Below are 47,592 nucleotides of genomic sequence, written 5' to 3' on the forward strand. Positions count from 1 at the left end.
CCCCTCCACCGACAGCCCGCCTGGCGCGGCTACGCCCCTCCACCGACAGCCCGCCTGGCGCGGCTACGCCAGGCGGGCGTCCCGGAAGACGTCGCCACTGTAGCAGCCAGCCAACAAACAAGGGGGCAGACCGGTGTGTCAGGGTCGAAGTCGCCGCGCCAAAGACCATATAGTTCCTTATTTGTTCTTGACGGCCGCGCCATCGGCGTGCGTCTTTGAAGCGCAACCATGAGTCAGTGGTAGGGCATGGATTTGCTGGATGTCGCCCGTCAGATCGCAATCGGCCTTGGCGCAGGTATACTCTATCTGGTCGCCATCGTCGCCGTCGTCGCGTTGGTCTCCCTGGCCCAACATTGGATGTACGTCCGCAAGCGACGCAGGGCAGGACCGCGGCTTTCGTCTGACGCGCCTCGTATTAAAGGCAGGATGACGCGGCTGGCTCAGCCAACCTTGCTGTTGACGCCGGCGACGAAGCCGGGGTTTTCGAAGCTTGGCGGAGATCCGGAACTTCCGCCTGATCTGGCCTGGCCCCATGAGGACGGGCGGCCTCGAACCTTTGTCGCTCAGGTCGACCTCGCCAGCGCCCAGGATTTCGATCCGCCGAAGTGGCTCCCGGCCGCAGGACACCTGTACGCCTTTGTCGATGAGACCCGCTACGGACTTGCCGATCTGGTCCGCATCATCAGCACCGACCTGCCGGCCGGACCGCCGGTCACCCCTCCCACGGCGGTGCGCAACCGCGAAGACAGACGTTTGGCTGCGTCGTTCCCGGAGCGGCGCGTGACCTTCGAGAGTCGCACCTCCGTCCCCAGCCTGGATTGGCTGGGCATCGACCTCACAGAGGCGGATCTCTCAGAGGACGAACTCGACGAACTGGCCGACGCGCCTTTGGACGACGAGATCCAGCATCGGATCGGGGGCTATCCGTCGGAGATCCAGGACGAGCAGATGGCGATTTCCTGCGAGTTGATGCGTCGTGGCTTGCCGCCTGAATACGAGGGCACGGAAATCACCCCTGCGATCGAGCGGGCCTCGAAGCAGTGGCGGATGTTGCTGCAGATCGACTCCGATCCGGCGCTCAAGATGAACTGGGGCGACGGCGGCCGGCTCTATGTCTTCATCCGCGAGAAGGACGCCCTGAAGGGCGACTTCTCACAGACCGTGACGATCTCGCAGAGCTACTAGGCTGCCGCCGGCGCTTTCACCCCGTCCCACTCCTTCCACAGCCGCTTCGCCTCGGCCTTCGCAGGTCCGACCGACGCGTCCTTCACATGGCCGAAGCCGCGGATCTGTTGGGGGACCTGGGCAAGCTTCACCGCAATGTGGTGCCGGTCGGCGTCGAGGCCGGCGACCAGGCGGTCGAGGTCGGCTTCGAAGTCGGCGATCAGGCCGCGCTCCATCCGCCGCTCCGCCGTGCGTCCGAAGACGTCCAGCGGTCCGCCGCGCAGGCCCTTCAGCTTGGCCAGCGTCGGGAACGCCAGGTCCAGCATCCAGGGCGAGAAGGCCATCTTCTTCGGCTTGCCGTCGGGCCCTTTGCGGGCCAGCAGCGGCGGCGCCAGCCAGACCTTGGCCTTGCCGCCCTTGAACGTCTGGGCCCGGTAGTCGGCGAAGCGTCCGTCCGAGTAGAGGCGCGCGACCTCGTACTCGTCCTTGTAGGCCATCAGCTTGTAGAGGCTGACCGCGACCGCTCGCGTCAGGTCGGTCGAGCCCAGGGACGCTTCGGCGGCGCGGACGCGCTCCACCTTCGCCAGGTAGCGGTCGGCGTAGGCCTTGTTCTGATAGGCCGTGAGCTCGCGGGCGCGGTGGGCGATCAGCTCGTCGAGCGGCATGGTCTCAGGGGTCGGGACGTCGTCCTCGCGCTTGCCCCGGGCGGTGGGGTCGAAGGCGGCCTTGCGGCCCAGTTCGAAGGCCTGGAGGTTGGCCTCCGCCTCGACGCCGTTCAGCCGGATGGCGCGGTAAAGCGCGCGGCTGGAGACGGGGATCACGCCCTTCTGCCAAGCGAAGCCCAGCATGATCATGTTGGCGTAGATGGCGTCGCCCAGGCCGGTCTCGGCCAGGTGGCTGGCCGGCGCGGCGTCGTAGCTCTTGGTCGCCGCGGCGATCCGCCGGCCCTGTTCGTCGGCGTCGAAGCGGACGTCCCGGTCCGTCACGAAGTCGGCGGTGGGGGCGAAGTCGGCGTTTCCGACCGCCACCGTCCGGTCCTTGGCGTAGAGCGCCAAGGCGTCCGGGCCGGCGGCCGACAGCAGGTCGCAGGCGATGAGCACATTGGCCGACGCGGCGGGCACCCGGCCGCCGATCGTCGTGGTCTCAGTCTCGCCGATCCGGACGTGGCTGAACACCGCCCCGCCCTTTTGCGCCAGGCCTGTCATGTCCACCACCGAGGCGGCGCGGCCGTCCACGTGCGCGGCCATGGCCAGGATCGAGGCGACGGTGGTCACGCCCGTGCCGCCGACCCCCGTGAAGACGATGTTCTGGACGCCCTTCAGCTCCGGGAACGCCGGCAGCGGGGTGGAGTCCGCCGTCAGCGCCGCCATCGTCTCGCGGTGGGCGTTCTCGGCGCCCTCCAGAGTGACGAACGACGGACAGAAGCCGTCCAGGCACGAATAGTCCTGGTTGCAGGTCGACTGGTTGATCCGCCGCTTGCGGCCAAACTCGGTGTTCAGCGGCTCCACCGACACGCAGTGGGACTTCGCCGAACAGTCGCCGCAGCCTTCGCAGACCAGCGGGTTGATCATCACCCGCATCGGCGCCGCGGCCATCTTGCCGCGCTTGCGCCGCCGGCGCTTCTCTGTGGCGCAGACCTGGTCGTAGATCAGGACGCTGACGCCAGGCGTGTCGCGCAGCTCGCGCTGCACCTTCATCAGCTCGATGCGGGGCCGCACCTCGACGCCGGGCGCCAGGTCGGTGACACCCTGGTAGCGCTCGGGCTCGGCCGCCACGACCACCACCTTCTTCACGCCCTCAGAGGCGAGCTGGCGGGTGATCTGGGGAACGGTGAATCCGCTTTCCGCCGCCTGGCCGCCGGTCATGGCGACGGCGTCGTTGAACAGCAGCTTGTAGGTCATGTTCGACCCGGCCGCGACGGCGGCCCGGATCGCCAGCGAACCGGAGTGATTGTAGGTGCCATCGCCCAGGTTGACGAAGACGTGCTTCTCGTCGGTGAAGGGCGAGGCGCCGACCCAGGAAAGACCCTCGCCGCCCATATGGCTGTTCAGGTCGGTCGAGGGATCGTTGAAGCTCGCCATGTAGTGGCAGCCGATACCGGCCAGGGCGCGGCTGCCCTCCGGCAGGCGGGTCGAGGTGTTGTGGGGGCAGCCCGAGCAGAAGAAGGGCTTGCGCTGCTGGTCGCTGGAGAGCGTCACCGCGGCCATCGAGGCGGCCGAGACGCGGTTCAGATAGTCGTACACCCGGTCCATGTGCCGGCCGGCCGGCAGGCGGTCGGCGATGGCCAGGGCGATTTCGGCCACCGACAGCGAGGTCAGCTCCGACAGCAGGGGCGCGCCCTTCTCATCGGTCTTGCCGATGATCACCGGCCGCGCATGAGCCGGCAGGTCGTAGAGCGCGGCCCGGGCCTGGACCTCGATCAGCGGCCGCTTGTGCTCGATGACCATCAGGGTCTCGAGCCCGGCCGCGAAGGCGCGGATGCCGGTCGGCTCCAACGGCCAGGGCATGCCGACCTTGTAGATGGCGACGCCCAGGGCCGCGGCCTCGGCCTGGGTGATCCCCATGGCGGAGAAGGCCTCGATCACGTCCTTGTAGGCCTGCCCCTGGCAGACGATGCCCAGGCGCGGCCGGGCCGCGCCCAGCATGATCCGGTCGATCCGGTTGGCGCGCGCGAAGGCCAGCGCCGCCGGGATCTTCTGGGTGCGCAGGCGCCGCTCCTTGTCGAGCGGCTGGTCCTTGAGCCGGATTCCCAGGCCGCCGGCGGGCAGGCGGAAGTTCTCGGGCGTCGTGAACTGGTGGCGCGAGAGGGAGACGTCGATGGTCGCCCCCGAATCCATGGTGTCGGCCAGGGCGATCATCCCGACCCACAGGCCGGAGAAGCGCGACAGGGCGATGCCCATCAGGCCGTAGTCCAGCACTTCCTGCACATCGGCCGGCGACAGCACCGGCATCTCGAAGTCCTGGAAGGCGTATTCCGACTGCGACGGCAGGGTGGAGGACTTGCAGGTGTGGTCGTCGCCGGCCACCGCCAGCACGCCGCCCTTGGGGTGCACGCCGGCGAAGTTGGCGTGCTTGAAGACGTCGCCCGTACGGTCGACGCCAGGCGCCTTCCCGTACCACATGCCGAACACGCCGTCGTAGCGGGCGCCCGGGAACAGGTTGGCCTGCTGGCTGCCCCAGACGGCGGTGGCGGCGAGATCCTCGTTGAGGCCTTCCTTGAACACCACCTCGGCGGATTTCAGATACTTGGCCGCACGCGCGGCCTGCTGGTCGAGGCCGCCCAGGGGCGAGCCGCGATATCCCGAAACGAACCCTGCCGTGTTGAGACCGGCCGCGCGGTCCAGCCGGTGCTGATCCATCAGGACACGGAGCAGCGTCTGGACGCCGGTGATGAACACTCGGCCATCCGTGAGCAGAAATTTGTCGTCGAGCGTCACTTCCTGGTGGCGCATCGCAATTTTTTTCCTTTCGGGCCTCCCCTAACGGATTGCAAGATCATATAAGAGCGCCGCAATTGCTTGCCAAAAGCATGCCCCTGGACGGTGGTTCCGGGGCAAGAAGAACATGCTCTTATGTCGATTAAAGGAGGAAAAGTTGTCCGAGGCCCTCGACGCGGTCGATGCCAAGATCCTGGATCTGATCCAGCACGACGCCGGATTGTCCGTCGCCGAGATCGCGGACCGTGTCGGACTGTCGTCCAGCCCGTGCTGGCGGCGGATCAAGCGGCTCGAGGACGCGGGCGTCATCCAGCGCCGGGTAACCATCCTCGACCGCGACAAACTCGGCCTCGGCTTCGAAGTCTATTGCACCGTCAAGCTGTCGCTCCCGACCAAGGACAACCTCGACGCCTTCGAGCAGGCCATCGGCAAGCTGGCGGAGGTGGTGCAGTGCGCCACCGTCACCGGCGCCGCCGACTATGAGTTGCGCATCGTGACCCGCGACATGCACGCCTTCGACGATTTCCTGCGCGACAAGATCCTCAGCCTAGGCCTGGTGTCGAATATCGAGAGCCGCATCGTCATCCGCTCGGTCAAGAACACCACCGCCGCGCCGCTCGGGCTGGTCAGCCCCTATGTGAGTGCGCAAAGCTAGGTCTCCACCCCGGAGACCTTCCATGATCGAACTCGTCATCGACCAGCGCCGCAAGGACCTCGGCGGCTTCGAGGTCGGCCGCGTGCTGCCGTTCGCCAAGCGGCGGATGGTGGGGCCGTTCGTCTTCTTCGATCACATGGGCCCGGTGGAGTTCCAGCCCGGCTTCGGCCGCAACGTCGACGTCCGCCCCCACCCGCACATCGGCCTGTCGACCGTGACCTATCTGTTCGACGGCCATATCACCCACCGCGACAGCGTGGGCGCGATCCAGGAGATCAACCCCGGCGAGGTCAACTGGATGACCGCCGGCCGCGGGATCACCCATTCCGAACGGTTCGAGACCTTGCGCGCCAACGGCGGCAAGATGCACGGCATCCAGGCCTGGGTCGCCCTGCCCACCGAGCTGGAGGAGGCCGACCCCAGCTTCGCCAACCACGGCCCGGCAGACCTGCCCACTTACGAAGGCGGCGGGATGTGGGCGCGCCTGATTGCCGGCAAGGCCTTCGGGGCCGAGTCCAAGGTCAAGACGCTGTCGCCGATGTTCTATGTCCACTGGCGGCTGGACGCCGGCGCCAAGGCCGAACTGCCCGCGGAGTATCCCGAGCGCGCGGCCTACGTGGCCGAGGGCGTGGTCGAGGTGGATGGCCGCGCGTTCCACGCCGGTCAGATGATGGTGTTCGCGCCGGGGCAGCCCGTGCTGTTCACCGCCACCACCGACGCCATCGTGATGCTGCTGGGCGGCGAGCCCGTGGGCCCGCGCTTCATCGAGTGGAACTTCGTCTCCTCGTCGAAGGAGCGCCTCGAGCAGGCCAAGGCCGACTGGCGCGCGGGCCGCATGAAGCTGCCCGACGCCGACGACCAGGAATTCATCCCCCTGCCGGAACCGCCCCCGCCCGCGAACCCCATGAGCTGACGCGGGCGCGCCGGCGCAGCGCCGCCCCCATCACGCCGAAGCCCCCGAGCAACAGGGCCCAGGTCGAGGGTTCCGGCACGCCGGCCGCCGCGATGTCGCCGTCGTGGACCAGCCAGACGTAGGACAGCGGCTCCCGCCCCTGCTGGGCCGCGCGCGGGTTCTGGTTGCCGTCCTCGAAGGTGAAGGCCCAGAAGGCGTTGTAGTCGCCGTCCGGGTATTCAGCGCGGACGTTGGTCCAGTAGAAGGCGAGCTCCAGGTTGGCGAACGGGCCTCGATCGGGGCCCGAGCCGTAGTTGGGCAACCCGTAGTTCGGATTGTACTCGCAAGGCTCTGCGCCCACGGCCTCGCAAGCCGCACGGCCGCCGAGGTTCGCGTAGTACATCCAGCCGAGTTCGGAATAGATGCCGCTGTCGTCCGGCGTGCCCCAGCCCGTGCCGGTGGCGCCCTGGCCGTTGGGAAGCTGGCCGCCCGAGCCGGGCAGGTTGGGGTGGAAGTCGCCGACGTCGGGACCCAGGGTCGGCAGGCGCCAGTCCTGGTGCAGGATGCCGGTGGCGCTGTTGAAGTAGAGATATCCGTCCGCGAGGAACTCGGCGCCGGCCTGGGTGACGAGACCGTCGGACGCGAAGCCCGAGGTCTTCCCGTAGTTGGCGTCGGCCATCCAGGTGATGTCCAGCACGCTGTCGTAGAAGAAGCCGCCGGGGCGCGCGAACAGCGCCGCCGAGGCCTGAGACGTCAGACAGGCCGAGGCGGCGATGGCCCCGGCAACCGCAAGCGACAAACGCATGACCAAACCCCACGCCTTGAGCAGACAACCCTGCGCGGGAGGCTAGCAGCGGGCGCGCAACGGGCGGTTGTGTGGGCGCGTCAAAGAGTTGTCGGCCAGCGTCAAACCTCAGGAGAGGTTGCGGAGCGCGGTCTTGTAGACGTCGGCCAGGCTGCCGGGCTCGGCCACGTGCGGCGCGACGCCCGCCACCTGGCGGCGGACCTCGGACGGCGCGTAGCCGAAGGTGTCCCGGAACACGCGGCTGAGGTGCGCCTTGTCGGGGAAGCCATAGGCATAGCCCAGGTCGGCGATGCTTCGGGTCTCCGTGGTGTCGGAGAGGCGGCCGTGCAGAGCGACCAGACGCCGTCGGCGGTCGTAGGCCAGCACGCCGCCGTCGCCCTTGAAAGCCCGGCCCAGCGAGGCGCGACTGAGGCCCAGCGTTTGGCAGAGCCGGTCCAGGTCGAGCTGGCCCATGGGCTGCCTCTCGATGTAGCGGCACACCCTCTGGCGCACCGGTTGGCGGCCGTCGGTGGGATCGGGCCGTCGCGGCATGCCGGCCAGGGCGGCGGCCAGGAGGTCGCGGACCACCCGAGCCATGGGCAAGGCGCTGCTCGCCGGCATCTCGGGAAGCTGCTTGGCGAGGGCCGCCACGAAGTCGACCAGGACCTTGACCGCGGGCGTCTGGGGCAGAGGCCCGTGAACGTCGACGGGCGGCAGCGCTTCGTCCAGGAACCAGCGGGCGATCTGGATCTGGATCGTGTGGTTGTCCGTCGCGTGCATGGTTTCCGGCCGGGTGAGGTCGGTCAGGCTGGCGCCGCCGGCCTCCACCAGCAGGTCGCCGCCCGGCCGGGGAAACCGCATGGTCCCCTCCAGCAAGACCACCAGGGAATAGTGGTCGGCGGGGGTGGCGCGGACCATGGTCTCGTCGCGCTCGAACGAGAAGGCGCCCAGCTGGTGGTCCGAGATCAGCAGCGGGTCCATCATCCAGAACCGGACCTTGGCCAGGAACGGGCCGCTGTCGACGGGCCGGGTGCAGCGCGAGTTGGCCACGTGGGCGGCGAAGGCCGCGAACTGCTCGTCGTCCGGCAGGTCGCTGGCGTCGAAGGCGAAGGTCGGCAGGAGCACGTGGCGACGCCCATCACCAGGTTTCGGAACGCGAGGCTGCACGCCCCGCGCGCATCTCGCCCGAAACCGCGGGCGCGATCAACGGCGCAGGTTGCAGGCGCCGTGACGTCAAGGCCGGCCTTGAACCCCGCGGCGGACCCGTCCACACACGGCGGCATGAACGTCAGCGTCTTCGACCTCTTCAAGCTGGGCGTGGGGCCGTCGAGCTCGCACACCATGGGCCCGATGACGGCGGCGGGCCGGTTCCTGGAGCGGCTGGGGCCAGACCTTTCGCGCACCGCCCGGGTGCAGGCGACCCTCTACGCTTCGCTGGCGCTGACCGGCCGGGGACACGCCACCGACCGGGCCGTGATCCTGGGCCTGGCCGGATTCGAGCCGCGCACCCTGGACCCCGACGCCGCCGACGTCGTGGTCGAGACAGTGCGGGCCGCGGCGCGGATCAAGCTGGGCGGCGTCCACGAGATCGGCTTCGACGAGGCGCGGGACCTGCTCTGGGAAGGCCGCACGCGGCTGCCGCCGCATCCGAACGCCATGCGGTTCGAGGCGTTCGACGCCGCCGGCTCCTCGTTGACGGCGCGGACCTACTTCTCCATCGGCGGCGGGTTCGTGCGGGACGAGGACGAGATCGGGCAGAACACCGCGCCCGAGCGGGCCCTGCCGGCGCCGTTCCCGTTCGACTCCGGCGCCGAGCTGCTGGCGCAGGCCGAAGCGGCGGGGCTCAGCATCGCGGCCCTGATGACCGCCAACGAGCTGGTGATCCGCTCCGAGGCCGAGATCGTGGCCGGCCTCGATGAGATCACGGCGGCCATGTACGCCTGCATCGAGCGGGGGATGCGAACGGACGGGGTGCTGCCGGGGTCGTTGCAGGTGACGCGGCGGGCGCACGCCATCTGGCGCAACCTGGTCGAGAACGCCGACCGGCAGATCGCCGACCCACTGTCGGCCCTGGACTGGGTCAACCTCTGGGCCCTGGCGGTGAACGAGGAGAACGCCGCGGGCGGGCGCGTCGTGACGGCGCCGACCAACGGCGCGGCCGGACTGCTCCCGGCGGTGCTGCGCTACTACGACCGGTTCCACCAGGGAACGGCGGCAGGGCGGCACACCTTCCTGCTGACGGCCGGCGCCATCGGGGCGCTCTACAAGACCAACGCCTCGATCTCCGGCGCGGAGGTGGGATGCCAGGGCGAGGTGGGCGTGGCCTGCTCGATGGCGGCGGCGGGGCTGGCGGCGGCGCTGGGGGCGTCCAACGCCCAGATCGAGAATGCCGCCGAGATCGCCATGGAACACAATCTGGGCCTGACGTGCGACCCGATCGGCGGGCTGGTGCAGATCCCCTGCATCGAGCGGAACGCCATGGGCGCGGTGAAGGCCATCGACGCGGCGCGGCTGGCCATGCTGGGTGACGGCCAGCATTCGGTGAGCCTGGACAAGGTCATCGCCACCATGAAGCGAACCGGCGAAGACATGAGCGCCATCTACAAAGAGACCTCCCTGGGCGGCCTGGCCGTCAATCTGGCGGAGTGCTGAGCGGGATTGTCGGAAGGGCTGGGCCTCGTTCGTCCTTGTGAGAAACCAAGGGAGCCGACATGTCCGAATTCGCCTGGATCAGCCGCCGTCACGCCCTGGCGGGCGGCGGCGCCCTCGCCGGACTGGCGGCCTGTGACCGCAAGTTGCCGGAGGCGCGCAGGATGGGACTGGACGAGACGGGCATGGCCAGGCTGGAGGCCGACCTGAAGGGCCACGTGGCCAAGGGCCAGCCGCCGGGTCTGGTGGCCTACGTCGTACGCGGCGACCAGGTCCGGATCATCCCGGCCGGCGCCATGACCCTCGGCGGGACGGCGCCGGTGCGGGCCGACACGATCTTCCGCCTGGCCTCCATGACCAAGCCGATCACGGCGGTGGCGGCCATGATGCTGGTGGAGGCCGGAAAGCTCAGGCTGGACGAGCCGATCGACCGGCTGGCCCCCGAGCTCGCTAACCGCCGGGTGCTGAAGCGGCCGGACGGCCCGCTGGACGACACGGCCCCGGCGAAGCGGCCGATCACCCTGGAGGACGTGCTGTCCTTCCGGCTGGGCTGGGGCATTGACTTCAACCCCGAGGCGCCGTTCGTGAAGGCCAGCGCCGAGCTGCCCGGCTTCGGGATGCCGAATCCCGCAGCGCCCTACACCCCGGACGCCTGGATGAAGGCCATGGGGGCGCTGCCCCTGCAGGCCCAGCCGGGCGAGCGGTGGCTCTACACGGCCGGGTCCAACGTGCTGGGCGTGCTGGTGGCGCGGGCCGCCGGCCAGCCGCTGGAGACCTTCTTCCAAGAACGGATCCTAGGGCCGCTCGGCATGGTCGACACCGGCTTCCACGTGCCGGCCGACAAGATGGACCGGCTCATCACCGGCTACATGAACCAGGACGGCAAGCTGGTCCCGTTCGAGCCGTACAACGGCATGTACGCCAAGCCCCCGGCTTTCCCCGCCGGCGACAGCGGGCTGGTGGGCACGGCGGCCGACTACGGCGCCTTCGCCCGGTTCATGTTCACGGGCCTGGCCCCCGACGGGCGACGACTGCTCTCGGCCGAGTCGCTGAAAGCCATGACCACCAACCGCCTGACCCCCGCCCAGATGAAGGACGGCGAGATGATCCTGGGGCCCGGCCGCGGCTGGGGCCTGGGCCTGGGCGTGCAGGTGGCGACGAGCCCGAGCGGCGTGCAGCCCGGCGCCTATGGCTGGGACGGCGGCTTCGGCACCTCGTGGTTCAACGACCCGGGCAAGGGGCTGACCGGCATCCTCCTGACGCAGCGGGTGTTCGACAGCCCCGAGCCGCCGCCGGTCCACGGGGATTTCCAGCGGGATGCGTATGGGGCGGCGGCTTAAGCCGCCCCTTTCATCCCGCCAACGCCTTGCGGGTCTGGGTCCAGTACTGGGCGCCGGTGATGAGGGTCACGACGGTGGCGATCCAGAAGAGGCTGTGGGCGGCGACCTCGAAGCTAGGACGGAAGGCGCCCTCCTGCGGCAGGCCGAAGGCGCCCCAGGCGGCCAGGACAAGCTCCATGGCCAGGGCCGTGAGCTGGAGCGTGGTCTTCCACTTGGCGAGCAGGGTGACCGGCAGCTTCACCCCCTTGCCGGCGCCCACTTCGCGCAGGGCGCTGACGGTGAACTCGCGGAACAAGATGAGGCCGGCGGGCAGCACCACCATCGGCTGGGGGCCGAGCGACAGCAGGCCAAGGATGGCGCCGCAGACCAGCACCTTGTCGCCGATGGGATCGAGGATGGCGCCCCAGACGGTCTCGGCGTCCAGCTTGCGGGCCAGCCAGCCGTCGAAGAAGTCGGTCACCGCCGCCAGGACGAAGGCATAGACGGCCCACCGCTGCAGAGCGAACTGGGCGTCCGGCTCCAGGCGGTTGGAGAAATAGGGCACGGCGCCGGCCGCGGCCGCGAAGGCCACGAACATGAACAGCGCCATGACCAGGCGCGATCCGGTGAGGATGTTCGGCAGGGACTTCATGCGGGAACGAGCGTCCAAGGCTTAAGCTTCGTTCCAACCTTAGCTGCTTCGCGTGCGGCCGGGCATGGAGATTCGGCGCAGTTCGCCTGAGGCGCGACGAAGGCGCAGGCGGGTGTTGCGAACCGCAGAAAACGCAGAAGGGCGACCGAGGCCGAGCTGCGTCAGGCCAGGAGCGGCAGGACCACCACGGCGACCAGGGCCGCGAGGTTCCAGAACACGATCCGCACCGCCGCCCGCCGCCGGTTGGGCGAGGGTCGGGCGGCCGGCAGGTCGGTGATCGACACCACCCGATAGGCGCCTTCGATGATGTCTGGGGTCGTCGCGGTCATCGCCTGTCCTCCTGGCCGGTGTGATACGCCCCAAGGACGCGCCAGACGGTGGATATGCGACATGCCGCCCGCGCGAAATCAGCGTGTTTGCGGTGCAGGTGTGCGGATTTGCATAGCTGGCGGTGGGGAGCCTGATGAGGCCCTACGGCCGCCAAACCATGTCGACGCGGTGCGTACCCGGGCCCCAGCCGTCTTCGGTGCGGATGTGTTCTTCGGCGCCGAAGCGGGCGAAGAACGGCGCCGAGCGGTGACTTGCGGCGATCGCGACCCGGACAATGCCCCGGGCCGCCGCCTGGGCGGCCGCTTCGGTCATGATCGCACGGCCCAGGCCGGCGCCTTGGGCGCTGGGCGACAGCAGGATCCAGTTCAGGTGGGCTTCGTCGGGCGTTGAGCCGGGCATGAGGCCGAAGGCCCCGACGACCTGTCCATCGCGGCGGCACAGGCGATAGGCCGGGCCAACGGCGTCGAGGAACCGGGCGTAGTCAGCGCGCTCGTTGGGCGCGAAAAACTCCGGACAGTTCTCATCGAACACCGCGAGGCAGGCCTCGCGCTGCTCGGAAGTGTAGGGGGTGAAGTCGGCAGCCATCGGTCCCGATTAGCCTGCGCCTAGCGTGAGCGCCAGCGTCCCAGCGGGAGCCGGTGCGCTGCCCGCGGCGCATCCGCGAGGTAGGAAGCACCGAGGCAGACGCCGCCCCCTGCCTGCCGAAAACGCGCGTAGGTCTCCCGACCGACGGCTGGTCACGCCTAAGCGCCGCGAGACGCGGTCCCCAGGCGAGCCCTCAAGTCCGCCATGTCCGCCCCGTCCAGCGCTGCAACCGGGATGGCGATGGCGGCGCCGTCGGCGAGCCAGAGGAGGAGGCGGGCGCCGTCGTCGCGCCAGGCCCGGATGGCGGACCAGGGGTGCGACTGGGAGGCCTGGGAGTCGCTGAAGGTCACGACCTCGTCGGACCAGGCCACGGCGATCTCGCCGCCCGCGTTGGGCGACTGGCGGTAGAGGCGCCGGGCGTGGCGGGACCATCCCCAGCGCCGCTTATAGGCCCCCTAGAGCGCGGCGACCGCGAACATGAGGGACAGCTCGATCGTCAACTCGCCGGGCCGCTCCCCCGACGCCAGCCGGAAGCCGGCGTAGGCGAGCAGGATCGCGGCGCCGGCGAGGCCGACCTGAACCATCCGCACCGTCCAGCGCTGGGCGCGAAAGGCGAAGGTCTGGGCGGCGACGAAGTCGGCCTCCGAGGTCCGGAAGGTCGCGTGGAGCATGCTGGGGCTCGGCGGATGCTGCAACCCCGAGTTTCGACCGGGGGTGGTGAAGGGGCCGCTAAGGTTCGGGCGTCCCCTCCGACCGCGCGCAGCCCCCCGCCCTGCCCCGTCAGCCCGCGGACGCCCAGCGCCGCCGCTGGCGGAGGGCCGCGCCCGCGCCGGCCATGCCGAGGATCATCAGGGCCCAGGTGGCCGGCTCCGGCACGGCGGTGGTGGGGAGCGCCAGCTGGCCGAAGCGGACGTTGTCGAGGCCGATGTTGTCGCTGTTGTTCGCCAGGCCCGCGAGGTCGATGCGCAGGGTGAGAGCCTGGCCCGCGAGGCCCGAGCCGAAATCGAAGCTGGTGTGGCGGGGGCCGGTCGTGTCGCCCTGGACCAGGACGTTCGCCTCGGAGAACAGGCTGTCGGCGCCGCTCGTCACCCGCACGCCGCCAGGCAGGAGGTAGTCCTTCGACGGCCAGCCGGCGAGGTCGAAGCCGAACAGCACCACCTGGAACCCGGCGTCGGCCGTGAAGGTCAGGTCGATGTAGGTGGCCCCGTCGGTCTCGTTCTCCAGCACGTTGGTCAGGTCGCCGTAGGCGTTGGGCCAGCGGATCAGCGAGGTCTGGGGGCTGCCCGCGTAGTCCACCACCACGTTGCCGGTGAAACCTTCGGCGCCGACGCCATAGCTCGCGCCGCCCTGGACGGCGGCGGTGACGCGGTCGCCGTAGGCCTGGGGCATGGCGACGCTGACATTGGGCTTGCTGTTGTCGACGTCGAAGGTGAGCACCGTGGCCTGGGCGGCGCCGGCGGCCAGACCCGCGGCGAGCGCGGCGGTGGCGGCGAGGGTTCGAAGGGTTCCGGACATGGAGAAGATGCCTCTGGGTTGCGATGGAAGGCGGGCGCAGAGCCTCGCCGCGCGGGCCCGGGGGACCGGCGGGGGAGCGGGCGCGGTGAAGGATGGGTCGGCTCAGCCGGCCTCGCGGAGCTCCCGGCGGGAGGCGGCGAAGCCGTAGAAGGCGGCGTGGACCTCGTCCCAGGCGGGCCGGGCGCGCATCCGGTCCATCCACCCGGCCACCTTGGGCCAGGGCGTCAGGTCGAAGGCGACGGCCTGCGACAGGCCGACGTAGACCGCGCCCAGGTAGTCGGCGATGGAGAGCTCGGCGCCGCAGACGTACGGGCTATCGCCCAGCATGTGGCGGTCGAGGACGGAGAGCCAGTGCTGCGCCCGCTCCAGGCCGCGGCGGGAGACCTCGGCCTGCATGGCGGGCGGCAGAGCGGCCTCGGGCAGCAGGCGCGGATAGACGTAGTCGCCGTTCAGGTCCTTGGAGAGGCCGGTGTTGAACCAGTCCATGGCGGCGTTGACCCGGGCGCGGGCGCGCAACTCGGCCGGGTAGGTCTTCGAGCCGGCGAGGTCGGCCAGATACTTGAGGATGGCCGAGCCCTCGGTCAGGACGAAGCCGTCGTGGTCCAGCACCGGCACGGCGCAGTTGGGGTTGAGCGCGGCGAAGGCCTCGCTGCGGGTCTCGCCGGCCAGGATCTCCACCCGCACGAGCTCTGCCGGCAGGTCGTGTTCGGCGAGGAACAGCATGACCGGCCGCGAGGTGGTCGAGATGGGGTCGTAGTAGAGTTTCACGTCGCAAGTCCTTCGTCGCGGCGTCCAATAGTTGCGGGACCGTTAGCGCTCAATCGACAAGCTTGAGCCTAGGCTCTACAGAAATGTTGAGCATGGCCGAGTTCGACTGGAACGATGTGCGCTTCGTGCTGGCCGCGGTCCGCAGCGGCAGCGCCCTGGCGGCGGCGCGGGCGCTGAAGGTGAGCCAGCCGACCGTCGGCCGCCGCATCGCGGCGCTGGAAGAGGCGCTGGGCGCGTGCCTGTTCGAGCGCAGCGCGGCAGGCCTGCACCTCACCGACCAGGGCCGGGCGCTGATGGCGCAGTTCGAGGCGGTGGAGGCCGCCGCCCGCGACCTGCAGTCCGCGGCGCGGGCCGAGGCGCGGCGGGTCTCGGGCACGCTCAGGGTGACCACCAACGAAATCATCGCAAACTACGGTCTGGCCCCGGCCCTGCGGGAGTTTAGCGCCCAGTACCCGCACGTGCGGGTCGAAGTCATCGTGACCGACGCCATGCTGGACCTGGCGCGCGGCGAGGCGGACGTGGCCATCCGCGGCGGCGGGCGGCCGGCGGAGGCCGGCGTGGTGGCGCGGCGGTTGATGTCATCGGCCGTCGGGATATTCGGCGCGGAGGCTTATTTCGCGGCGCACGGGCGACCGCGCTGCATGGAGGACCTAAACGACCACGTCTTCGTCTGCGGCGAGGGGCCGTATGCGCTGGTCGAGCCCATCATCCGGCAGTTCGCCCCCCGGGCGCGGTTCGAATACCGGTCGTCGACAGTGTCGAACATGGTGGCGAATGCGCGCCACGGACTGGGGCTGGTGCTGCTGCCGGCGGCGTTCTTCACCCCCGACCGGGAGCGGGACCTGTCGCTGTGCCTGGAGGCGCCTGGCATGGAGGTGGAGACCTGGCTCGCCACGCACGAGCGTATCCGCCACGAGCCGCGCATCCGCGCCTTCCTGGACTTCGTGGCCGCGTTCGAGGGCGCGCGCCGCCGGGTTGGGCAGGCCTAGAGCCCCCTACTCCTTCCGAAAATACCCGTAGATCCGCTCGGCCAGCTGCTGGCTGACGCCTTCCACCTTGGCGAGGTCGTCGACGCTGGCGCGGCTGACGCCGCGGGCCGAGCCGAAGGCGTGGAGGAGGGCGCGCTTGCGGCCGGGACCGACCCCGTCGATCTCGTCGAGGGGATTGCGCTTCATGTCGATGGCCCGGCGGGTGCGGTGGCTGCCGATGGCGAAGCGGTGAGCTTCGTCGCGGAGGCGCTGGAGGTAGTAGAGTACCGGCGACTTGTGGTCGAACCGGAAGGGCTCCTTGCCGGGGACGAAGAAGCGTTCCATGCCGGCGTCGCGGTCCAGGCCCTTGGCGACGCCGACCACCGGGATGTCGTCGACGCCGAGGTCGGCCATGATCTCCAGCGCCGCGGCGAGCTGGCCGGCGCCGCCGTCGAGCAGGACGAGGTCGGGGCGGACGGCGCCCTCCCCCTCCTCCTCTTCCTTGACCAGGCGCGAGAAGCGGCGGCGCAGCACCTCCTTCATCATGCCGAAGTCGTCGCCGGGGGTGATGTCCGTGCTCTTGATGTTGAACTTGCGGTACTGGCTCTTCTGGAAGCCGTCGGGACCGGCCACGATCATGCCGCCGACGGCGTTCGTGCCCATGATGTGGCTGTTGTCGTAGACCTCGATCCGCTCGGGCATGGCCTCCAGCCCGAAGGCTTCGCAGACCCCGGCCAGCAGCTTGGACTGGGCCGAGCTCTCGGCCATCTTGCGGCCCAGGGCCTCGCGGGCGTTGGTGAAGGCGTGCTCGACGAGCTGTCTCTTCTCGCCGCGCTGGGGGCGCTGCATCTCGACCTTGCGGCCCGACTTCTGGGCGAAGGCCTCGCAGAGGAGGTCGCGCTCGGCCGGCTCGACATTGACCAGGATCGCCCTGGGGATCGGCTTGTCGTCGTAGAACTGGCCCAGGAAGGCGCCCATGATGTCGGCGTCCTCGTCGGACTTGTCGACCCGGGGGAAATAGGCGCGGTTGCCCCAGTTCTGGCCGGCGCGGAAGAAGAAGACCTGGACGCAGGCCTGGCCGCCCTCGGCGTGGAGGGCGAAGACGTCGCCCTCCTCCAGGGTCTCGGGGTTGATCTGCTGTTCCTGGGCGACGGAGGCCAGGGCGCGGATGCGGTCGCGCAGGCGGGCGGCGCGCTCGAACTCCATCTCCTCGGCGGCGGCGGTCATCTCCTGCGCCATCCGCGCCATAACCGCCCGGCTCTTGCCGCGCAGGAAGGCCTCGGCCTCGGCGACCAGGCCGGCATAGTCCTCGAGGCTGACTAGCCCCGTGCAGGGGGCGGCGCAGCGCTTGATCTGGTGCAGCATGCACGGGCGCGTGCGGGTCTCGTACACGCTGTCGGAGCAGGAGCGCAGGAGGAAGGCCTTCTGCAGGGTGTTGAGCGTCTTGTTGACCGCGTTGGCGCTGGCGAAGGGGCCGAAGTAGTCGCCCTTGATGGTGTGGGCGCCGCGGTGCTTGCGCAGCTGGGCGGCCGGGTGCTCGCGGCGGATGACGATCTCGGGGAAGGACTTGTCGTCGCGCAGCAGGACGTTGAAGCGGGGCTTGAGCTGCTTGATCAGGTTGATCTCGAGCAGCAGGGCGTCGGTCTCGGTCCGGGTGGTGACGAACTCCATCGACCGAGTGGCGTCGACCATGTGGGCGATGCGCTGGGTGTGGAAGCGGCCCTGGGCGTACTGGATCACGCGCTTCTTCAGGCTGCGCGCTTTGCCCACATAGAGAACCTCGCCGTCTTCGCCGATCATGCGATAGACGCCGGGCTTGTCGGGCAGCCGCCGGACCTCGTCCTTGATGAGGGCCGCGCCTTTCAGGGGCGGGGGCTCATTTATGAGTGACGGCGGGCCTTCGAGCATGGCGTCAATATAGGCGAGTCCGGACGGTCCGGCAGGGGCGGTGCGCGCGCGTGGAACAGGCTTGGCCTTGGCGCGTTGTGCGCCGAAGGGGGAAACGGACGGCATGGACGCCAGCATCGAGAATCTGCCGGCGCCCCGGATAGCCGAGTTACAGCCGGACTTCGCCGCGCTGTTCCGCGTGCTGCCCAGCCCCTACATGATCATTGATCGCGACTTCCGGTATGTGGAGGTCAACGCGGCCTATTGCGCGGTGCTGGAGCGCCGTCGCGAGGATCTGATCGGGCGCAACCTGTTCGAGGCGTTTCCGGACGCGGGTGAGAGCGGGCGGCGGCTGCGGGCCTCGTTCCAGCGGGTGCTGGACACCGGGCGGCCGGACTCCCTGCCCCTGATCCCCTACGCCATCGAGCGGCCCGCCAGCCGCGGCGGCGGGTTCGAGATGCGCTACTGGTCGGCGGCGCACGTGCCGCTGCCGGGGCCTGACGGCCAGGTGGCGTTCGTCGTCCAGAACACCGTGGACGTCACCGAGCTGCAGCAGCTTAAGGCCATGGCGTTCGGCCCGGGCGGGCCGCCGCCGCCCGCGCCGGGCGAGTCGGACCTGCTGCAGCGGGCGCGCGAGGTCGAGGCGGCGAACCTCAGCCTGATGCGCGAGACCCAGGACCTGCGCGACCTGTTCATGCAGGCGCCGGGGTTCATGGCGGTGCTGGCGGGGCAAGAGCTGCGCTTCGCCCTGGTGAACAACGCTTACCAGCAGCTGATCGGCCACCGGCAGGTGATCGGGCGGACCATCGATGAGGCCCTGCCGGAGGTGCGCGAGCAGGGGTTCGTGGAACTGCTGCACGGCGTGATGGACCGGCGCGAGCCCTATATAGGCAAGGCGCTGAGCGTGAAGCTGCGGCGCACGGAGGACGCACCGCTGGAGGAGCGGTTCGTCGACTTCATCTACCAGCCGCTGCTGCTGCCCGACGGGACGGTCTCGGGGGTGTTCGTCGAGGGTAGCGACGTGACCGACCGGGTGCTGGCCGAGCGGCAGCAGAAGCTGCTGGTCGACGAGCTGAACCACCGGGTGAAGAACAGCCTCGCCACCGTGCAGGCGATCGCCAGCCAGACCCTGCGCTCGACGCCGGAGCCGCGGGCGTTCCGCGATGCGTTCGAGGCGCGGCTCATCGCCCTGTCGGCCACCCACGATCTCTTGACGGCCACGAGCTGGCGAGGGGCGGAGCTGCGGGACGTGCTTTTGGTGGAACTTCGGCCCTATGCGCCGAACCGCTACGTGCTGGAGGGCGGGGACGTGGACCTGGCGCCCAGCGAGGCGCTGGCCCTGGGCCTGGTGGTGCACGAGCTGGCCACCAATGCGGCCAAGTACGGGGCGCTGTCGGAGGGCGAGGGCTGCGTCGAGGCGCGCTGGAGCGTCGAGGACGGACGGCTCAGCCTGGTCTGGCGGGAGCGCGGCGGGCCGCCCGTGGCGCCGCCCACGCGGGTCGGCTTCGGCTCGCGTCTGATCGAGCGCAGCCTGGCGGGCAACCTGGGCGGGTCGGCGCGGCTGGACTTCGCGCCCGGGGGCCTGATCTGCCACATCGAGCTGCCGCTGGCAGGGGCCGCGGCTAGATCCTGATCGCCCCGGCGGCCAACCGGTCCCAGACGGACTTGGTCAGCTTCACATAGCCCTTCTTGGGGTCGTGGAAGAACAGCGGGCCCTTGATCTTGGCCGGATCATAGCCGTCGGCGACCAGGTCGACTTTGCGGATCTTGAAGGTGCCGGTGGTGTCCAGCGCGGGCAAGATGCGGACGAACAGCGGTTGGGCGTAGATCGGCAGCTCGCGGGTCACGTGCTCCCCGAACGCCTTGGCGTCGAAGGCCCCGTCAACCACCAGGGCCGCCATCCCGGCCCGTCCGTCGGCGCCGTCCACCGCCACGCCGTAGACATTGGCCTGGGCGATGCCCGGGAACGCCTGGAGCCGCTCGGCCACCTCGTTGGTGGACACGTTCTCGCCCTTCCAGCGGAAGGTGTCGCCGATGCGGTCGACGAAGTAGAAGTAGCCGTCGGCGTCCATCTTCATCAGGTCGCCGGTGGCGAACCAGGCGTCGCCCCGGGCGAAGACGTTCTGCAGCACCTTCTTCTCGGAGGCGGCCTTGTCCAGGTAGCCGGAGAACTCGCTGCGCGCGTCGGCGCCGCCGATTAGGCCGACGCACTGGCCCACCTGGCCGGGGCCGCATTCGATGCACAGGCCGTCTGGCCCGCGGATCACCTGCTCGGCCTCCACATCGTACTGTACGAGGCGGACGTTGAAGCGCTTGCGAAGCCACTTGGGGATCCGGCCGATGGCGCCCTCGCGGCCGTCGAAGTTGAACATCGACACATTGCCCTCGGTGGAGCCGTAGAACTCCAGGATCTCGGGAATACGGAAGCGCTGCTTAAGGGTCGGCCAGACGTCCGGGCGCAGGCCGTTGCCGAACGCCATGCGGATCTTGTGCCGGGTCTCATCGTCTACCGGCTCGTGGTTGACCAGGTAGCGGCAGAGCTCGCCGATGTAGACGAACATGGTGCAGCGCTCTTCGGCGATCTCGCTCCAGAAGTGGCTGGCCGAGAACTTGCGCCGCAGGACGACCGAGCCGCCGTTGAGCAGGGCCGCGCCCAGGGCGCAGAGTCCGCCGGTGGCGTGATAGAGCGGCAGAGCGACGTAGACGCGGTCCTTGTCGGTGGCGCCCGTCGAGCCCGCGAAGCCACGCATGTAGAGCTGGGCCCGCATGTGGGTGATCCGCGCCGCCTTGGGCAGGCCCGTGGTGCCCGAGGTGTAGAGCAGGAGCGCGGTGTCGCTGGCGGTCATGCCCTCGCGCACGGCGCGGTCGGGCGCCAGCTGGCTGCAGCTCTTCAGCGCCTGGACCAGGTCGCGCTGGTCGCCGTGCGCGGGCCCCAGCACCCATTGTTGCATGGGCCGCTCGACCAGGGGCTTGGCCTGTTCGAAGACCGGCGAGGTCTCGCCGTCGACGATGATGTGGCCCGCGCCCGAGATGCTGAGGCAGTGCGCCAGCGGCAGGCCGGAGAGCTGGTTGTTGATCAGGGCGGTGACCACGCCGACCTTCGACAGGCCGTACCAGATGGCGAAGTACTCCAGCCGATTGGGCATGAAGAGGGCCACCGTCTGGCCGCGGCGCAGGTTCAGGCCCTTGGCCCAGTGCGCGTAGCGGTTGGCGATGCCGTCCAGCTCGCCGTAGGTGACCGTGCGACCCTCGAAGGTCATGGCCGGCCGATCGCGCCACTGGGCCACGGCGGACTCCAGGTCGTCGCAGATCAGGTTGTCCGAATCCCGGGCGATGGTCTTGACCCGCTTCAGGGTCCTGCTGAGTCCTTTCCAGAACCGCCAGTCGCGCTTGAGCCTGGCATTGAGCCGCATCCGCACCTCCAGTCCCCCGGACCTTGGCGAGCGCCGGTAGGACCGGTCAAGCGCCGCCGAACGCCAGGGCCCGGGTCAACGGTCGCGGCGCCGCGGGCGCGCTCTGAATGTGGCGACGGATTGGCGAGATCAGGTCGAGAATTCGTCAAGTTGTCGCATGTATAGATGGCAACCTTGAAAGCATGACTTCCCCACGGCATAGCTTTCCATGGAACCTGACCGCAATAACAGCGTTTGTTACCTCCGACACATCCTTGGAGGGACGAAATGTCGATGGACTTCAACGGACGCGAGTCCGACAAGCCGATCACCGACCAGGAAGGCGTGATGTTCGTCGCCCAGCCGGTGTGGGAACGCAGCCGCAAGCGCAAGGGTTTCGGGGCCCGCCGGGCAGCCGCTCCCGCCGCCGCCACGCCCGTGGCGCCCGAGCCGCGCAGCTTCGCCGCCGAGCGGGACGACGAGGAGCCGATGATCCTGGACTCGCCCGTGGACCGCGCCTCGATGGACCGCCCTCTGTCCGACCGGGACTACGTGCGCTCGGAATATGCGACGATGAACACCACGACGCCCTCGACTCTGGCGAGCGAGCCGATCCGCGAGCGGGAGGCTGACACGGGCCTCGTGGCGCCCATCGGCGTCGGCCGCAGCACGTCGCGGTCCACCCGTGTGGCCAAGTCCAATGGCGTCGCCCCCGCGGCGATCGCGGCCGGCGTGGTGGCGCTGGGCGCCCTGGGCGCGACCGGCTGGTACATGAGCCGCGACACCGCCGACGGCGTCCCGGAGCTGACCCCCGGCTCGACCACCAGCCAGGTCGCCGCCGCCCCGCTGACGCCGACCGATCCGCCGGCGCAGATGGCGATGAACACGGCTGTCCCGCCGCCGGTCGCGCCGCCGCCCGCGGCCGAGCCCCGCGCCGCCGAGACGCCGCGCACGTCTGCCCCGGTTCGCACCGGCCGCGCCCGCCCGGCCGCCACGGCGCCGAGCGCCGGCTCTGAAGGCGTCAACGCGAGCACCACCGCCGCCCTACCCGATGGTCCGCAGCCCTATTCGAGCGTGAGCCCGGGCGCGACGGCGCCGACGCAGGTGAATCCGCCCCTGGTGACCCTGCCGCCCGCCGGCGAGGCGCCGGCGGCCATCCCGCAGACGCCGCCCACGGCGGCGCCGGAGCCGACCACCACGCCGGAGGCCACGCCGCCGACCGAGTCCCCGCCGCAGTAAGCGGCGACCTCGACCGTTGGGGAAGGGCGCAGCTGAGAGGCTGCGCCCTTCTGCATTTCCCTCTCCCCGCGGAACTCCGGTATCCTGTCCGCAAAAGAAGACCGCGGGAGGAAGACGATGGCCGACGGCGCGCAAGGCGGCGCCTACGATGTTGCGATCGTGGGCGCAGGCTTCTCCGGGCTCTACATGCTGCACCGTTTGCGGGAGCTGGGCCTCTCGGCCCGGGTCTTCGAGGCGGGACCCAGCGTGGGCGGCACCTGGTACTGGAACCGTTATCCTGGCGCGCGGGTCGATATCGAGAGTCAGGAGTACTGCTACTCGTTCTCGCCGGAGTTGGACGCGGAATGGACGTGGAGCGAGCGCTACGCCGCACAGCCGGAGTTGCTGGCCTATCTGAACCACGTGGCCGACCGCTTTGACCTGCGTCCCGACATCCAGCTCGAGACCCGGGTCACCGCCGCCCACTACGCTGAGGCGGCCCGGCGCTGGATGGTGACCACCGACCGCGGCGAGCGGGTGACGGCCCGGCACGTGGTCATGGCCACCGGCTGCCTGTCCGTGGCCAAGGAGCCGGACATGCCGGGCGCGGACAGCTTCGCGGGCGCCAGCTACCACACCCACCGGTGGCCGGATGGCGGCGTCGACTTCACCGGGAAGCGGGTGGCGGTGATCGGAACCGGCTCATCCGCCATCCAGGCGATCCCGCAGATCGCGGCGCAGGCGGCGCACCTGACTGTCTACCAGCGGACGCCGAACTTCAGCGTCCCGGCGCACAACGGGCCGACGGACCCCGCCGTCGCCGCCGACTGGGCCGCCAACCGGGCGCAGTACCGGCAGGAGGCGCGGGACGCCGGCTTCGCCATCCGGGCGGTACGGCAAGCGGAAGAGACCGCCCTGGCGGTCTCGCCTGAGGAGCGCGCCGCCGCCTTCGAAGCCCGCTGGGCCCACGGCGGGTTCTGCCTGCTGGGCGCCTACAGCGACCTGATCTTCGACAAGGCGGCCAACGATACGGCCGTGGCGTTCGTCGCGGACAAGATCCGCAGCCTGGTCGAGGACCCGGCCACCGCCGAGAAGCTGATCCCCAAGACCTATCCCATCGGGTCGAAGCGGATCTGCGTCGACACCGGCTACTACCAGACCTTCAACCGGCCCAACGTCTCGCTGGTCGACCTGATCGAGACGCCGATCGAGGCCATCACCCCGGCCGGCGTGCGGACCACGGCGGGCGAGGAACGCTTCGACGCAATCGTCTACGCCATCGGGTTCGACGCCATGACCGGCGCGCTCTCGAAGATCGACATCCGCGGCAAGGGCGGCGCGGCGCTGAGGGACCGCTGGGCAGAGGGACCGAAGAGCTACCTGGGCCTGATGGTGGCCGGCTTCCCCAACCTGTTCATCGTGACCGGGCCGGGCAGCCCCTCGGTGCTGTCCAACATGGCGGTGTCCATCGAGCAGCACGTGGAATGGATCTCGGACTGCATCGCCTGGATGGGCGAGCGGCAGGCCGACGCCATCGAGGCCAGCGAGGCGGCGCAGGAGGCCTGGGTTGCGCACGTGAACGAGGTGGCCGACCTGACGCTCTATCCGCAGGCCAACTCCTGGTACCTGGGCGCCAACGTGCCCGGAAAGCCCCGGGTCTTCATGCCCTACATCGGCGGCTTCCCGGCCTATCGCGAGAAGTGCGCCGAGGTGGCGGCCAAGGGCTACGAGGGCTTCCTGGTGACGGCCGGCGGAGCCTGACTATTCACCCCCGATGCCGAGGAGTTCGATCTCGAACAGCAGGGTGCTGTTGGCGGGGATCGGTTCGCGGTGGCGGTCGCCGTAGGCGATGGGGCCGGGGATGACGAATTCCCAGGTTTCGCCCACGCGCATCATCGGCACGCCTTCCTGCCAGCCCTGGATCAGGCGCGGCAGCGGGAAGGTCGCCGGCTCGCCGCGGGCGCGGGAACTGTCGAACACGCGGCCGTCGATGAAGCGGCCCACGTAGTGGATCGTCACCGTGTCGGTGGGAACCGGACGGGGCGCGGACGCCTTGGCCGCCTTGACGCGATGGGCCTGCAGCCCCGAGGGCGTGACGATCCAGCCGGGACGGGCCTTGGACCAGGCCTCGTACGCCTTCTGCCCCTGCTCCCACTGTTCCTGCGGCGTGCCGGTGTAGGCGACGGGCTTCGCGGGCGGGGCGGCGGTAGCGCAGGCGGCGACGAAGAGTGCGGAGGCGGCGGCGGCGATCAGGCGCATGACAGGTCCGAGGGGTGGTGTTTGGAGCGGTTGGTACGACGTTTTCGCGGCCAGCGCCTAGACGGCCACGGCCGAGAAACGGGCGGCCAACGAAACCAAATCGCGTTCCGTGCGCTCAAGCTGTCTCGGGGTACTAACAAATGGAGACTTTCTCGATGCGCATCCTGACCGCGGCCCTCGCCGCCTGTGCCGCCGCCAGCCTCGCCGCTTGCAGCAGCCCCGCCGACAAACAAGCCGAAGCCACGGCCGACTCGCTGGAGTCGCAAGCCGCCGCGACGCCGAACGAAGCGCAGGAAAAGGCCCTCAACGCTCAGGCGGACGCCGTCGAGCAGCAGGCCGGCAACGCCGATGGCGGCGCCACCACGGCCAACACGCCGGACACCAGCCCGTCGAAGTAACGGAGCCGAGCCGCCGCGGCCGGGCCACCTGAGTGGCTGCACCGGCGCGGCCGCGAGCGACTTGAAACCCCCGGTCCAACTGGATCGGGGGTTTTTACATTTGAGGCAAATGCGGCGGTTCCGCGGCGGTTTCGCCACAGGGCCGCCGCATTTTTTTGACGCCGCCGGGAACATTGCGAGCCTTTCCCGGTTCTGGTCCCGGGCTGCATGTCGGCACTGAGAGCCGTCATGCTCTTCTGGCTGTAAAGGGGCCTTAAATGTCTGTGCGTACTAACTTTTTTGTGAGCGCTGCGGCGGCGCTGAGCCTCGCCGCGGCTGCCGGCGGCGCATCGGCCGCGACCTTCGTGGAACCCTGGACGACCACGCCGGTCGGCGGCATCTCGGTCGCCTTCGGCAACGACGGCCTGGGCATTCCAGGCGCCGAGACCATCCCGGGCGAGACCACCTCGACCCACGTCTACGACGACGCCACCGGGGCCTTCACCAACACGTTCAGCTTCGAACTTCCGGACGGCATCGTCGGCTTCACCCTGAGCTCGATCGGCTTCCTGGCGAACAGCTCGCTGACCGTCTCGTCGTTCACCTTCAACGGCGTGGACCTGGCGTTCACCAACACGCCGACGGGCGACGGCGGCAACACGGTGCTGGGTTCGGATGGTCCGCTGCCGGTCGTGGCCGGTGGGCCGCAGGTGCTGACGATCACCGGCTTCGGCGGTTCGGAAGCCGTCTATGCCGGAACGGCGACCTTCGCCGCCGGCGTGGTTCCCGAGCCGGGCGCCTGGGCGCTGATGATCATGGGCTTTGGCGGCACGGGCGCCCTGCTCCGCCGCCGCCGGAGCGCCCTCGCGCTCGCCTAGACCACGAGATCGGAGCGACACGCTGGGCCCCGGCGGCGACGCCGGGGCCTTTGCGCTTGATGACCATCAAGGCGCCGGCCGGCGATCGGCGCCAGTGTCCGACGCCGATCCGACAGCGGATCATAAGGACGCTTCCCCATGAAACTTCTGCTCACCACCCTGGCCGCCGCCGCCCTGCTGGCCGGTCCGGCGCTCGCCCAGGATCACACCGCGCACCACCACCCCGCCGGCGACAAGCCCATGGACATGGACATGGACAAGATGACGCCGGCGCAGATGCACGAGCACTGCAAGGCCATGATGGGCGGCAAGATGCAGGGCCGGCCCGCGCACGACCATTCGGCCGACAAGCTAGGTCACGCGCCGCGCGCCACGCCGCCCACCGAGGCCGAGATGAAGAAGATGCACGAAAAGTGCTCGGCCCACATGGACGCGGCCAAGCCCGAGCAGGCTGCGCCGAAGAAGTAGCTAGCGCTTCTTCCCGAGTTCGGCCGCGATGTCTTTGGTCAGGCGGCCGACCTTGCGGTGGGCGGAGACGATCTGATCCTGGGTGACGCCCCAGCGCTTCATCCAGTACTCGACGGCCTTCCGCTCCGAGAGGTCCAGGCGGTCCTTGTCGATGAAGCCGCGCTTGTCCTTGAGACCGGCCATGTGAGTCCTCCGTATCGGTGGAGGAACCTAGCGCCGCGAAGACGCGGCGTCGCGGGCAAGCTGGCCGCGGCGGCCAGGGCGGCCTAGACTGGGTCATGGCGGTCGCATTCACCCGTGAGGAAGACTACGAGGCGCAGGCGGCGGACCTGCCGGACCGGCCGATCTCGGCGCACCCGAACCTGGTCACCGCCAGCGGACTGGCCGCCATCGAGGCGGAGTTGGCGGCAGCGCGGGCGGCCTATTCCCAAGCCCAGGCCGAGGGCGGCGTGGCGGCGGACCGAACCGCCATGGCGCGGGCGACGCGCGATCTGCGCTACTGGTCGGCGCGGCGGGCGAGCGCGCAACTGACCGAACCCGAGCTCGAGGCCAACACAGTGCAGTTCGGCCGCACCGTGGAGATCGAGCGCGACGACGGCCGGCGGCAGACCTTCCGCATCGTGGGCGAGGACGAAGCCGACCCGGCGCAGGGGCGCATCAGCTATGTGGCGCCGCTGGCTCGGGCCCTGCTGGGCAAGGGCGTCGGCGATGCGGTCGCCCTGGGCGAGGCCGAGGTCGAGGTGATGGCGGTCCGCTGAAGGCCGCCCGGCCAACTGCGCGACTTTGCCTGGAATGTGGGGAGGGTCGTCGGCTGACCAAGCGCCCGATCAGGGGGGCTGGGGGGGCTGTTCAGGATCCGGACCGGAAGCGGGCCAGCCGACGTATCCAATAAACGGGCGGCCTGTGTCCGGCTCTGGTCGGGAATAAGACCATTTCGGGGCGTGTCGACGCCGCCACAGGCGGTCGGCGAAATGCGGCGGAGGCGCACGGGGGACTTGTCGCCGGGCCGTGGTTGGAGGAAGACCTTTCGCAACGGCGGCCGGTCTCTCCAGCCGCCGGGGCGTGGGGCCCCCGCAGCGCTTCCGGGATCTTCGGATCCCGTGCGGATCACAAGAAGCGGCAGAGGCGGCTCGAAAGAGCCGCCTTCTTGCTTTGTAGCCCTGGGGCGGCCCGAAAGCCCCGCCTTCTTGCTTTTCAGGCCTTGGCGAAGCGCGGCCGAGCCTCCATGTCGCTGCCCTGACAATGTAAAGCCAAAGGGAGGCGACCATGGCCGGCGTGCCGGACAAGGGGCTGCAGTTGCGGTCCATCATCAAGAGCAGCGGCGAGCTGGAACTGAGCCTGGTGGATACCCCGGTCGCACCGCCCGCCGGCGACGAGGTGCTGGTGCGGGTAGAGGCCTCGCCGCTGAACCCCTCGGACCTCGGCCTGCTGCTGGGACCGGCCGACCTGTCGACGCTGAAGAGCGCGGGCGGGGTGACGAAGGCCCAGGTGCCGGAGAAGTTCCTGAAGGCCATGGCCGCGCGGATCGACGAGTCCATGCCGGTGGGCAACGAGGGGGCGGGCGTGGTGATCGCCGCCGGGCCCGACCCGGCCGCCCAGGCCCTGATCGGCAAGACGGTCGCCCTGCTGGGCGGGGCCATGTACGCCCAGTACCGGACGGCGAAGGCCGCCGACGTGCTGGTGCTGCCCGAGGGCGCCACGGCGGCCGATGGCGCCTCCTGCTTCGTGAACCCGCTGACCGCGCTGGGCATGACCGAGACCATGCGCGCCGAGGGGCACACCGCCCTGGTCCACACCGCCGCGGCCTCGAACCTGGGGCAGATGCTGAACAAGATCTGCCTGAAGGACGGCATCGATCTGGTCAACATCGTCCGCAGCGCCGAGCAGGCGAAGATCCTGACGGACATCGGCGCGAAGTATGTCGTGGATTCGACCTCGCCCACCTTCCAGGACGACCTGACCGCGGCGCTGATCGCGACGGGGGCCACCATCGCCTTCGACGCCATCGGCGGGGGCAAGCTGGCCAGCCAGATCCTGTCGGGCATGGAGGCGGCTGCCAATTCGCGCGGCGGCGCCTACAGCCGCTACGGCTCCAGCGTGTTCAAGCAGGTCTATATCTACGGCTCGCTCGACCCGCGACCGTCGGAACTGGCGCGCAACTACGGCCTGTCGTGGGCGGTCGGCGGCTGGCTGCTGACGCCGTTCCTGGGCAAGCTGGGCGCGGAGGGCGTGGCGCGGCTGCGCAAGCGGGTCGCGGACGAGCTCAAGACCACCTTCGCCAGCCACTACACGGCCGAGATCTCGCTGGCCGAGGCGCTGCAGCCGGACGTGATCGCCGCCTACAACAAGAAGACCACCGGCGAGAAGTACCTGATCAACCCCAGCAAGGGGCTTTAGGAACGAATCTCTAGCCCTGGGACGCTTCGGCCGCGGCCTTTTCCTCGGCTCGGCGGACCAGGGTCTTGAGACCCTCCATCACCGCTTCGGCCTCCGGCGAATCCTCGGGCAGGTTGGCCATGCGCAGCACGCCCATGGTCTGGATGTGCGCGGCGATGGCGGCGGTGTTCCAGGCGCCGGCCTCGATGTAGCGGTCCGAGAGTTCGCAGAGATTGTAGGCCACCTCACCCAGGCGTTTGAGATGGCACAGGCCCGCGAAACCCACGATGGCGCTGGCGCAGGCGTAGACATCGGCGTGGGCGGCCGCGTCCTGGCGGGCGGCGGCCTGGCGCAGCCGGTCCAGGGCCCCGTCCACCTCGGCCAGCATGCCCGGGCGCATGGATTCGATATTGGCCTCGGCCTGCGCCACGGCCTCGGCCAGCTTGCGCCCGCCGGGGGTGGAGATGAGCTTGCCCAGGCGGTTCGGGCGGCGGATGTAGCTGACCGAGCTCATCGGACGACCTTCTTGGGGCTGAGCAGGCTGTCGATCTCGTCCTGGTCCATGTTGCGTTCCACCGCATCCCCGAGTTCGGCGGAGAGATCGTTGTGGCGGCGGCCCACGCCGTCGGGCGGGCCGAGATTCTGGAAGCGGCGGTCGGGGCCCTTGTACGAGGCGCACTCGACGAAGGTGCGGTTGTTCTGGGCGATCCAAAGGATGCGCTGCAGCAGCACCGTGGGGGCCAGCGGCTTGGTGATCATGAAGTGGGCGCCGCAGTCGCGGGCCCGCGAGACGTTGCGGTTGCTGGTGTGGGACGAAATCAGGATCACCGGGGCGAAGGCGTTGGGCTCGAGGTTGGAACGGCGGAGCCAGTGGACGAACTCGTAGCCGTCGGGCTGTTCGGGCTGCAGCGTGGCCTCGCAGGCGATGAGGTCGAGCGGGGCGCTGTGGGCGACTTGCTGGGCTTCTTCGAACGACGAGGCCTTCAGGCAATGGGTCGCGCCGAAGCCCAGGAAGATCGACGTCAGCACGTCCATCGCCTGGTTGTTCGGCTCGACCAGCAGGATCGACGCCTTCCTGAGGTCGATGCGCGAGCCGAGGTTCGCAAGGGACATTTCGGCCAGGCTCATCGGCGCGCGCGCTCGGGGCTCTTCCATTGCTTCCCAACTGTGGGAATCGGATGGGAATTTCCCAGCCAGATCGAAACATTCGGTAAAGTCCCCGGCGCGCCCCCCAAATTGGGTAGCTGGGCACAGCGGGCGGCCCATTCGGTCCCGGCGCAGGTACGCGCGGAACTGGCCGGGGGGGGGGCACGCGCGCGGCCGCTGCCAGACGGTTTCGTCCCCTCAGCGCCAGCACTCGTCGCGACTGGAGCCGCGTTTGCCGCAAGGCGCTGGCGCGGGAGCGGCGGATCAGCCTTCCGCACGGCCTGCAAACCTGGAGTGTGCATGTCGAAATCGATTTTTGCCGCCCTCGCCGCCGCCGGCCTGTCGCTGGCCCTGGCCGGCCCGGCCGCCGCGCAGAGCGGCTTCCTGAAGAACCTGGCCCGTCAGGCTGCGGCCGCCGCGATCCAGAACGCCGCCCAGCCGCAGCAGCCGGCGGCAAGCGCGGAGGGCGAGGCCCCAGGACAGGCCGACGCGCAGCCGGCGCAGGACGCCGAAACCGCAACGGCAGCCCAGACGTCGGGCCCGGCGCCGTGGCCGGTCAACGTCGGCGCCCGGTCTGTGAAGTACCCCTCGGACCTCGACTTCTCGGCCGAGCTGGAGGCGCAGAAGAAGGCCTTCGTCGAGTTCAGCAAGGTCTCATGCAACGACTGCGAGGGCGGCTACAGCTACGACGCCTGGGTGCGGCACTTCATCCGCCTGGATGGATCCTACGGCGCCTGGGAGAAGAAGGTCGGGGGCCTGGCGCTGGGCGAGGCCATCACCTGGAAGGGCTCGGCGTCCACCGGCTCGATCACCGTGGTGAGCGAGGAGCCGGTCAACGGCTGGCCCTGCAAACAGCTCAAGTGGGAGCTGAAGAAGGCGCAGTCCAAGGCCGAGCGCCCGGGGCTGTTCTGCAACGGCAAGGCCAGCTCGTACGCGGGCTCCGACAGCTGGGTCGAGGTCTTCTAGCCACGCTTGCCTGACCCGCGGGAAGGGGGCGTCCTCTGCGGAAAACCGTGGGAGGACGCCGGGCCATGAAGATCGACCTCCTGTCGCCGGCCAGTTTTGCCGGCGGACAGCCGCATGGGCAGTACGACTGGCTGCGCGAGAACGCGCCCGTGCGGTGGCACGAAGAGCCGGGTGGTAAGGGCTTCTGGGCGGTGACCCGGCACGCCGACGTCTGGGCGGTGGACCGCGATTTCCAGACCTATTCGTCGGAGCCGACGATCATGATCAGCGACCCCCTCGCCGAAGCTGGCGGGTTTGGGCCGTACAAGATGATGCTGATGATGGATCCGCCGGAGCACACGGCGTTCCGCAAGCTGATCCGCTCGGAGTTCACCGAGCCGTCCGCGCGGCTGCGGCAGGCGCGGATCCAGGCCTTGGCCAAGCAGATCGTCGATGCCGTGATCGACAAGGGCGAGTGCGATTTCGTGAACGACGTCGCGGGCGAGATGCCGTCGTTCGTCATCGCCGAGCTGATGGGCCTGCCGCTGGAGGACGGCCGCGAGCTCTACAAGCTGACCGAGATCATCCACACCGCCCCCGAGGCGCTGCCGCCCGGCGCCGGCGGCCAGGCGGTGATGAAGATGTTCGAGTACGGCTCGAAGGTGATGGCCGAGAAGCGGGCCCGCCCCGGCGACGACCTCGCCTCACGGCTGCTGGCCTGCGAAGTCGACGGCCGGAAGCTGGAGGACATGGAGTTCCTGCTGTTCTTCCTGCTGCTGGTGGACGCGGGCGGGGACACGACCCGCAACCTGCTGTCCGGCGGGCTGCTCGCCCTGATGGAGCATCCGGACCAGTACGCCTGGCTGATGGCGGACCTGGAAGGGCGGCTGCCGACCGCGCGCGAGGAACTGCTACGCTGGACCAGCCCGGTGATCTACATGCGCCGCACGGCCCGGCGCGACGCCGAACTGGCCGGCCAGCAGATCCGCGAGGGCGACAAGGTCGTCATGTACTTCGGCGCCGCCAACCGCGACCCGGCGGTGTTCGACCGCCCCGATGTCTTGGACCTGAGCCGACCCGAGAATCCGCACATCGCCTTCGGCACCGGACCGCACGGGTGCCTGGGCCAGCACATCGCCCGGATCGAGATCGACGCCATGCTGCGCGAGGTGCTGACCCGGATGACGGCCTTCGAGCTGGCCGCACCGGTGGAGTGGCTGGCGTCGAACTTCATCTCGGGTCCGCGCGCCATGCCGTTGCGGTTTCGCGCGACGTGAGCGCCGCGGGTGGCGTCCAGCGCAACCTTAGCGGGGTTGCGCAGCTTATCCATTGGGTTAGGAGTCGTTTCCACACCGCCTGATTGTATCGAGGCGGCGCGGCCCTTCAGGGTCGTTGTGAGCGTCGAGGGGTCGGACATGGCCGCGTTCACTGGCGCATGGGGATTGCCGCGGGCGTCGCTAGCCGTGCTGCTGGCGTTCGGCGCTGGCGCGGTCACGCTCAGCGCCGGACGTTCCGATTTCTACGAGCTTCACACGATCCTCGACGCCAGCGTGACCGTCCTCTCCGGCATTCTGGCGCTGCTGCTGTGGGACATGGCGCAGCAAACCGACAGCCCCTTCGTGCGCTGGCTGTCGATCGGCTTCGGCCTGACCTTCGCGCTGGAAATGCTGCACGTCGTCGTCAGCATCGACTGGGCGGGGCCGCTGGCCTGGGTGACGGAGGCGCGCGCCTACCTGCGGCCCACCACCTGGTCCCCGTCGGCCTATCTGCTGCCCCTGACCGTCTGCGGCGCGCTTTGGCGGCTCCAGCGCGGCCAAGGGAACGTGGCGGTCTTCCTCGCGCTCGCCGGCCTGGCCAGCGCGGGGCTGTTCGTCCTCTTCCGCAACATATCCCCTTATGTGGAGCCCACCGCGCTGGGGTTCACCCGGCCCTCGCTGATCGGCGTCCCGCTGCTGTGGATGGCGGCGGCGGTCTGGGCCTGGCGGCTTCGCGGCCGGCACCGGATCGCCGGGCCGACCGCCTGGGGCGCCGCCGTGATGGCGTTGGGGCACGTGGCGATGCTGTATTCCGCGGCCCCGGCGGACAGCCCGAGCATGATCGCCCACCTGGGCAAGATCGCCGGCTATCTCGTCATCCTGCTGTGGGTCGTGCGGACCATCGCCGAGGACATGCGGGAGCGCTTCGCCGCCGAGGCAACGCTGGCGCGCGAGGTGGAGGTGCGCGCCCGCGAGCTGGCCTCGGCGCAGGAGCGCCTGGACCGCGAGGCGGCCGAGCGCCAGCGGGCGGACGCCAAGGCGCGCGCCCAGCTGGAGCGGCTGAACCTGCTGCATCAGATCACCCGCGCCATCGGCGATCGCCAGGACCTGGAGAGCATCTTCCAGGTGGCGGTGCGCAGCGTCGAGCAGCAGCTGCCCGTCGATTTCGCCTGCCTGTGCGAATACGACGAGCCGACCCGGATCCTGACCGTGGTCTCGGTCGGGGCCAAGTCGCGGGAACTGGGGCTGTCGCTGGCCGCCCCCGAGCCGATGGCCTTTCCGGTGGGCGAAAGCGCCCTGACCCGCTGCATCGAAGGCGAGCTCACCTACGAGCCTGACATCTCCAGCATGCCGTTCCCGCTGCAGGCGCAGCTGTCGCTGGCGGGGATCCATGCGCTGGTGGCCGCGCCGCTGCAGGTGGAGAGCAAGGTCTTCGGCTGCTTCCTCGCCGGACGGCTGGAGCCGGACAGCTTCCAGAGCGAGGACTGCGAGTTCCTGCGCCAGCTCAGCGAGCATGTGGCGCTGGCGGCGCATCAGGCCCAGCTGTACGGCGCCCTGCAGCGGGCCTACGACGACCTGCGCCAGTCGCAACAGGTGGTGATGCAGCAGGACCGGCTGCGCGCCCTGGGCCAGATGGCCAGCGGCATCGCCCACGACATAAACAACGCCCTGTCGCCCGTGGCGCTCTACACCGAGGCGATGCTGGAAACCGAGAAGGGCCTGAGCCCGGCGGCGCGCAGCCAGCTGGAGGTGATCCGGCGGGCGGTGGAGGACGTGGGCCACACGATCGGGCGGATGCGCGAGTTCTACCGCCAGCGCGAGCCGCAGCTCCCGGGGGCGCCGCTGCAGCTCAACGAACTGGCGCGGCAGGTGCTGGACCTGACGCGGCCGCGCTGGGCCGACATGACCATGCATCGCGGCGCCATGGTGCGGGTGGAGACCGACCTGGCCCAGGGCCTGCCCCTGGTGCTGGGCGCCGAGAGCGAGATCCGCGAGGCCCTGACCAACCTGGTGTTCAACGCCATCGACGCCATGCCCGAGGGCGGGACGCTGACCGTGCGCACCAGCGTCGCGGACGAGCCCGGCTGGGTGCGGATCGACATCGTCGACACCGGCGTCGGCATGGACGACGAAGCCCGCCGGCGCTGCATGGAGCCGTTCTTCACGACTAAGGGCGAACGCGGCACGGGCCTGGGGCTGGCCATGGTCTATGGGGTGGCGCAGCGGCACGGCGCCGAGGTGGACATCCGGTCCACGCCGGGCGCGGGGACCATGTTCTCGCTGATCTTCCCCGCGGCCACCCGCAACGCCAGGGGCGGTCCGGCCGAGCTGGAGACGCCGCCGCCCATGCGCCTCTTGCTGGTGGACGACGACCCTGTCCTGCTGAAGGCCTTGAGCGACGCCCTGAGCAACGACGGCCACCAGATCACCCCGGCCAATGCCGGCCAGGAAGGCATCGACAGTTTCGCCCGCGGGCAGGACGGCCACCCGTTCGACGCGGTGATCACCGACCTGGGCATGCCTTACGTGAACGGCCGGCAGGTGGCCGCCGCGGTGAAGGCCGCCTCGCCGGAGACGCCGGTGATCCTGCTGACCGGCTGGGGCCAGGGGATGCTGTCCGGCGTGGAGGGCATCCCGAACATCGACCTCGTGCTGAGCAAGCCGCCGAAACTGCGCGAGGTGCGGGCAGCCCTGGCCCGGCAGGCGCGGAAGGCGGCCGAGTGAGCGGCGCGGAGAGCCCCGACGGCGGCCGGGCCCGCCTGCTGATCGTCGACGACGAGGCGGCAAACCTGCAGGCGCTGGAGGCGACCCTGGGCGGCCAGGGCTACGAGATCGCCGGCTTCGTCGATCCAGGCGCCGCGTTAGAGGCCTTCTCGCCCGGGGCGTTCGACCTGCTGCTGACCGACCTGATGATGCCGGGCATCGACGGCCTGGCTCTCATGCGCGAGCTGCAGGCGCGCGACCCCGACCTGGCGGCGGTGATCATGACCGGCGAGGGCAGCATCGGCTCGGCGGTGGCGGCCATGCGCGACGGCGCGCAGGACTATGTGCTGAAGCCGCTGAAGCTCTCGACCCTACTGCCGGCGATCAAGCGGGCGCTGACCGTGCGCGAGCTGCGCCGCCAGAACGCCGAGCTGGAGCGGGGCCTGCGCGCGCGGACAGCCGAACTGGAACGGGCCCTGGCCGAGGTCGACCACCAGGTGGCCGAGCGGCTGCGGGCCGAACAGGCGCTGGTGCAGGTGCAGAAGGTCGAGGCGATCGGCCGGCTGACCGGCGGCGTGGCGCACGACTTCAACAACCTGCTGACGCCGATCATCGGCTACCTCGAACTTCTCCAGCGAACGATTGAGGAAGGCGAGCCACGGCGGCGGTACGTGGACACGGCCCTGGACGCGGCCCAGCGGGGCGCCAAGGTGGTGGCCCACCTCCTGGCCTTCTCGCGGACCCAGCGGCTGACCCTGCGGCCGGTGGCGGTGGACGAGACCTTGGCCCAGAGCGACAGCCTGATGCGCCACGCCCTGGACGCCGACGTCCAGCTCCTAGCCGACCTGCGCGCCGGCCCGGCGTGGTCGCGGTCCGACCCCACGCAGCTGGAGCTGGCGGTCCTGAACCTGGTGGTGAACGCACGGGACGCCATGCCGGACGGCGGAGTGGTGCGTCTCAGCACATGGGCCGAAGCAGCGTCGGTGTGCATCGAGGTGCGCGATGCCGGCGCCGGGATGACGCCCGAGGTGCTGGCCCGGGCGACCGAGCCCTTCTTCACCACCAAGACCCACCAGGGCTCCGGCCTGGGCCTGGCGCAGGTGGCGGCCTTCGCGCGACAGTGCGGCGGGACCTGTGAGATCGACAGCGCGCCCGGTCGAGGGACGAGCGTGCGGATCACCTTGCCCCGGACGGCGCCGCCCGGCGTCGAGGCCGCCCCGCAGCCTTCGCAGGCGACCCCGGCGCCCGGACGCAACCTCAGCGTGGTAGTGATCGACGACGACGACCAGGTGCGGCAGATCCTGTGCGACGGCCTGCACAGCGAGGGCTATGCCGTGCGCGGCGCGCCGGACGGCGCTTCGGGCCTGGCCATGGTGGACGCAAGCCCGCCCGACGCGGTCGTGCTGGACTACGCCATGCCGGGCATGACCGGCGCCGAGGTGGCCCACCGGATGCGGGCGCGCCACCCGCACCTGCCGATCGTGTTCTGCAGCGGCTATGCCGACTCGCTGGCCCTGGACGAGATCGCGGACGCCGTGGTGCTGCGCAAGCCGGTGAGCATCGACGACCTCAGCCGCACGGTGCGCCAGTCGGTCGGTTAGCCCTTGGCGGCCAGGGCCTTGGCGACCACCGGGGCGAGGCGGGCGGCGATGATCTGGGCGCCGCGGGCGTTGGGGTGGATGCCGTCGGGCTGGTTCAGGGCGGGGCGCCGCGCCACGCCATCCAGGAGGTTGGGGTAGAGCGGCACGCCATGGGTGCGCGCGAGGCCCGGGAAGATGGCGTTGAAGTCGCGCGCGTAGCCGCCTCCGATCTCGATGGGCGCCGAAATGCCGGTGAGGACGACACCGATGCGGCGGGCCTTCAGCTTGCGGATGATGCCGTCGAGATTGGCGCGCGTGCGCTTGGGATCCTGGCCCTGCAGGAGGTCGTTGGCGCCCAGGGCGACGACGGCGAGGTCGGTGTCCTTGCGGACGCTGAAGTCCACCCGGGCGAGGCCGCCGGCGGTGGTGTCGCCGCTGACCCCCGCCGCGCGGACCTGGACCGCGAGGCCCAGCTTGCGGAGCGCAAGCTGGAGCTGGGCCGGCACCGCCTGGGCGGCGGGCAGTCCGAAGCCGGCGGTGATGGAATCGCCCAGCACCGTCACGACCCTGGGGGGCGCGGCGACGGCCGGTGCGGCCACCGCAATCAGCGGCAAGGCGAAAAGCGCGCGTCGAGTGGGTCTTGGCTCGGCCATGAACGTCCTATGTAAGAGAAACGGTACGCTGCTCAACGTCTGAGGTTCCGCTTGAACGACACACCGCCGCTGGTCCTCGAGGACGTGGGCCTGACCTTGCCGTCCGCGGCTGGACCCGTGGAGATCCTGCGGAACCTCGATCTAACCCTGGCCGAGGGCGAACGTGTGGCGCTGGTGGGGCCATCGGGCTCGGGCAAGTCGTCGCTGATCGCCGTGGCCGCCGGGCTGGAGCGGCCCAGCGCCGGCAAGGTCAGCCTTTTCGGCCGCGACCTGGGGAAGCTGGACGAAGACGGCCGCGCCAAACTGCGGCGCGGACGGGTGAGCCTGGTCTTCCAGTCCTTCCACCTGCTGCCGAACATGACAGCGGAGGAGAACGTGGCCGCGCCGCTGGAGATCGCCCGCCGGCCGGGGGCCATGGACCAGGCCCGCACTTGGCTGGATCGGGTTGGGCTGGCGGCCCGGGCCCGGCACTATCCGCACCAGCTCTCGGGCGGGGAGCAGCAGCGCGTGGCCCTGGCGCGGGCGCTCGCCCCCTCCCCGGCCCTGCTGTTCGCCGACGAGCCGACCGGCAACCTCGATTCCAACAACGCCCGCCATGTGGCCGACCTGCTGTTCGAGCTGGTGGAGCACACCGGCGCGGCGCTGCTGCTGGTGACCCATGACCCTGGCCTGGCGGCCCGGGCCCAGCGCGTGGTCACCCTGCGCGACGGCCGGCCGGTCGAGGCAGCATGATCCCCCTTTGGCTGCGGTTCGCCGCGCGTGAGCTTCGGAGCGGGGTCAAGGGCTTCCGCATCTTCCTGGCGTGCCTCGCCCTGGGCGTCGCCGCCATCGCCGCGGCGAGTTCCACGGCCGAGGCGTTCCGGCGGGGCCTGGCGACCGAGGCGCGCGAGATCCTGGGCGGCGACATGGCGGTCTCGGCCAGCCAGCGCCGGTTCACCCCGGTCGAGCGCGGTTGGCTGGACCGGCTGGGCCGCACGACCTATGCGGCCGCGTCGCAGGCGATGGCCGAGGCGCCGGGCGGCGAGCGGCGTCTGGTGGAGCTGCGCGGGGTCGATGCGGCCTATCCGCTCGCCGGCGAGGTGAAGATCAAGGGCGCGCCATCGCTGGCCGCCGCCCTGGCCACGCGGGACGGCGTCTGGGGCGCGGCGGTGGAGCAGGCCCTGCTGGACCGCCTGAACCTCAAGGTCGGCGACCGCTTCCTGGCCGGCAATGTGCCGATGCGGGTGGGGGCAGTGCTGGAGGAGGAGCCCGATCGGCTGTCGCGTGGATTCTCGCTGGGCCCGCGGGTCCTGACGCGGACCGGGGCGCTGGAACAGGGCGGGTTCCTGCAGCCCGGCCTGCCCTTCGGCGAGACGGTGCGGATCTCGCTGCGGCCGGACCTGTCGCTGGAGGCGGCCAAGGCCGACGTGCGCAAGAGCATGCGCGGGTTCTTCCGCATCCGTGACCGCAACGACGCCGCGCCGGGCGTCAGCCGGATCATCGACCAGCTGGAATACTTCCTGGGCTTCATCGGACTTGCGTCCCTCGTGGCCGGAGGCCTGGGGGTGTTCGGCGCGGTCAGCGCCTACGTGGACGGGCGCAAGCCAGCCATCGCCACCCTCAAGGCGCTGGGCGCCGAGAGCGGCCTGATCCGCAACGTCTATCTGGCGCAGATCGGGCTCCTGGCCCTGGCCGGCATCGCCATCGGCCTCGTCGTCGGGGCGGTCACGCCCCTGCTTCTCGGCGCCCTCGTCCGGGACGAGCTGCCCGTCCCGGCGCTGTTCGCGGTCTATCCCTGGCCGCTGGCGCGGGCGGCGGCCTTTGGGCTGCTGTCGGCGGCGGCCTTCTCGCTGGCGCCGCTGGCCCGGGCCCGGAGCACGCCGCCGGCCAGCCTGTTCCGCAGCGACCTGTCGGGCCGCCTGACGTTCGGGCCGGAGCTGGTGGGCGCCCTCCTGGCGGCCCTGGGCCTGGGCGCCCTGGCCATCGTCACTGCGCCGACGCCGCTGGCGGCCAGCATCATGATCGCGGGCGTCGCCGCCGCGTTCGGGGTGCTATGGGCCTTCGGCTGGGGCGCGGCGAAGCTGGCCGGGCGGCTGCGTGGCGGCACGCGCGGCGCGGTGCGGATCGCCCTGGCGAACCTGGCGGGCCCGCGTTCGGCGGCGCGGACGGCCGCGCCCGCCATCGGTCTGGGCGTGGCCCTGCTGGCGGCGGTGGTGCTGATCCAGTCCAGCCTGCTGCGCCAGATCTCCATCGTGGCGCCGCAGACCGCGCCGGCGCTGATCTTCACCGAGATCCCCGGGGACCGCACGGCCGCCTTCGACGCCGAGGTCGCCCGGGCGTTCGGCCGCACGCCGGGGCCTGACACCTATCTGCGCGCGCCGTTCTTCACCGGCCGCATCCTGGCGGTGCGCGGCGTGCCGGTGGACATCGAGAAGATCCCGCCCGGCGCGCGCTGGGCCTATGACAACGACGTCAGCCTCTCGGCCCTGGGCGCCGAGCCGCCGAATGCGGGCGTCTTCGCGGGCGAATGGTGGCCGGCGAACTATGCGGGACCGCCGCTGGTCGCGGTGTCACGGGACCCGGCCGAGGGTGGGAACCTGAAGGTCGGCGACATGCTCAAGCTGTCGGTGCTGGGCGCGGAGATCGACGCCAAGGTGGCGGCCATCCGCCGGGTCGACTTCGGCAGTTTCGGCGCGGGCTTTCCCATCGTGCTGACGCCCAATGCGCTGGAGGGGGCCACGCCGCGGCACGTGGCCATCGCCAAGGCGAGCCTCGCCGAAGAGCAGCGGATCGTCCGCGCCCTGGGCGCCGACTTCCCGGAGGTGAACGTCATCTCGGTGCGCGAGCAGCTGGAAGCGGCCACTGAGATGTTCGACCGGGTCGCCCTGGCCGTGCGCGGCGCGGCGGCCGTGGCCCTCATGGCGGCCCTGCTGGTGCTGGCCGGCGCCATCGCGGCCCGGGCGCAGGAGCGGACCCGTGAGGCGGCGACGCTGAAGGTGCTGGGCGCGTCGCGGGCGCAGGTGCTGGCGGCCTATGTCATCGAGTACGGCCTGGTCGGCCTGATCGCCGGGGCCGCGGGCGTGGGCCTGGGCTATGCCGCGGCCTGGCCGGTGGTGGTGCACGTGTTCGAGGCGAAGTGGAGCGTGGACTGGGCCGGCGTCGCCGCCCTGCTGGCCGGCGCCTCGGCATTCGCTGGCGCGGGCGGCCTGCTGGCGTCTTTCCAGGCGCTTTCGAAACGGCCAGCCCCGGCGCTCAGGTCGGAATAGACGCGGCCTGCGCAACAGTGTCGCATCGCCCCGCCGGTAAGGTTTTGGCATCCAGCCTTGGCGATCCTGGTTCGACGCCAAGACCGCCTGCCCGGAGTGACCGCATGAGCCTCGACATCACCAAGAAGGACCTGATCGAGTGGAGCTCGGCCAGCCTTGTATTCCTGTCGGGGGCCATGACCGGCCACTACGCCGCCATCGGCATGAACGCCGTCCAGTGGGCCGGCGCCGCCGCCGCCATCCTGGGCTCGGTGACCGTTGCGGTCGCCGTCCGCGTCTGGCCGCCCAAGACGGCCACCGCCGAGGCCGAAGACTAGCTTCAGTTCAGTTCGCGTACCGCGAAGGCTGGGCGGGACGACCGCGGGCCGCCGTTTCGGCCTGACCCCGCACGTCCCGCCCAGCCATAGCGAGCGGGCTATTCGGCCGGCGCCACGGGCACCAGGATCTCGCCCCCGGTGTCGCGGAACTTCTGCGCCATCTGCGCCATGCCGGTGTCCACGTCGTTCTGCGCCCGGGCCGCGTCGCGGATGTCCTGGCTGATCTTCATCGAACAGAACTTGGGGCCGCACATCGAGCAGAAGTGGGCGGTCTTGAACGCCTCCTTCGGCAGGCTCTCGTCGTGGTATTCGCGCGCCGTCTCGGGATCGATGCCCAGGTTGAACTGGTCTTCCCAGCGGAACTCGAACCGCGCGCGGCTGATGGCGTCGTCCCACATCCGCGCGCCGGGGTGCCCTTTGGCCAGGTCGGCCGCGTGGGCCGCCAGCTTGTAGGTCATCACGCCCACCTTCACGTCCTCGCGGTTCGGCAGGCCCAGGTGCTCCTTGGGCGTGACGTAGCAGAGCATCGCCGTGCCGAACCACCCGATCATCGCCGCGCCGATGGCGGAGGTGATGTGGTCGTAGCCGGGGGCCACGTCCGTCGTCAGCGGGCCGAGGGTGTAGAACGGCGCCTCGCCGCAGGTCTTCAGCTGCTTGTCCATGTTGGCCTTGATCTTGTGCATCGGCACGTGGCCGGGGCCTTCGATCATCACCTGGACATTGTGCTTCCACGCGATCTGGGTGAGCTCGCCCAGGGTCTCCAGCTCGCCGAACTGGGCCGCGTCGTTGGCGTCGGCGATCGAGCCGGGGCGCAGGCCGTCGCCCAGGCTGAACGACACGTCGTACGCCTTCATAATCTCGCAGATGTCTTCGAAGTGCTCGTAGAGGAAGTTCTCGCGGTGGTGGGCCAGGCACCATTTGGCCATGATCGAGCCGCCTCGGCTGACGATGCCCGTGACCCGGCCGGCGGTCAGCGGCACATAGGCCAGGCGCACGCCGGCGTGGATGGTGAAGTAGTCCACGCCCTGCTCGGCCTGTTCGATCAGGGTGTCGCGGAAGACCTCCCAGGTCAGGTCTTCGGCGACGCCGTTCACCTTTTCCAGCGCCTGGTAGATCGGCACGGTGCCGATGGGCACGGGGCTGTTGCGGACGATCCAGTCGCGGATGTTGTGGATGTTGCGGCCGGTGGAAAGGTCCATGACCGTGTCGGCGCCGCAGCGGATCGACCAGACCATCTTGTCCACCTCGTCGGAGACGTGGCTGAGGACGGCGGAGTTGCCGATGTTGGCGTTGATCTTCACCAGGAAGTTGCGGCCGATGATCATCGGCTCGAGCTCGGTGTGATTGATGTTGGCCGGGATGATGGCGCGGCCGCGGGCGATCTCGTCGCGCACGAACTCCGGCGTGCATAAGTCCGGGATCTCGGCGCCGAAGTCCTCGCCGTCGCGAATGAAGGCGTCGCCCTGCTGGCGGCGCAGGTTCTCGCGGATGGCGACGTATTCCATCTCGGGCGTAATGATCCCGCGACGGGCATACTCGAGCTGGGTGACATTGGCGCCGGCCTTGGCGCGGTAGACGCGGCGGGGCGCGGTGAATTCGGGCGCGAGGTGCTGGCCCCGGGCGAAGCCGTTGTCCTCGGGCTTCACCGCGCGGGGGGTCTCGACGATCTCCACGTCGCCACGGCTGACCACCCAGGGCTCGCGGGTCTTGGCCAGGCCCTTCTCGATGTCGATGCCGACGGTCGGGTCCGTGTAGGGGCCGGAAGGATCGTAGAGGGTCAGCGCCGGCTCGTTGGCGGAAGGGTGGACCGCCACCTCGCGGAACGGCACGCGGATGTCGGGCCACAGCAAGCCGGGCTGATAGACCTTCTTCGAGCCGGGGCGTTCGCCGGTGGGGATGGCGGCAGCGGCCAGCTTGCCGGTGAGCTTGTTCATCGCATGTGACTCCGTAGGCGGACGGATCACGGGCGTCAGTCGGGGTGAAAAGGCCCTTCCCTTCGCCGGCATGACCCGGATCAGGTTCGACGGGTCGTGGGCTCACCCACCTCTCAGCCGCTTGCGCGCGGCCCCCCGAGGATAGCCGCAGGGTAAGCGCGTTGCCGGACGCCCGCCAGCGTCAAATGCGAAGACGGGAAGCGTCGCCGCGCGTATCCTGATCCAGGGACGAGACCAAGGAGCACGCCGAATGAGACTGGCGACCATCGCCCTGGCGGCCATCGCCGCCGCTGCATCCACCGCCGCGATCGCGGCCAAGCCCTCGCCCTTGACCACGCCCCGGCCGCCGTCCGGGACCGGCCTGCCCAGCGGCCAGTGCATCCGCTCCAGCGAGATCCGGGGGCACACCATCGCCGACAAGGACACGTTGCTGATCGACGTAGGCGGCAAGGCCACCTATCGCGTGACCATGAAGGGCGGCTGCCTGGCCGGCGCCGTGGCCTCGGACCCCCTGGTGACCCGGATCCCGCCCGGCTCGCCCATCATCTGCAAGCCCATCGACATGGACATCGCCATCTCGAGGGGCGGCTTCCCCAGCCAGTGCATCGTAGATTCCATCGTGAGGATGACGCCCGAGGAAGTCGCCGCCCTGCCCCGCAAACTGAAGCCGTAGCCACAGCCGGGAGACCATCCATGAGGTTCGCAACCATCGCCCTGACCGCCTGCGCTGCCGGCGTGGCGACGCTCGCCTTCGCCGCCACCCCCTCGCCCCTGGGGCCGCCGCCCGCCTCCGGCGCGGGCCTGCCCGAGGGCCAGTGCATGATCCTGCGCGACGTCGGCAACCACACGGTAGTCGACAAGAACACCCTGCTGGTCGAGGCCGTCGGCAAGAACCGCGGGCTCTATCGCTTCACCATGACCAACGGCTGCCTCGCCAGCGCCATCTCGTCCGACCCCATCGGGATGAGCCAGGTCAGCCGCGGCGGCGTGATCTGCAAGCCGAGGGACGTGACCCTCCATGCGCGCAGCGGCCTCTGCGCCGTGGATTCCATCGCCCGGCTGGCGCCGGAAGAAGTGGCCGCCCTGCCGCGGAAGTTGAAGCCGTAGCGTGAAGGGTCTAGCAGCGAGGGCATGCACCTCGCCCGCTTCAATCCCGTCCGCTTCGCCCACCTGCCGACGCCGTTCGAGCCGCTGCCGGGCCTGACCGAGCACCTGGTTCGGCCGGGCGGTGGCGGGCCGGCCCTGTGGATCAAGCGCGACGACTGCACCGGCCTAGCCGGCGGCGGCAACAAGACCCGCAAGCTGGAATACCTGCTGGGCGACGCGCTTGCCAACGACGCCGACACCCTGGTCACCCAGGGCGCCGTCCAGTCGAACCACGTGCGCCAGACCGCGGCGGCCGCGGCCAAGTTCGGCATGAAGTGCCAGATCATCCTCGAGGAGCGGACCGGTTCCACGGCCGTGGACTACACCCGCTCTGGCAACGTCCTGCTGGACCACCTGCTGGGGGCGAAGATCCGCAGCGTGCCCGGCGGGACCGACATGAACCAGAAGCTCGCTGAGGTGGCGGCCGAGGTGTCGGACGCCGGCGGGCGGCCCTATGTCATCCCCGGCGGCGGCTCGAACAGCATCGGGGCGCTGGGCTATGTGGAGTGCGCGCTGGAGCTTGTGGCCCAGGCCAACGAGACGGGGCTGGAGATCGACCGGATCGTCACCGCCACCGGCAGCGCCGGCACCCACGCGGGCCTGGTGGCGGGCCTGGCGGTGATGGGGGCCGACATCCCGGTGCTGGGCATCGGCGTGCGCGCGCCGAAGGATGCCCAGGAGGCCAATGTCTACAAGCTGGCCCGCGAGACCGCCGCCCTGCTGGGCCATGAGGAGCGGGTGACGCGCGACATGGTCGTGGCGGACTGCGACTATGTGGGCGCCGGCTACGGCCTGATCGACGACGCGGTCATCGAGGCGCTGAAGACCATCGCCCGCACCGACGCGATCCTTTTGGACCCGGTCTACACCGGCAAGGCGATGAAGGGGCTGCTGGCGCTGTCGGCCAAGGGCGCGTTCGACGGCGAGACGGTGGTCTTCCTGCATACCGGCGGCGCCCAGGGGCTGTTCGGCTACCAGGGCGAGCTGGAGGGGAAGCTGTCGTGAGCGACGATCAGCTGACGCTGGGCGTGCTGGGCGGCATGGGGCCGGCCGCGACGCTGGAGTTTCTGGCCCGGCTCCAGGCCTACACGCCGGCCGAGCGGGACCAGGACCACATCCGGGTCATCGTCGACATCAATCCCAAGGCGCCGGACCGCAACGTGCCCGGCTCCGGGGCGGGCAATGTGCTGGCCGAGATGGCGGGCGCCCTGCACGGGGCGGGAGCCGAGGTGCTGGCGATGCCGTGCAACACGGCCCACGCCCACGCCGATCTGATCCAACGGGCCTCGGGCCTGCCGCTGATCGACATGATCGACCTGGGGGCGGAAGCCGCCAGCCAGTCGGGCGCCATCCGGGCCGGGGTGCTGGGCACCAAGGGCGCGCTCAAGCTCTACCGCGAATACCTGGCCGCCCGCGGCATGGGCCTCGTCGGCCTGCCGCCCGAGCGGCAGGAAGCGTTCATGGTCACCCTCTACCGGATCAAGGCCGGCGACCTGGGCGACGACGTGACGCGCGAGATGAAGGGTTACGCTGAGGAGCTGCGCAAGCTGGGCGCGGAGGTGCTGATCGCCGGCTGCACCGAGGTCCCGCTGGTGCTGGAGGACGAGGACGTTAAGCTCGAGCTGATCGACCCCGGCGACCTGCTGGCCCGCCGCTGCGTGGCCGTGTGCCTGCGCTGGGAGCCGCTGCCCCACGGGGTTAGCTAGGCTGCGGTCGTCCCCCGCGCCTCAATCCGAAGGGCGGGCGCCGTTCTGCGCGCCGCCGCCCAGCGCCCGATAGAGCTCGACCCGGTTGGCAGCCTGGTCCAATTGCGCGGCGAGCTGGGTCTGGCGCGCGGCGTAGAGCGTCCGCTGGGCGTCCAGGAGCGACAGGTAACTGTCGACGCCGCGTTCGTAGCGGGCCTGGGTGAGGCGCTGGGCGGCCGCCGCGGCTTCGACCAGCCGGTCCTGCGCGGACACCCGGTCGGCGATGGTTGCGCGCGTCGCGAGCGCGTCGGCGACCTCGCGAAAAGCGGTCTGGACCGCCTTCTCATACTGGGCGACCGCGGCGTCGCGTGAGGCCTCGGCGCTGCGCAGGCCTGCGATGTTGGCCCCGCCGGAGAAGATCGGCAGCACCACCTGGGGGGCAAAGGTCCAGGTCCGTGTACCGCCGCCGAACAGGTCGCCGAGTTCGGGACTGATCGTTCCGGCCGAGCCCGTCAGGCTGATGCGCGGGAAGAAGGCCGCCCGCGCGGCGCCGATATTGGCGTTCTGGGCCTGCAGGGTGTGTTCGGCGGCCAGGACGTCGGGACGGCGGGCCAGGACGTCGGACGGCAGCCCGGGCGAGATGTCGGCCAGGACACCCACCTCCGTCAGCCCGCCCTGCGGCAGAAGATCGGCCGGGACTTCGGCGCCGACCAGGAGGCGCAGGGCGTTGCGGTCGCGGTCCACCTGGGCGGTGGCTGTCGCCGCGTCGCTGCGGGCCTGTTCGGCCAGGGTCTGGGCCTGGCGAAGGTCGAGCTCCGACGTCGCCCCAGCCTCGAAGCGCTTACGGGCGAGGTCCAGGCCCGCCTCGCGGCTGGCCAGGGTCTCCTGCGTGATCGCCAGTAGGTCCTGGTCGGCGGCCAAGGTGAGGTAGGCCCTGGCGGTCTCGGCGATCAGGCTGATCTGCACCGTGCGTCGGTTCTCCTCGGTGGCGAGGTAGGATTGCAGCGCCGCGGCGCTCAGGCTCCGCACCCGGCCGAACAGGTCCAGCTCATAGGCCGAGAAGCCGGCGCTGACGCCGTACTGGTCGGTGACGTCCGAACGGCCGGTCTGCGAGACGGACCCGGGGGTGCGGGTGCGGGTCCCGGCGGCAGCGGCGTCGATGGCCGGGAGCAGGTCGGCGCGCTGGATACGGTACTGAGCCCGGGCCTGGGCGATATTGGCCACCGCCACCCGCAGGTCGCGGTTCTTCTCCAGCGCCAGCGCGATCACCGACTGCAGGCGCGGGTCCTGGAAGACCTCGCGCCAGGCCAGGTCGGCTCCGGGCACGGTCGAGGCGGCGGTTCCGGCCGCCACCGGCCAGGCCTGGCCTACCGGCAGGACGGGCCGTTCGTAGCGCGGCGCCAGGGTGCAGCCGCCGAGCGCGGCCGACGCCATCAGCGCCAGGACGAGGGATCTGGCGGACATCTCAAGCAGCCTCATGGGGAACGGCGGCGGGCGGCGTTTCGGGCCCGGCCTTACGGCCGAGGTAGCGCTGCACCAGCACGAAGAAGAGCGGGACGAAGAAGATCCCCAGGATCACCGCCGACAGCATGCCGCCGATCACGCCCGTGCCAATGGCGTGCTGGCTGCCCGAGCCGGGGCCGTTGGAGATCGCCAGCGGCAGCACGCCGAACATGAACGCCAGCGACGTCATGATGATCGGCCGCAGGCGGATGCGAACCGCCTCCAGCGTCGCATCGATCAGGGTGGCGCCCGCCTCGAAGCGGTCCTTGGCGAACTCGACGATCAGGATGGCGTTCTTCGCCGCCAGGCCCATGGTCGTGAGCAGGCCCACCTGGAAGTAGATGTCGTTGGACAGGCCGCGCGCCGCGGTCGCCAGCAGCGCGCCGACGATGCCCAGGGGGATCACCAGGATCACCGACAGCGGGATGGTCCAGCTCTCGTAGAGCGCCGCCAGCAGCAGGAAGACCACCAGGATCGACAGGGCGTAGAGCGCCGGCGCCTGGGCGCCCGCCTCCCGCTCCTGCAGCGACAGGCCGGTCCATTCGTAGCCGATGCCCGGCGGCAGTTTGGCGGCGATGGCCTCCATGGCCTGCATGGCCTGGCCCGAGCTCTGGCCGGGCGCGGGCGCGCCCTGGATGCTGACCGCCGGCAGGCCGTTGTAGCGCTCCAGCCGCGGCGAGCCGATGGTCCAGTGGCTCGAGGCGAAGGCGGAGAACGGCGCCATCTGGCCGGCCGCGTTGCGGACGTACCAGCGGTCCAGGTCCTCAGGCTTCATGCGGAACGGGGCGTCCGCCTGGACGAAGACCTTCTTCACCCGGCCGCGGTCCATGAAGTCGTTCACGTAGCTGCCGCCCAGCGCCGTCGAAAGGGTGGCGTTGATGTCGGCCGTGGTCAGGCCCATGGCCC

General features: G+C 70.3%; 45 protein-coding genes and 1 riboswitch. Of the genes, 25 read left to right on the top strand and 20 right to left on the bottom strand.

The genetic code is table 11. The features are described 5' to 3' along the window. The first annotated feature begins 246 nt into the window (after window positions 1-246). On the top strand, window positions 247-1,185 hold the full coding sequence (locus A2790_RS00050) for a YwqG family protein (RefSeq protein WP_293386666.1): 939 nt from the start codon (window positions 247-249) through the stop codon (window positions 1,183-1,185). Here the strand turns inward: A2790_RS00050 and A2790_RS00055 are convergent. Then, entirely contained in the window at window positions 1,182-4,616 is a 3,435-nt protein-coding gene (locus A2790_RS00055) for an indolepyruvate ferredoxin oxidoreductase family protein (RefSeq protein ID WP_293386667.1), read from the bottom strand. The two genes, A2790_RS00050 and A2790_RS00055, sit on opposite strands and share 4 nt — an antisense overlap. 142 nt (window positions 4,617-4,758) lie before the next feature. Here A2790_RS00055 and A2790_RS00060 point away from each other — a divergent pair, with 142 nt between their 5' ends. Both A2790_RS00060 and A2790_RS00065 read left to right on the top strand, forming a co-directional pair. Continuing rightward, window positions 4,759-5,256 carry an Lrp/AsnC family transcriptional regulator gene (locus tag A2790_RS00060; protein ID WP_068877413.1) on the top strand — a complete coding sequence of 166 codons (498 nt, stop codon included), beginning with the start codon at window positions 4,759-4,761 and terminating at the stop codon, window positions 5,254-5,256. Window positions 5,257-5,278: 22 nt separating this feature from the next. Beyond that, on the top strand, window positions 5,279-6,169 hold the full coding sequence (locus A2790_RS00065; RefSeq protein WP_293386668.1) for a pirin family protein: 891 nt from the start codon (window positions 5,279-5,281) through the stop codon (window positions 6,167-6,169). Here the strand turns inward: A2790_RS00065 and A2790_RS00070 are convergent. Next, window positions 6,123-6,953, bottom strand: a complete 831-nt coding sequence (locus A2790_RS00070; protein WP_293386669.1) for a PEPxxWA-CTERM sorting domain-containing protein — start codon at window positions 6,951-6,953, stop codon at window positions 6,123-6,125. The genes A2790_RS00065 and A2790_RS00070 overlap by 47 nt on opposite strands. A 108-nt stretch (window positions 6,954-7,061) precedes the next feature. Beyond that, window positions 7,062-8,057, bottom strand: a complete 996-nt coding sequence (locus A2790_RS00075) for an AraC family transcriptional regulator (RefSeq protein WP_293386670.1) — start codon at window positions 8,055-8,057, stop codon at window positions 7,062-7,064. A 156-nt stretch (window positions 8,058-8,213) separates the two neighbouring features. Between A2790_RS00075 and A2790_RS00080 the strand changes: the two genes are divergently transcribed. Continuing rightward, window positions 8,214-9,584, top strand: coding sequence for an L-serine ammonia-lyase (locus A2790_RS00080; protein WP_293386671.1), 1,371 nt, complete (start codon window positions 8,214-8,216; stop codon window positions 9,582-9,584). A 59-nt stretch (window positions 9,585-9,643) separates the two neighbouring features. Further along, window positions 9,644-10,921, top strand: a complete 1,278-nt coding sequence (locus A2790_RS00085; RefSeq protein WP_293386672.1) for a serine hydrolase domain-containing protein — start codon at window positions 9,644-9,646, stop codon at window positions 10,919-10,921. Between the two features lie 10 nt (window positions 10,922-10,931). Here A2790_RS00085 and pgsA read toward each other — a convergent pair whose 3' ends face one another. From pgsA to A2790_RS00120, 7 genes are all read right to left on the bottom strand, one after another. Continuing rightward, on the bottom strand, window positions 10,932-11,552 hold the full coding sequence (pgsA, locus tag A2790_RS00090) for a CDP-diacylglycerol--glycerol-3-phosphate 3-phosphatidyltransferase (protein WP_293386673.1): 621 nt from the start codon (window positions 11,550-11,552) through the stop codon (window positions 10,932-10,934). A 161-nt stretch (window positions 11,553-11,713) separates the two neighbouring features. After that, window positions 11,714-11,881: a hypothetical protein gene (locus A2790_RS00095; RefSeq protein ID WP_293386674.1), complete on the bottom strand. Its 168-nt coding sequence runs from the start codon at window positions 11,879-11,881 to the stop codon at window positions 11,714-11,716. Window positions 11,882-12,023: 142 nt separating this feature from the next. Next, window positions 12,024-12,467 (bottom strand): GNAT family N-acetyltransferase, encoded by a 444-nt coding sequence (locus A2790_RS00100; protein ID WP_293386675.1) that lies wholly within the window; start codon window positions 12,465-12,467, stop codon window positions 12,024-12,026. A gap of 158 nt (window positions 12,468-12,625) precedes the next feature. Beyond that, the gene (locus A2790_RS00105) at window positions 12,626-12,838 is read right to left on the bottom strand and encodes a YcxB family protein (RefSeq protein ID WP_293386676.1); all 213 of its coding nucleotides are present in this window, start codon (window positions 12,836-12,838) and stop codon (window positions 12,626-12,628) included. A gap of 84 nt (window positions 12,839-12,922) precedes the next feature. Continuing rightward, window positions 12,923-13,138: a hypothetical protein gene (locus tag A2790_RS00110; RefSeq protein WP_293386677.1), complete on the bottom strand. Its 216-nt coding sequence runs from the start codon at window positions 13,136-13,138 to the stop codon at window positions 12,923-12,925. 109 nt (window positions 13,139-13,247) lie between these two features. Continuing rightward, the gene (locus A2790_RS00115; protein ID WP_293386678.1) at window positions 13,248-13,982 is read right to left on the bottom strand and encodes a PEPxxWA-CTERM sorting domain-containing protein; all 735 of its coding nucleotides are present in this window, start codon (window positions 13,980-13,982) and stop codon (window positions 13,248-13,250) included. A gap of 102 nt (window positions 13,983-14,084) precedes the next feature. After that, entirely contained in the window at window positions 14,085-14,750 is a 666-nt protein-coding gene (locus tag A2790_RS00120; RefSeq protein ID WP_293386679.1) for a glutathione S-transferase family protein, read from the bottom strand. 92 nt (window positions 14,751-14,842) lie between these two features. Here A2790_RS00120 and A2790_RS00125 point away from each other — a divergent pair, with 92 nt between their 5' ends. Continuing rightward, on the top strand, window positions 14,843-15,739 hold the full coding sequence (locus A2790_RS00125) for a LysR family transcriptional regulator (protein WP_293386680.1): 897 nt from the start codon (window positions 14,843-14,845) through the stop codon (window positions 15,737-15,739). A gap of 6 nt (window positions 15,740-15,745) precedes the next feature. Here the strand turns inward: A2790_RS00125 and uvrC are convergent, their stop codons facing one another. Then, a complete protein-coding gene (gene uvrC, locus A2790_RS00130; protein ID WP_293386681.1) occupies window positions 15,746-17,626 on the bottom strand; it encodes an excinuclease ABC subunit UvrC in 1,881 nt (626 codons plus the stop codon). 103 nt (window positions 17,627-17,729) lie between these two features. Between uvrC and A2790_RS00135 the strand changes: the two genes are divergently transcribed. Next, complete coding sequence (locus A2790_RS00135) at window positions 17,730-19,238, top strand: HWE histidine kinase domain-containing protein (RefSeq protein ID WP_293386682.1); 1,509 nt, start codon at window positions 17,730-17,732, stop codon at window positions 19,236-19,238. On the opposite strand, the gene A2790_RS00140 is transcribed toward A2790_RS00135, so the two are convergent. Continuing rightward, on the bottom strand, window positions 19,228-21,018 hold the full coding sequence (locus A2790_RS00140) for a long-chain-acyl-CoA synthetase (protein WP_293386683.1): 1,791 nt from the start codon (window positions 21,016-21,018) through the stop codon (window positions 19,228-19,230). The genes A2790_RS00135 and A2790_RS00140 overlap by 11 nt on opposite strands. A 267-nt stretch (window positions 21,019-21,285) precedes the next feature. Between A2790_RS00140 and A2790_RS00145 the strand changes: the two genes are divergently transcribed. Beyond that, window positions 21,286-22,236: a hypothetical protein gene (locus tag A2790_RS00145; protein ID WP_293386684.1), complete on the top strand. Its 951-nt coding sequence runs from the start codon at window positions 21,286-21,288 to the stop codon at window positions 22,234-22,236. A gap of 117 nt (window positions 22,237-22,353) precedes the next feature. After that, window positions 22,354-23,976 carry an NAD(P)/FAD-dependent oxidoreductase gene (locus A2790_RS00150; protein ID WP_293386685.1) on the top strand — a complete coding sequence of 541 codons (1,623 nt, stop codon included), beginning with the start codon at window positions 22,354-22,356 and terminating at the stop codon, window positions 23,974-23,976. On the opposite strand, the gene A2790_RS00155 is transcribed toward A2790_RS00150, so the two are convergent. After that, a complete protein-coding gene (locus tag A2790_RS00155) occupies window positions 23,977-24,474 on the bottom strand; it encodes an FKBP-type peptidyl-prolyl cis-trans isomerase (RefSeq protein WP_293386686.1) in 498 nt (165 codons plus the stop codon). It abuts the gene before it with no gap. Window positions 24,475-24,629: 155 nt separating this feature from the next. On the opposite strand from A2790_RS00155, the gene A2790_RS00160 reads away from it, so the two are divergent. The 3 genes from A2790_RS00160 to A2790_RS00170 all read left to right on the top strand — a co-directional run bounded on the left by A2790_RS00160 (window position 24,630) and on the right by A2790_RS00170 (window position 26,197). Further along, window positions 24,630-24,872 carry a hypothetical protein gene (locus tag A2790_RS00160; protein WP_293386687.1) on the top strand — a complete coding sequence of 81 codons (243 nt, stop codon included), beginning with the start codon at window positions 24,630-24,632 and terminating at the stop codon, window positions 24,870-24,872. A 257-nt stretch (window positions 24,873-25,129) separates the two neighbouring features. After that, complete coding sequence (locus tag A2790_RS00165; RefSeq protein ID WP_293386688.1) at window positions 25,130-25,729, top strand: FxDxF family PEP-CTERM protein; 600 nt, start codon at window positions 25,130-25,132, stop codon at window positions 25,727-25,729. 138 nt (window positions 25,730-25,867) lie between these two features. After that, complete coding sequence (locus A2790_RS00170) at window positions 25,868-26,197, top strand: hypothetical protein (protein ID WP_293386689.1); 330 nt, start codon at window positions 25,868-25,870, stop codon at window positions 26,195-26,197. Here A2790_RS00170 and A2790_RS00175 read toward each other — a convergent pair whose 3' ends face one another. After that, window positions 26,198-26,380 (bottom strand): DUF3606 domain-containing protein, encoded by a 183-nt coding sequence (locus A2790_RS00175; RefSeq protein WP_068878707.1) that lies wholly within the window; start codon window positions 26,378-26,380, stop codon window positions 26,198-26,200. 95 nt (window positions 26,381-26,475) lie between these two features. Here A2790_RS00175 and greA point away from each other — a divergent pair, with 95 nt between their 5' ends. Next, complete coding sequence (greA, locus tag A2790_RS00180) at window positions 26,476-26,955, top strand: transcription elongation factor GreA (RefSeq protein WP_293386690.1); 480 nt, start codon at window positions 26,476-26,478, stop codon at window positions 26,953-26,955. A 508-nt stretch (window positions 26,956-27,463) separates the two neighbouring features. Beyond that, window positions 27,464-28,594: a zinc-binding dehydrogenase gene (locus tag A2790_RS00185; RefSeq protein ID WP_293386691.1), complete on the top strand. Its 1,131-nt coding sequence runs from the start codon at window positions 27,464-27,466 to the stop codon at window positions 28,592-28,594. A gap of 10 nt (window positions 28,595-28,604) precedes the next feature. Here A2790_RS00185 and A2790_RS00190 read toward each other — a convergent pair whose 3' ends face one another. Together A2790_RS00190 and A2790_RS00195 are read right to left on the bottom strand one after the other, a co-directional pair. Next, window positions 28,605-29,087: a hypothetical protein gene (locus tag A2790_RS00190; protein ID WP_293386692.1), complete on the bottom strand. Its 483-nt coding sequence runs from the start codon at window positions 29,085-29,087 to the stop codon at window positions 28,605-28,607. Further along, on the bottom strand, window positions 29,084-29,728 hold the full coding sequence (locus A2790_RS00195) for a response regulator (protein WP_293386693.1): 645 nt from the start codon (window positions 29,726-29,728) through the stop codon (window positions 29,084-29,086). The genes A2790_RS00190 and A2790_RS00195 overlap by 4 nt, the downstream gene beginning before the upstream one ends. A gap of 291 nt (window positions 29,729-30,019) precedes the next feature. On the opposite strand from A2790_RS00195, the gene A2790_RS00200 reads away from it, so the two are divergent. From A2790_RS00200 to A2790_RS00215, 4 genes are all read left to right on the top strand, one after another. Beyond that, on the top strand, window positions 30,020-30,685 hold the full coding sequence (locus A2790_RS00200; RefSeq protein ID WP_293386694.1) for a hypothetical protein: 666 nt from the start codon (window positions 30,020-30,022) through the stop codon (window positions 30,683-30,685). Between the two features lie 65 nt (window positions 30,686-30,750). Then, window positions 30,751-31,941 (top strand): cytochrome P450, encoded by a 1,191-nt coding sequence (locus A2790_RS00205; RefSeq protein ID WP_293386695.1) that lies wholly within the window; start codon window positions 30,751-30,753, stop codon window positions 31,939-31,941. Between the two features lie 138 nt (window positions 31,942-32,079). Then, window positions 32,080-34,644, top strand: a complete 2,565-nt coding sequence (locus A2790_RS00210) for an ATP-binding protein (RefSeq protein ID WP_293386696.1) — start codon at window positions 32,080-32,082, stop codon at window positions 34,642-34,644. After that, on the top strand, window positions 34,641-36,224 hold the full coding sequence (locus A2790_RS00215) for a response regulator (protein ID WP_293386697.1): 1,584 nt from the start codon (window positions 34,641-34,643) through the stop codon (window positions 36,222-36,224). Before A2790_RS00210 ends, A2790_RS00215 begins: the two co-directional genes overlap by 4 nt. Here A2790_RS00215 and A2790_RS00220 read toward each other — a convergent pair. Then, the gene (locus tag A2790_RS00220; RefSeq protein WP_293386698.1) at window positions 36,221-36,856 is read right to left on the bottom strand and encodes an arylesterase; all 636 of its coding nucleotides are present in this window, start codon (window positions 36,854-36,856) and stop codon (window positions 36,221-36,223) included. The genes A2790_RS00215 and A2790_RS00220 overlap by 4 nt on opposite strands. Window positions 36,857-36,907: 51 nt before the next feature. On the opposite strand from A2790_RS00220, the gene A2790_RS00225 reads away from it, so the two are divergent. The 3 genes from A2790_RS00225 to A2790_RS00235 all read left to right on the top strand — a co-directional run bounded on the left by A2790_RS00225 (window position 36,908) and on the right by A2790_RS00235 (window position 40,418). Beyond that, the gene (locus A2790_RS00225) at window positions 36,908-37,588 is read left to right on the top strand and encodes an ATP-binding cassette domain-containing protein (protein WP_293386699.1); all 681 of its coding nucleotides are present in this window, start codon (window positions 36,908-36,910) and stop codon (window positions 37,586-37,588) included. Next, a complete protein-coding gene (locus A2790_RS00230) occupies window positions 37,585-40,101 on the top strand; it encodes an FtsX-like permease family protein (RefSeq protein ID WP_293386700.1) in 2,517 nt (838 codons plus the stop codon). The genes A2790_RS00225 and A2790_RS00230 overlap by 4 nt, the downstream gene beginning before the upstream one ends. Window positions 40,102-40,205: 104 nt before the next feature. Further along, window positions 40,206-40,418 (top strand): hypothetical protein, encoded by a 213-nt coding sequence (locus tag A2790_RS00235; RefSeq protein ID WP_293386701.1) that lies wholly within the window; start codon window positions 40,206-40,208, stop codon window positions 40,416-40,418. A gap of 98 nt (window positions 40,419-40,516) precedes the next feature. Here the strand turns inward: A2790_RS00235 and thiC are convergent, their stop codons facing one another. Next, window positions 40,517-42,352, bottom strand: a complete 1,836-nt coding sequence (thiC, locus tag A2790_RS00240) for a phosphomethylpyrimidine synthase ThiC (RefSeq protein WP_293386702.1) — start codon at window positions 42,350-42,352, stop codon at window positions 40,517-40,519. A 40-nt stretch (window positions 42,353-42,392) separates the two neighbouring features. Continuing rightward, a riboswitch (TPP riboswitch) is annotated at window positions 42,393-42,500 on the bottom strand. 102 nt (window positions 42,501-42,602) lie between these two features. Here thiC and A2790_RS00245 point away from each other — a divergent pair. From A2790_RS00245 to A2790_RS00260, 4 genes are read left to right on the top strand one after another with little or no spacing between them, the layout of a single operon-like run. Further along, entirely contained in the window at window positions 42,603-43,025 is a 423-nt protein-coding gene (locus A2790_RS00245; RefSeq protein ID WP_293386703.1) for a hypothetical protein, read from the top strand. Between the two features lie 20 nt (window positions 43,026-43,045). Further along, entirely contained in the window at window positions 43,046-43,459 is a 414-nt protein-coding gene (locus A2790_RS00250) for a hypothetical protein (protein WP_293386704.1), read from the top strand. Window positions 43,460-43,483: 24 nt separating this feature from the next. Beyond that, complete coding sequence (locus tag A2790_RS00255; protein ID WP_293386705.1) at window positions 43,484-44,503, top strand: D-cysteine desulfhydrase; 1,020 nt, start codon at window positions 43,484-43,486, stop codon at window positions 44,501-44,503. Beyond that, a complete protein-coding gene (locus A2790_RS00260) occupies window positions 44,500-45,204 on the top strand; it encodes an amino acid racemase (protein WP_293386706.1) in 705 nt (234 codons plus the stop codon). Before A2790_RS00255 ends, A2790_RS00260 begins: the two co-directional genes overlap by 4 nt. A gap of 21 nt (window positions 45,205-45,225) precedes the next feature. Here the strand turns inward: A2790_RS00260 and A2790_RS00265 are convergent, their stop codons facing one another. Together A2790_RS00265 and A2790_RS00270 are read right to left on the bottom strand one after the other, a co-directional pair. Further along, window positions 45,226-46,647 (bottom strand): efflux transporter outer membrane subunit, encoded by a 1,422-nt coding sequence (locus A2790_RS00265; protein WP_293386707.1) that lies wholly within the window; start codon window positions 46,645-46,647, stop codon window positions 45,226-45,228. Window position 46,648: 1 nt separating this feature from the next. After that, window positions 46,649-47,592: efflux RND transporter permease subunit (locus A2790_RS00270; RefSeq protein ID WP_293386708.1), on the bottom strand; the 944-nt coding region annotated here is incomplete at its 5' end.

This window comes from Phenylobacterium sp. RIFCSPHIGHO2_01_FULL_69_31 (assembly GCF_001824475.1).
Taxonomy (GTDB): domain Bacteria; phylum Pseudomonadota; class Alphaproteobacteria; order Caulobacterales; family Caulobacteraceae; genus Phenylobacterium.

Bases quoted from the DNA above. Each gene is read 5' to 3' on its own strand.
- A2790_RS00050 (WP_293386666.1), top strand. From the start codon at position 247: ATGGATTTGCTGGATGTCGCCCGTCAGATCGCAATCGGCCTTGGCGCA.
- A2790_RS00055 (WP_293386667.1), bottom strand. From the start codon at position 4,616: ATGCGCCACCAGGAAGTGACGCTCGACGACAAATTTCTGCTCACGGAT.
- A2790_RS00065 (WP_293386668.1), top strand. From the start codon at position 5,279: ATGATCGAACTCGTCATCGACCAGCGCCGCAAGGACCTCGGCGGCTTC.
- A2790_RS00070 (WP_293386669.1), bottom strand. From the start codon at position 6,953: ATGCGTTTGTCGCTTGCGGTTGCCGGGGCCATCGCCGCCTCGGCCTGT.
- A2790_RS00080 (WP_293386671.1), top strand. From the start codon at position 8,214: ATGAACGTCAGCGTCTTCGACCTCTTCAAGCTGGGCGTGGGGCCGTCG.
- A2790_RS00085 (WP_293386672.1), top strand. From the start codon at position 9,644: ATGTCCGAATTCGCCTGGATCAGCCGCCGTCACGCCCTGGCGGGCGGC.
- pgsA (WP_293386673.1), bottom strand. From the start codon at position 11,552: ATGAAGTCCCTGCCGAACATCCTCACCGGATCGCGCCTGGTCATGGCG.
- A2790_RS00095 (WP_293386674.1), bottom strand. From the start codon at position 11,881: ATGACCGCGACGACCCCAGACATCATCGAAGGCGCCTATCGGGTGGTG.
- A2790_RS00100 (WP_293386675.1), bottom strand. From the start codon at position 12,467: ATGGCTGCCGACTTCACCCCCTACACTTCCGAGCAGCGCGAGGCCTGC.
- A2790_RS00110 (WP_293386677.1), bottom strand. From the start codon at position 13,138: ATGCTCCACGCGACCTTCCGGACCTCGGAGGCCGACTTCGTCGCCGCC.
- A2790_RS00115 (WP_293386678.1), bottom strand. From the start codon at position 13,982: ATGTCCGGAACCCTTCGAACCCTCGCCGCCACCGCCGCGCTCGCCGCG.
- A2790_RS00125 (WP_293386680.1), top strand. From the start codon at position 14,843: ATGGCCGAGTTCGACTGGAACGATGTGCGCTTCGTGCTGGCCGCGGTC.
- uvrC (WP_293386681.1), bottom strand. From the start codon at position 17,626: ATGCTCGAAGGCCCGCCGTCACTCATAAATGAGCCCCCGCCCCTGAAA.
- A2790_RS00135 (WP_293386682.1), top strand. From the start codon at position 17,730: ATGGACGCCAGCATCGAGAATCTGCCGGCGCCCCGGATAGCCGAGTTA.
- A2790_RS00140 (WP_293386683.1), bottom strand. From the start codon at position 21,018: ATGCGGCTCAATGCCAGGCTCAAGCGCGACTGGCGGTTCTGGAAAGGA.
- A2790_RS00145 (WP_293386684.1), top strand. From the start codon at position 21,286: ATGTCGATGGACTTCAACGGACGCGAGTCCGACAAGCCGATCACCGAC.
- A2790_RS00150 (WP_293386685.1), top strand. From the start codon at position 22,354: ATGGCCGACGGCGCGCAAGGCGGCGCCTACGATGTTGCGATCGTGGGC.
- A2790_RS00155 (WP_293386686.1), bottom strand. From the start codon at position 24,474: ATGCGCCTGATCGCCGCCGCCGCCTCCGCACTCTTCGTCGCCGCCTGC.
- A2790_RS00160 (WP_293386687.1), top strand. From the start codon at position 24,630: ATGCGCATCCTGACCGCGGCCCTCGCCGCCTGTGCCGCCGCCAGCCTC.
- A2790_RS00165 (WP_293386688.1), top strand. From the start codon at position 25,130: ATGTCTGTGCGTACTAACTTTTTTGTGAGCGCTGCGGCGGCGCTGAGC.
- A2790_RS00170 (WP_293386689.1), top strand. From the start codon at position 25,868: ATGAAACTTCTGCTCACCACCCTGGCCGCCGCCGCCCTGCTGGCCGGT.
- A2790_RS00175 (WP_068878707.1), bottom strand. From the start codon at position 26,380: ATGGCCGGTCTCAAGGACAAGCGCGGCTTCATCGACAAGGACCGCCTG.
- greA (WP_293386690.1), top strand. From the start codon at position 26,476: ATGGCGGTCGCATTCACCCGTGAGGAAGACTACGAGGCGCAGGCGGCG.
- A2790_RS00185 (WP_293386691.1), top strand. From the start codon at position 27,464: ATGGCCGGCGTGCCGGACAAGGGGCTGCAGTTGCGGTCCATCATCAAG.
- A2790_RS00190 (WP_293386692.1), bottom strand. From the start codon at position 29,087: ATGAGCTCGGTCAGCTACATCCGCCGCCCGAACCGCCTGGGCAAGCTC.
- A2790_RS00195 (WP_293386693.1), bottom strand. From the start codon at position 29,728: ATGGAAGAGCCCCGAGCGCGCGCGCCGATGAGCCTGGCCGAAATGTCC.
- A2790_RS00200 (WP_293386694.1), top strand. From the start codon at position 30,020: ATGTCGAAATCGATTTTTGCCGCCCTCGCCGCCGCCGGCCTGTCGCTG.
- A2790_RS00205 (WP_293386695.1), top strand. From the start codon at position 30,751: ATGAAGATCGACCTCCTGTCGCCGGCCAGTTTTGCCGGCGGACAGCCG.
- A2790_RS00210 (WP_293386696.1), top strand. From the start codon at position 32,080: ATGGCCGCGTTCACTGGCGCATGGGGATTGCCGCGGGCGTCGCTAGCC.
- A2790_RS00220 (WP_293386698.1), bottom strand. From the start codon at position 36,856: ATGGCCGAGCCAAGACCCACTCGACGCGCGCTTTTCGCCTTGCCGCTG.
- A2790_RS00230 (WP_293386700.1), top strand. From the start codon at position 37,585: ATGATCCCCCTTTGGCTGCGGTTCGCCGCGCGTGAGCTTCGGAGCGGG.
- A2790_RS00235 (WP_293386701.1), top strand. From the start codon at position 40,206: ATGAGCCTCGACATCACCAAGAAGGACCTGATCGAGTGGAGCTCGGCC.
- thiC (WP_293386702.1), bottom strand. From the start codon at position 42,352: ATGAACAAGCTCACCGGCAAGCTGGCCGCTGCCGCCATCCCCACCGGC.
- A2790_RS00245 (WP_293386703.1), top strand. From the start codon at position 42,603: ATGAGACTGGCGACCATCGCCCTGGCGGCCATCGCCGCCGCTGCATCC.
- A2790_RS00250 (WP_293386704.1), top strand. From the start codon at position 43,046: ATGAGGTTCGCAACCATCGCCCTGACCGCCTGCGCTGCCGGCGTGGCG.
- A2790_RS00255 (WP_293386705.1), top strand. From the start codon at position 43,484: ATGCACCTCGCCCGCTTCAATCCCGTCCGCTTCGCCCACCTGCCGACG.
- A2790_RS00265 (WP_293386707.1), bottom strand. From the start codon at position 46,647: ATGTCCGCCAGATCCCTCGTCCTGGCGCTGATGGCGTCGGCCGCGCTC.